General features: G+C 67.7%; 52 protein-coding genes (2 of these 52 cut by a window edge). 24 read left to right on the top strand and 28 right to left on the bottom strand.

What is annotated here, in order from left to right; all coding sequences use genetic code 11:
- From WC815_14915 to WC815_14925, 3 genes are all read right to left on the bottom strand, one after another.
- Nucleotides 1-735: the 5' portion of a hypothetical protein gene (locus WC815_14915; GenBank protein ID MFA5910070.1), read on the bottom strand. Its footprint begins 408 nt before the window's first position; the window shows 735 of its 1143 coding nt (coding positions 1-735); it begins with the start codon at nucleotides 733-735; the stop codon falls past the left edge of the window.
- Nucleotides 736-795: 60 nt separating this feature from the next.
- Nucleotides 796-1740: a DUF58 domain-containing protein gene (locus tag WC815_14920; GenBank protein ID MFA5910071.1), complete on the bottom strand. Its 945-nt coding sequence runs from the start codon at nucleotides 1738-1740 to the stop codon at nucleotides 796-798.
- A gap of 70 nt (nucleotides 1741-1810) precedes the next feature.
- Nucleotides 1811-2851: a MoxR family ATPase gene (locus WC815_14925; GenBank protein MFA5910072.1), complete on the bottom strand. Its 1041-nt coding sequence runs from the start codon at nucleotides 2849-2851 to the stop codon at nucleotides 1811-1813.
- A gap of 120 nt (nucleotides 2852-2971) precedes the next feature.
- Here WC815_14925 and WC815_14930 point away from each other — a divergent pair, with 120 nt between their 5' ends.
- From WC815_14930 to WC815_14940, 3 genes are all read left to right on the top strand, one after another.
- A complete protein-coding gene (locus WC815_14930) occupies nucleotides 2972-4348 on the top strand; it encodes a hypothetical protein (protein ID MFA5910073.1) in 1377 nt (458 codons plus the stop codon).
- A 173-nt stretch (nucleotides 4349-4521) separates the two neighbouring features.
- Nucleotides 4522-5973 carry a cytochrome c gene (locus WC815_14935; GenBank protein ID MFA5910074.1) on the top strand — a complete coding sequence of 484 codons (1452 nt, stop codon included), beginning with the start codon at nucleotides 4522-4524 and terminating at the stop codon, nucleotides 5971-5973.
- 78 nt (nucleotides 5974-6051) lie between these two features.
- A complete protein-coding gene (locus tag WC815_14940) occupies nucleotides 6052-7047 on the top strand; it encodes a hypothetical protein (protein ID MFA5910075.1) in 996 nt (331 codons plus the stop codon).
- A 101-nt stretch (nucleotides 7048-7148) separates the two neighbouring features.
- On the opposite strand, the gene WC815_14945 is transcribed toward WC815_14940, so the two are convergent.
- Entirely contained in the window at nucleotides 7149-8270 is a 1122-nt protein-coding gene (locus WC815_14945) for a CotH kinase family protein (GenBank protein MFA5910076.1), read from the bottom strand.
- A gap of 186 nt (nucleotides 8271-8456) precedes the next feature.
- Here WC815_14945 and WC815_14950 point away from each other — a divergent pair, with 186 nt between their 5' ends.
- A complete protein-coding gene (locus WC815_14950) occupies nucleotides 8457-9446 on the top strand; it encodes a metallophosphoesterase (protein MFA5910077.1) in 990 nt (329 codons plus the stop codon).
- A 13-nt stretch (nucleotides 9447-9459) separates the two neighbouring features.
- On the opposite strand, the gene WC815_14955 is transcribed toward WC815_14950, so the two are convergent.
- The gene (locus WC815_14955) at nucleotides 9460-10725 is read right to left on the bottom strand and encodes a PQQ-binding-like beta-propeller repeat protein (GenBank protein MFA5910078.1); all 1266 of its coding nucleotides are present in this window, start codon (nucleotides 10723-10725) and stop codon (nucleotides 9460-9462) included.
- 70 nt (nucleotides 10726-10795) lie between these two features.
- Here WC815_14955 and rsmH (WC815_14960) point away from each other — a divergent pair, with 70 nt between their 5' ends.
- The gene (rsmH, locus tag WC815_14960; GenBank protein ID MFA5910079.1) at nucleotides 10796-11710 is read left to right on the top strand and encodes a 16S rRNA (cytosine(1402)-N(4))-methyltransferase RsmH; all 915 of its coding nucleotides are present in this window, start codon (nucleotides 10796-10798) and stop codon (nucleotides 11708-11710) included.
- Between the two features lie 33 nt (nucleotides 11711-11743).
- On the opposite strand, the gene WC815_14965 is transcribed toward rsmH (WC815_14960), so the two are convergent.
- Complete coding sequence (locus WC815_14965) at nucleotides 11744-12850, bottom strand: response regulator (GenBank protein ID MFA5910080.1); 1107 nt, start codon at nucleotides 12848-12850, stop codon at nucleotides 11744-11746.
- A 110-nt stretch (nucleotides 12851-12960) separates the two neighbouring features.
- Here WC815_14965 and WC815_14970 point away from each other — a divergent pair, with 110 nt between their 5' ends.
- From WC815_14970 to WC815_14980, 3 genes are all read left to right on the top strand, one after another.
- Nucleotides 12961-14247, top strand: a complete 1287-nt coding sequence (locus WC815_14970) for an aminotransferase class V-fold PLP-dependent enzyme (protein MFA5910081.1) — start codon at nucleotides 12961-12963, stop codon at nucleotides 14245-14247.
- Between the two features lie 73 nt (nucleotides 14248-14320).
- On the top strand, nucleotides 14321-14752 hold the full coding sequence (locus WC815_14975) for a hypothetical protein (GenBank protein ID MFA5910082.1): 432 nt from the start codon (nucleotides 14321-14323) through the stop codon (nucleotides 14750-14752).
- A gap of 182 nt (nucleotides 14753-14934) precedes the next feature.
- Nucleotides 14935-17037, top strand: coding sequence for a DUF5916 domain-containing protein (locus tag WC815_14980; GenBank protein MFA5910083.1), 2103 nt, complete (start codon nucleotides 14935-14937; stop codon nucleotides 17035-17037).
- 7 nt (nucleotides 17038-17044) lie between these two features.
- Here the strand turns inward: WC815_14980 and WC815_14985 are convergent, their stop codons facing one another.
- From WC815_14985 to WC815_15030, 10 genes are all read right to left on the bottom strand, one after another.
- Nucleotides 17045-18100, bottom strand: coding sequence for a serine hydrolase (locus tag WC815_14985; GenBank protein MFA5910084.1), 1056 nt, complete (start codon nucleotides 18098-18100; stop codon nucleotides 17045-17047).
- Nucleotides 18101-18209: 109 nt separating this feature from the next.
- Entirely contained in the window at nucleotides 18210-20000 is a 1791-nt protein-coding gene (locus WC815_14990) for an acyl-CoA dehydrogenase family protein (GenBank protein ID MFA5910085.1), read from the bottom strand.
- A 106-nt stretch (nucleotides 20001-20106) separates the two neighbouring features.
- Nucleotides 20107-21300 carry an acetyl-CoA C-acyltransferase gene (locus WC815_14995; GenBank protein ID MFA5910086.1) on the bottom strand — a complete coding sequence of 398 codons (1194 nt, stop codon included), beginning with the start codon at nucleotides 21298-21300 and terminating at the stop codon, nucleotides 20107-20109.
- Between the two features lie 9 nt (nucleotides 21301-21309).
- Nucleotides 21310-21951: an alpha/beta family hydrolase gene (locus tag WC815_15000; protein ID MFA5910087.1), complete on the bottom strand. Its 642-nt coding sequence runs from the start codon at nucleotides 21949-21951 to the stop codon at nucleotides 21310-21312.
- Complete coding sequence (locus WC815_15005; GenBank protein ID MFA5910088.1) at nucleotides 21929-22711, bottom strand: alpha/beta hydrolase; 783 nt, start codon at nucleotides 22709-22711, stop codon at nucleotides 21929-21931. Before WC815_15005 ends, WC815_15000 begins: the two co-directional genes overlap by 23 nt.
- The gene (locus tag WC815_15010) at nucleotides 22711-25023 is read right to left on the bottom strand and encodes a 3-hydroxyacyl-CoA dehydrogenase NAD-binding domain-containing protein (protein MFA5910089.1); all 2313 of its coding nucleotides are present in this window, start codon (nucleotides 25021-25023) and stop codon (nucleotides 22711-22713) included. The genes WC815_15005 and WC815_15010 overlap by 1 nt, the downstream gene beginning before the upstream one ends.
- Nucleotides 25024-25086: 63 nt before the next feature.
- Nucleotides 25087-25743 (bottom strand): TetR/AcrR family transcriptional regulator, encoded by a 657-nt coding sequence (locus WC815_15015; GenBank protein MFA5910090.1) that lies wholly within the window; start codon nucleotides 25741-25743, stop codon nucleotides 25087-25089.
- A 66-nt stretch (nucleotides 25744-25809) separates the two neighbouring features.
- Nucleotides 25810-26637 carry an ABC transporter permease subunit gene (locus WC815_15020; GenBank protein MFA5910091.1) on the bottom strand — a complete coding sequence of 276 codons (828 nt, stop codon included), beginning with the start codon at nucleotides 26635-26637 and terminating at the stop codon, nucleotides 25810-25812.
- Nucleotides 26634-27551: an ABC transporter ATP-binding protein gene (locus WC815_15025; GenBank protein ID MFA5910092.1), complete on the bottom strand. Its 918-nt coding sequence runs from the start codon at nucleotides 27549-27551 to the stop codon at nucleotides 26634-26636. Before WC815_15025 ends, WC815_15020 begins: the two co-directional genes overlap by 4 nt.
- 13 nt (nucleotides 27552-27564) lie before the next feature.
- Nucleotides 27565-28209, bottom strand: coding sequence for an SGNH/GDSL hydrolase family protein (locus WC815_15030; protein MFA5910093.1), 645 nt, complete (start codon nucleotides 28207-28209; stop codon nucleotides 27565-27567).
- Here WC815_15030 and WC815_15035 point away from each other — a divergent pair.
- Nucleotides 28199-28681, top strand: a complete 483-nt coding sequence (locus WC815_15035; GenBank protein ID MFA5910094.1) for a hypothetical protein — start codon at nucleotides 28199-28201, stop codon at nucleotides 28679-28681. The two genes, WC815_15030 and WC815_15035, sit on opposite strands and share 11 nt — an antisense overlap.
- A gap of 67 nt (nucleotides 28682-28748) precedes the next feature.
- Here WC815_15035 and WC815_15040 read toward each other — a convergent pair whose 3' ends face one another.
- Nucleotides 28749-30902, bottom strand: coding sequence for a dehydrogenase E1 component subunit alpha/beta (locus tag WC815_15040; GenBank protein MFA5910095.1), 2154 nt, complete (start codon nucleotides 30900-30902; stop codon nucleotides 28749-28751).
- 62 nt (nucleotides 30903-30964) lie between these two features.
- Here WC815_15040 and WC815_15045 point away from each other — a divergent pair, with 62 nt between their 5' ends.
- Both WC815_15045 and WC815_15050 read left to right on the top strand, forming a co-directional pair.
- Entirely contained in the window at nucleotides 30965-31333 is a 369-nt protein-coding gene (locus tag WC815_15045; GenBank protein ID MFA5910096.1) for a cupin domain-containing protein, read from the top strand.
- A 30-nt stretch (nucleotides 31334-31363) separates the two neighbouring features.
- Nucleotides 31364-31636, top strand: coding sequence for a LemA family protein (locus WC815_15050; GenBank protein MFA5910097.1), 273 nt, complete (start codon nucleotides 31364-31366; stop codon nucleotides 31634-31636).
- Between the two features lie 23 nt (nucleotides 31637-31659).
- Here the strand turns inward: WC815_15050 and WC815_15055 are convergent, their stop codons facing one another.
- The 11 genes from WC815_15055 to WC815_15105 form a co-directional block, all read right to left on the bottom strand.
- The gene (locus WC815_15055; protein MFA5910098.1) at nucleotides 31660-32415 is read right to left on the bottom strand and encodes a rhomboid family intramembrane serine protease; all 756 of its coding nucleotides are present in this window, start codon (nucleotides 32413-32415) and stop codon (nucleotides 31660-31662) included.
- A gap of 18 nt (nucleotides 32416-32433) precedes the next feature.
- Entirely contained in the window at nucleotides 32434-33624 is a 1191-nt protein-coding gene (locus WC815_15060; GenBank protein ID MFA5910099.1) for an MFS transporter, read from the bottom strand.
- Nucleotides 33621-35213, bottom strand: coding sequence for a murein biosynthesis integral membrane protein MurJ (gene murJ / locus WC815_15065; GenBank protein MFA5910100.1), 1593 nt, complete (start codon nucleotides 35211-35213; stop codon nucleotides 33621-33623). The genes WC815_15060 and murJ overlap by 4 nt, the downstream gene beginning before the upstream one ends.
- A 222-nt stretch (nucleotides 35214-35435) precedes the next feature.
- Entirely contained in the window at nucleotides 35436-35882 is a 447-nt protein-coding gene (locus WC815_15070) for a GatB/YqeY domain-containing protein (protein MFA5910101.1), read from the bottom strand.
- A gap of 69 nt (nucleotides 35883-35951) precedes the next feature.
- Nucleotides 35952-36989, bottom strand: coding sequence for a hypothetical protein (locus WC815_15075; protein ID MFA5910102.1), 1038 nt, complete (start codon nucleotides 36987-36989; stop codon nucleotides 35952-35954).
- A gap of 76 nt (nucleotides 36990-37065) precedes the next feature.
- Nucleotides 37066-37824: a hypothetical protein gene (locus WC815_15080; GenBank protein MFA5910103.1), complete on the bottom strand. Its 759-nt coding sequence runs from the start codon at nucleotides 37822-37824 to the stop codon at nucleotides 37066-37068.
- An 81-nt stretch (nucleotides 37825-37905) separates the two neighbouring features.
- The gene (locus WC815_15085; GenBank protein ID MFA5910104.1) at nucleotides 37906-39000 is read right to left on the bottom strand and encodes a DegT/DnrJ/EryC1/StrS family aminotransferase; all 1095 of its coding nucleotides are present in this window, start codon (nucleotides 38998-39000) and stop codon (nucleotides 37906-37908) included.
- Nucleotides 38984-40069 (bottom strand): NAD-dependent epimerase/dehydratase family protein, encoded by a 1086-nt coding sequence (locus tag WC815_15090; GenBank protein ID MFA5910105.1) that lies wholly within the window; start codon nucleotides 40067-40069, stop codon nucleotides 38984-38986. The genes WC815_15085 and WC815_15090 overlap by 17 nt, the downstream gene beginning before the upstream one ends.
- Nucleotides 39988-40746 (bottom strand): glycosyltransferase family 2 protein, encoded by a 759-nt coding sequence (locus WC815_15095; protein ID MFA5910106.1) that lies wholly within the window; start codon nucleotides 40744-40746, stop codon nucleotides 39988-39990. The genes WC815_15090 and WC815_15095 overlap by 82 nt, the downstream gene beginning before the upstream one ends.
- Nucleotides 40747-40756: 10 nt before the next feature.
- Nucleotides 40757-41494: a polyprenol monophosphomannose synthase gene (locus tag WC815_15100; protein ID MFA5910107.1), complete on the bottom strand. Its 738-nt coding sequence runs from the start codon at nucleotides 41492-41494 to the stop codon at nucleotides 40757-40759.
- Between the two features lie 3 nt (nucleotides 41495-41497).
- Complete coding sequence (locus tag WC815_15105) at nucleotides 41498-42358, bottom strand: glycosyltransferase family 2 protein (protein MFA5910108.1); 861 nt, start codon at nucleotides 42356-42358, stop codon at nucleotides 41498-41500.
- 229 nt (nucleotides 42359-42587) lie between these two features.
- On the opposite strand from WC815_15105, the gene WC815_15110 reads away from it, so the two are divergent.
- The 13 genes from WC815_15110 to ftsA form a co-directional block, all read left to right on the top strand.
- A complete protein-coding gene (locus tag WC815_15110; protein MFA5910109.1) occupies nucleotides 42588-43028 on the top strand; it encodes a hypothetical protein in 441 nt (146 codons plus the stop codon).
- The gene (gene rsmH, locus WC815_15115) at nucleotides 43028-43921 is read left to right on the top strand and encodes a 16S rRNA (cytosine(1402)-N(4))-methyltransferase RsmH (protein ID MFA5910110.1); all 894 of its coding nucleotides are present in this window, start codon (nucleotides 43028-43030) and stop codon (nucleotides 43919-43921) included. The genes WC815_15110 and rsmH (WC815_15115) overlap by 1 nt, the downstream gene beginning before the upstream one ends.
- 11 nt (nucleotides 43922-43932) lie before the next feature.
- Nucleotides 43933-44328 carry a cell division protein FtsL gene (locus WC815_15120; protein MFA5910111.1) on the top strand — a complete coding sequence of 132 codons (396 nt, stop codon included), beginning with the start codon at nucleotides 43933-43935 and terminating at the stop codon, nucleotides 44326-44328.
- Nucleotides 44329-44339: 11 nt separating this feature from the next.
- Nucleotides 44340-46379, top strand: a complete 2040-nt coding sequence (locus WC815_15125) for a penicillin-binding protein (protein MFA5910112.1) — start codon at nucleotides 44340-44342, stop codon at nucleotides 46377-46379.
- Entirely contained in the window at nucleotides 46376-47932 is a 1557-nt protein-coding gene (locus WC815_15130) for a UDP-N-acetylmuramoyl-L-alanyl-D-glutamate--2,6-diaminopimelate ligase (GenBank protein MFA5910113.1), read from the top strand. Before WC815_15125 ends, WC815_15130 begins: the two co-directional genes overlap by 4 nt.
- Nucleotides 47932-49329: a UDP-N-acetylmuramoyl-tripeptide--D-alanyl-D-alanine ligase gene (gene murF, locus WC815_15135; GenBank protein ID MFA5910114.1), complete on the top strand. Its 1398-nt coding sequence runs from the start codon at nucleotides 47932-47934 to the stop codon at nucleotides 49327-49329. Before WC815_15130 ends, murF begins: the two co-directional genes overlap by 1 nt.
- On the top strand, nucleotides 49329-50414 hold the full coding sequence (gene mraY / locus WC815_15140; protein ID MFA5910115.1) for a phospho-N-acetylmuramoyl-pentapeptide-transferase: 1086 nt from the start codon (nucleotides 49329-49331) through the stop codon (nucleotides 50412-50414). The genes murF and mraY overlap by 1 nt, the downstream gene beginning before the upstream one ends.
- Nucleotides 50411-51769, top strand: a complete 1359-nt coding sequence (gene murD, locus WC815_15145) for a UDP-N-acetylmuramoyl-L-alanine--D-glutamate ligase (GenBank protein ID MFA5910116.1) — start codon at nucleotides 50411-50413, stop codon at nucleotides 51767-51769. The genes mraY and murD overlap by 4 nt, the downstream gene beginning before the upstream one ends.
- Nucleotides 51770-52076: 307 nt before the next feature.
- Nucleotides 52077-53186 carry a putative lipid II flippase FtsW gene (gene ftsW / locus WC815_15150; protein ID MFA5910117.1) on the top strand — a complete coding sequence of 370 codons (1110 nt, stop codon included), beginning with the start codon at nucleotides 52077-52079 and terminating at the stop codon, nucleotides 53184-53186.
- 3 nt (nucleotides 53187-53189) lie between these two features.
- Nucleotides 53190-54290, top strand: a complete 1101-nt coding sequence (gene murG, locus WC815_15155) for an undecaprenyldiphospho-muramoylpentapeptide beta-N-acetylglucosaminyltransferase (protein MFA5910118.1) — start codon at nucleotides 53190-53192, stop codon at nucleotides 54288-54290.
- Nucleotides 54280-55794, top strand: a complete 1515-nt coding sequence (gene murC, locus WC815_15160; GenBank protein MFA5910119.1) for a UDP-N-acetylmuramate--L-alanine ligase — start codon at nucleotides 54280-54282, stop codon at nucleotides 55792-55794. The genes murG and murC overlap by 11 nt, the downstream gene beginning before the upstream one ends.
- Complete coding sequence (locus WC815_15165) at nucleotides 55794-56633, top strand: FtsQ-type POTRA domain-containing protein (protein ID MFA5910120.1); 840 nt, start codon at nucleotides 55794-55796, stop codon at nucleotides 56631-56633. The genes murC and WC815_15165 overlap by 1 nt, the downstream gene beginning before the upstream one ends.
- A gap of 17 nt (nucleotides 56634-56650) precedes the next feature.
- Nucleotides 56651-57353 carry the 5' portion of a cell division protein FtsA gene (gene ftsA, locus WC815_15170; GenBank protein MFA5910121.1) on the top strand. Its footprint extends 530 nt past the window's final position, so only the first 703 of its 1233 coding nucleotides appear in the window; its start codon is at nucleotides 56651-56653; its stop codon lies beyond the right edge, outside the window.

The raw sequence follows: 57353 nt of genomic DNA on the forward strand, positions 1-57353 counted from the left end.
CCGCTGCACTTCGTCCAGCTCGCTGGCCACCTGGCGCAGGATCGCCCGCGGGATCAGGTGCAACTGTGCCGCCGACGACGTCTTGGCCTTGCTGCGCAGCAGGCTGATCAGGATCACCACGACCATGACGCCGGCCAAGGCGAACAACACGCCGGCGACGGTCTGGAACAGCGAGGCGCGCGAGTCGCGCGCCTCAATGGCCGCGAACGCCGACGCCGGCGCTTCGCGGATGTCGGAGGTGTCATCGGGCACCAGCGAGATCAGGCGAACCGACGCGCGCGGCAGGGAGTAGCTCAGCTCGCGGCCCTGCACGCTGTCGCCGCCGGTGACCTTGCTCTCCACCCGGTAGGTGACTTCGAGGGGCGGCACCGCGACGTCGGCGCCAAAGGCGTCTTCGGCGATCAGCCGCATGTGGTAGTCGTACTGGAAGAAGCGCCGCCCGGTGGTCACCAGGTCGCCGGCGTGCTCGCCGCCCAGCACCTCGAACGGCGGCAGCTGCACCACCGTGTGGTCGAGCTTCGACAGGTCGGGCACCACGCGCGTTGCTTCGGTTTCCACCACGGCGCAGGTCAGCCTCAGGTCGAACGGCTCGCCGGTGCGCACCGCGCTCGTGGACGTGCGCCACCAGCACTTGATCGGCTCGACCTCGACGAGATCGGTGCCGGTTTGAGCGAACGCGGGGCAGGCCGTTATCAGGCTCGCCAGCAGCGCAATACGAAGCGTATGTGTGTTCATGTCGTCCCTGGACTCCGGCTAGAGCCGGAGGCTACTTCGAACTTCCAACTTCGAACTTCTTCACTTCCGCCGCCGCAGGCGGCGTTCCGCCACCCACTCCACCAGTGCCACGTCGAACTTCACCTGGTCAACGCCCAGCCGAATCACATCGAGGTCCAGCGCCTTGGCCTGCCGGGCGACATCGTCCTGCCAGGCGCGGATGCGCTCGCTCTGGCGGCTCAGCTCGCGGCGCGACATCATCCGCGTCCTGCCGGTTTCCACGTCGTAGACCTCGACCCAGCCCGCCGAGACCTTCGGCAGCTCGAACGCGAACGAGGCATCGACCATCATCACGAACACGTCGTGCACGTTGTCAACCTGCGACATCTCTTTCAGCAGCGCCGGCGCGTCGTCGAACAGGAAGTCGGAGATCACCGGCATCATCGAGGTCTTGCGGGTAAAGCCGCTCAGCGTCGCGCTCAGGCTGCCCGAGTTCTTCAGTTCCCCGAGCCCGTGGCCGTCCTGGTAGGCCTCGAGGCAGTGAATGACCTGGCCCTTGCCGATGCGCGGACGCACGGCGCCCAGCGTCTGAAAGCCCTCGTCGAAGGTGATCAGGCCAATCGAATCCTGGAAGAACACCGCCGACATGCCGATGGTGGCAATCGAGCGGGCGATCAGCGTGGCGATCTGCATGCCGCGCCGGTCCGCGCTCGCCGTGTCGGCGCCGCAGCGCGTGGACGCGGAGCGGTCCGCCACGATGATCACGCCCGACGTGGTCGGCTGCTCGAACTCGCGGACGACAAGCGGGCTGAAGTTGGTGAGCGACGACTGCGCCCAGTCGATCGACTCGAAGCGATCGCCGGCCTGCCAGTCGCGCAGGCCGACGAAGTCGAACCCCGTGCCATGGAACATGCTGGAGTGTTCACCGATCGTGAACTCGCGCATCCGCTTGAGGATGAGCAGCTCGACCTCGGTGATCTCCGACAGGTTGATGAGCGGCTCGACCTCCTGCTCGCGCGTTCTCATGCGAGCAGCCCTGAGCGAGTGTGCGGCCGGCGCAGCCGGACGCATGCGAGTCGAAGGGTGTTCATCGCAATCACGGGATCGGCGTACGCTCGATGACGTCCTTGATCACGGCCTCGGTGGTGAGGCCGTGGCTGGCCGCGTGCGGGCCCAGCCACAGGCGATGGCCGAGCACGTACTGTGCGAGGTCCTGGATGTCTTCCGGGTAGACCTCGTCTCGACGCCGGACCAGCAGCGCCCACACCTTGGCGAGGCGGCCCCAGACGATGATGGCGCGCGGCGAGGCGCCGAGGTCGACGCCGGTTTCCACCAGCTCCGACGGCGAGTGGCGCAGCCAGTCGGTGTCGGGGTTGTAGGGGCGCGTGTTGGCGACCAGCCGCTGGATGTAGTCGCCGAGCCGCTCGTGCAGGTAGACGTGTTCGGTGATGGCGGCGCGCAGCTCGATGATGCGCTCCTTGCGCATCAGCGGGTTGAGGCGCACCTGCTTGAAGTCGAAGTGCACCAGCTTCCGCTCCTCTTCGGGCGGGAGGTAGCCGATGTTCACCATGATCGCGAAGCGATCCGTCGCCGCCTCAGACAGCGGGAACGTGCCCTGGCCCAGTTCCACCGGGTTCATGGTGGCAATCGCGAAGTTGAAGGCCGGCAGCTCGTAGGTGGTCTTACCCACCGTGACGGTGCGGTCCTGCAGGCCTTCGAGGAAGGCGCTCTGCGACTTCAGCGGGATGCGGTTGATCTCGTCCAGCAGGATCACTTCCGCTTCGGCCAGCGGGCCCATCTCGGTGGTGAGCACGCCGGTGGCCGGATTGATCATCTGGAAGCCGACCACTTCGGTCGGCTGCAGGTCGGCGCGGCCCTGGATGCGGGCGAACTTGGCGTTGCTGATGGCCGCCAGGATCACGCCGAAAAAGGTCTTGCCGACGCCCGGCACGCCCCTCAAGAGGAGGTTGCCGGAGTTGACTTGGCGCTGCTCCTTCTTGTCGTAGGTGGTCGGAATCTCCGACAACAGGACGATGTTCGCCAGGATCTTGGGCTGGGTGTAGCCGACGAGGGCCTTGCCGCCTTCCGCAAGGATGGCCTCGTGAAAAGTAATCGCGTCTTGGAGGTCAGGATGCACGTGTCCGCCTTGGAAACGGCAATCGTATCCGAAGCACGACAAGAGGCGCTAGAATTCCCTGCGCGTGGGACAGCCGGCGGGACAAACGTCCAGGTTTGTCTACTCTTCAGGAGGTCATCGATGCTGGTCGAACTGCTCTTGGCCCTGCTCCTCGGACAGCAGCCGGCCGCGCCGCCTTCGTCTCCCGTGCTCGACTACGAGTTCTACAAGGCCCGGGTCCAGCCCCTGTTCCTCGAGAAACGGCAGGAACACGCGCGCTGCGTGACCTGCCACGCCGGCAGCACCACGCTGCGGCTGCAGGCATTCGGGCCCGGATCGGCCACCTGGACCGAGGAACAGACCCAGAAGAACTTCGACGCGGTGAAGGCCATGGTCGTGCCCGGCAGCCCGGGCGCCAGCAAGCTCCTGCGCCACCCGCTGGCCCGGGCGGCCGGCGGCGACGTGTTCCATGGCGGCGGGCAGCACTGGACGTCGAAGAGCGACCCGGACTGGCAGGTGCTGTCGGCGTGGGTGAACGGCGCCACGGTCGCGTCCGGCCGCGACACCCGCGTCGCGCGCATCGTCCAGACCAACGCCGCCGGCGACAACATCCACCTGATCGACCCCGCCACCAACAGGGTGGTGGGCGTGATCCACGACATCGAGGTGCCGCACGGCGTCACCTCGTCGCCCGACGGCATGCGCCTGTACTTCACCAACGAGTCGCTGCACACGCTGGACGTGGTGGACGCGCAAACGCTGGCGGTCACCGCGCGCATCCACCTGAGCGGCCGCCCCAACAACGTGGCCATCGGCAAAGACGGCAGGCGGGTTTACGTGGGGATTGCGCAAGCGCCCGGCGCGGTGGACGTGATCGATACCGTGTCGCTCACCAATGCCAGGTCAATCGCCGTGAAGGGCGCCATCCACAACGTGTACGTGACGCCGGACGGAAAGTACGTCGTGTCCGGTTCGATCCCGGGGCGCATGCTCACCGTGATCGACGCCGCGACCGAGACCATCGCGTGGGAGCTGCAAATGTCGGCCGGCATTCGGCCGGTCACCTTCGAGCAGGCGCCTGACGGCTCGACTTCGCGCATGTTCGTGCAGTTGTCGGACTACCACGGCATCGCCGTCGTGGATTTCGCCACGCGCAAGGAGGTGTCGCGATTCCTGATGGCCGACATTCCAGGGGAAGAGAAGCACACGCAGGGGTTGCAGGGCGCCCCGGCGCACGGCCTGGGCGTGACGCCCGACGGCAAGATCCTGTTTGCCACCAGCAAGGTCTACGGGCAGCTCTACGCCTATTCGTTGCCGGACCTCAAACCCGTTGGCAGCGTGCACGTGGGCCAGCATCCCGAGTGGCTGACTTTTTCGCCCGACGGCAAGCAGGTCTACGTGGCGGCCGCCGGCGACAACTCGGTAACTGTCGTGAATACCGCAACTTTGAAGGAAATTACTCGTATTCCAGTAGGACAGGTCCCCAAGCGTAACGGCACGGCCCTGCTCCGGCAGTAGGGGTCTGACCCCGCCTGGGCGGTTCGGCGGGGTCAGACCCCCTCGCGGCGCGGCGACCCCCTGCGGCGGGGTCAGACCCCTCCGCACCACTTGGTCGGGGTCAGACCCGGCCATGCCTGTTACAATCGGTGACCTCGGAAATCGACGCCCGGACTTTTTAAGGAGAGTGTGTGATGGCGGTTGGAAAGAGTTTCGGCTGGGGCCTGACGATTGGCACCGTGCTGTTTGGCGCTGCGATCGCCGGCGCCGTGGCGCCTCTCGCGGTGAAGGCCGAACAGGCGGCTCCCACCCCTGAGGTGACCTTCACCAAAGACATCGCCCCCATCCTGCAGCGCAGCTGCCAGAACTGCCACCGGCCCGGCCAGGTGGCGCCGATGTCGCTGCTGACCTACGAGGACGCGCGGCCCTGGGCGCGCGCCATGAAGCAGCGCACCGCCCTGCGCGACAAGGCCGGCGTCATGCCGCCGTGGTACATCGAGAAGAACATCGGCATCCAGCACTACAAGAACGATCCGTCGCTCAGCGACGAAGAGGTCGCCAAGATCGCGAAGTGGGCCGACACCGGCGCGCCGCGCGGCAACGTGGCCGACATGCCGGTGGCACGGGCGTTCCAGGACGGCGCCTCGTGGCACGCCGGCCAGCCGGACCTGATCGTCGAGAGCCCCGAAATCGTCGTCAAGGCCAACACCCCCGACTGGTGGGGTGAGTTCGAGCCCACCAAGATCCCGCTGACCGAGGATCGCTACGTGGCGTCGGTGGAAATCCGCGAGGTCAACAACTTCTCCAACGACTCGGGCCGCGATACCGTGGGCCAGCGCTTCGTGTGGCACCACCTGATTTGGGCCACCGCGGAATTCAACGGCGAGGGCGACCCGATCGACGCCTCGATTTCAAACGACGCCGTGGGCTGGCCGGTCCACGAAGTTGGCCGCAACGCCGACGTCTTCGAGCCGAACGCGGGCCGCCTGCTGAAGGCCAACTCCAGCATCATCTACCAGTCGGCGCACTTGCACGCCGGCGGCGCCGACGTGAAGTCGAAGCTGCTGTTCGGCTTCCGCTTCCACCCCAAGGGCTACAAGCCCGCGCGCCGCAGCACGCTGCGCAACCTCGGCAACGGCCTCGACATCGACATCAAGCCGAACGAAGCCAACCAGCAGCTGCACGCCTACATGGTGTTGCAGCAGCCGACCAAGATCGCCACCTTCGAACCGCACCTGCACGCGCCCGGACAGCGCATGTGCCTCGAGGCCATCTGGGGCATCAACATCCAGACCCTGACCTGCGCCGGCTACGACCATAACTGGGTGCGCCAGTACGAATACGATGACGACCACGCGCCGATCCTGCCGCGCGGCACCATCCTCCACATCATCGGCTACATGGACAACACGCCGAACAACAAGAACATCCCCGACCCGCGCAACTGGCAGGGTTCGGGCAACCGCTCGATCGCGAACATGTTCATCGACCTCGGCCAGTCGGTGCCGCTGACCGACGACGAGTTCCAGCAGGAGATGGCGGAACGCCGGCGCAAGCTGGGCCCCAGCCGGCCCGACGTGATCATCGGCTGTCCGCTGTGCAACGTGATTCCGCCGCCGGCCAAGCCGACGGCCCAGCAGCAGTAGCATCAACGGAGTAGGGTCCGGCTTCAGCCGGACCCTACTCTCCCTTTCTTTCCGAATGTTTCTTCCAGGGACCCTGCAATGATTCGATCAGGACGCGCGCGCCTGCTTCTAGGCGCGGCCACGATAGTTCTCGCCTACCAGACCGCCAACACCCAGGTGCTCTCGTACACGAGCGGGCAGACGGTGTCTCCCGCGTTCGAGGGCTGGGAGAAGAACGACGACGGGTCGTTCAACATGATGTTCGGCTACATGAACCGAAACTGGGAAGAGGAAGTAAACGTTCCGCTCGGCCCGGAGAACAACATCTCGCCCGGCGATCCCGACCAGGGCCAGCCCACGCACTTCCTCCCGCGCCGCAACCGCTTCGTGTTCAAGGTCCGCGTGCCGAAAGACTGGGGCAAGAAGGAACTGGTGTGGACGCTCACCACGAGGGGCAAGACGGAACGTGCCTTCGGCACGCTGCGCGAAGACTCGCTCGTCGACAACCTCGTGCAGGCCTCGGAGCAGGGCGCCCTCGGCGCCGGCATCAGCAGCCCCGAGATTCGCGCCAACCAGCCGCCCACGCTGACCCTCGACGGTGGCGATCGCCGCGCGCAGCTCGGGCAGCCGCTGACGCTGATCGCGTTCGCCAAAGACGACGGCGTGCCGCGGCCGCGTTTCGGTCCGGACTCGCGCGAGTCGCGCTTGATCGCCGAGGCGCGCGCCCGCGCGTCCGGCAACGCCACGCCGCCCGCGCCGGCCCCGCGCGGCACCATGGCGTTTGATCCCGCCACGCAGCGGCCGCCGTCGGCCATCACGGTAGGCAGCCAGACCGGCCTGCGCCACTCCTGCTTCGTGTATCGCGGCGCCGGCCGCGTGACGTTCACGCCGGCCCAGGCCAAGGTGTGGGAAGACACGCGCGCGGGCGCCAACTCGCCGTGGGCACCGCGCTGGATGGCGCCCGCCATTTCGGCGGACGGCAAGTACACCGTGTCGGCGACGTTCCATGACCCGGGCACCTACACGATTCGTTGCCTGGCCTCCGACGGCGCGCTCAACACGCCGAAAGACGTCGTCGTGACGGTGTCGAAATAGGGGTCTGACCCCGACCGGGATCTCGTGATCGTGTGATCTGATGTAACCGCCGCGGAGGGGTCTGACCCCTCCGCGTCTGCGGGTCCGGCTAGAGCCGGACTCTACTGCGTACGGCAACTGGCGTTGCCGACCCCCTTGGTGAGCTCACACTGCACGAACGCGATGCGCGGCCGGGCGAAGCTCAGCATCGTGCCCGCCGCGCCCTCGTAGCTCGAATTGGTGTGGGGCTTCGCCGGGTCTTCCTTCATCGCCGCGTCGATGCGCTGGATCTGCCGGATGATCTCGGTGTCGAGCCATCCGTCGGCCTCCGCCAGCTGCGCGGCGCGCGACATCTCGGTGAAGTAGAGCGTGTTGTACTCGGTCACCGACATCAGCTTTTCCATCAACTGATTGCCCGACCATCCCTCGTTGATCGACAGCTCCGGGCCCCAGAAGGTGTTGTCGGAGTCCCAGGAAATCAGCGTGTGCACGTCCTGGTTCTCGAGGCGATACAGGTAGAAGTTGTTCATGCCGTACTTGCCGAGGAACCCGTCGGTCTCGGCGAGAAAGTTCTGCGCCGCCACGAAGCGGATGAACGCGGGAATGTCGAACTTCCCGCCGATGGAGGCGCCCAGCCCGGAGGCCGAGGCCTCGTTGGTCAGCCGCACCAGCGTTTCGATAGGCCGGTACTTCGCTTCGTCGGTCTCCGATTCGTGCGTCTTGGCCTCGAAGCGCAGCATGTAGGGCTCGAGGCTGGTGCCAAGGTTCGTGAAGCGCCAGTCGTCCTGGTACTTGAACTCGTACAGGTAGCCGTCATTCTGCGTGTCGTCGCCAATGGCCCCGAACACCCGCGCGAGCAGATCTTTGTCCACCGACTCGACGATGGCGTAGACCCCGATGTACTCGTTGTTCACGTACAGCCTGGTGTGGATCTCGCGCGACACCGGGATGCCCAGGCGGGCGTAAAACGCCACCGACACGGACTCGTGAACGCCCGACGGATCCTGCGTGAGGTTGTCGAGGTTGAATGACTTCAGCCCCAGGAAGGTCTGATCGGTGGCGTAGCGGTCGAAGTCCACGCGCAAGCCCGGCTTGGTGCTGCTACGCGACCCGCGGCCGCGCGACCGGATGCCCACGTTCCGCGCGGTTTGGCCGTTCAACGTGACGTCGGCCGGATAATAGGTGTTTTCCTGGAACTCGGCCTTGAGCTTGGACCAGTCAGCCGAGTTCAGCCACAGGTCCACTCTTTGAAGGTTTTGGCTCGAAAAAAGCTCATCTGCCGTCTGGGCAGCGGCCGGCGAAACGCCCAGCCAGAGGACCGCCAGCGCGACCGATAGCAGGGTTGCGAAGCGCTTAGCCACGATACACAATATAGACGACGAACAACCTGCCGGCCGTCCATAAACGCCCGGTGGCGGAACTGACCAATAATGTGGCCCCCCCCGCTCCGGACGATTGGCTTGACCCTTATCTTGGGGTGCGCGCTGGCCTCTGCTTGGTGCAGCGGCACGCCAAGTTCGCCTACCCCGATCCCGACCACGCCAACGGCTATAGCCGTCACGCCGGGGACGCCGGTCGAAGTCCCTGCCAACGAAACCCCCGCGGCGCCGACCACACCCCCGCCGCCCCCGGCCGGTCCAAGCTCGACTTGGGTCAACGTCTTTGGCGACACCGGCTGGTGCGGGTCCCCGGCGATGCCGGCGCTGGCCCGGCTCATGACCGACCTGGGCGGCGATGTCTTCCTGGCAGGCGACCTGGCCTACATGAACGGCACCCTCGACGACTTCCGCCGCTGCTTCGACCCAGATTTCGGACGCTTCCGAGCACGGTTCTGGGCCACGCCTGGAAACCACGACTACCAGACCGCCGGCGCCGATGGCTACTTCACCTACTTCGGTGACCGGGCGGGTCCCGCGCGGCGCGGGTACTACGCCGTGCGCTCGTCCACCTGGCAGGTGCTCATGCTCAATACGCAGATTGCGATTGGGCGTAACTCGGCGCAACTCGAATGGGTTCGCCAGGAGTTGCAGAACAACCCCACCCGCTGCACGATGGCGGTCATGCACTACCCCTTCGACAGCTCAGGTCCCAACGGCCCGAACGCTCAACTGCGTGACATCTGGGATGTGATGCACGGCCTTGGAGTGGATGTGGTGGTGTCGGGACACGATCACATATACGAACGCCACGCGCCGCAGGACGCCAGTCAGCGCTCGGACCCGGCCCGCGGCATTCGCCTCTTCATCGCGGGCACGGGCGGCGCGCCGCCGTCCACGCGGGTTCGCGCGGCCGGGCACTCGGAGCTGCTGCTCTCCAACCACGGGTTGCTGCGCCTCAAGCTGGAGCCGGCGCTCTACGAATGGGAATTCCGGGACGTGAACGGCTCCGTCCTGGATCGCGGCCTCAACATCTGCCACTGACCGCGCGACCGGCCTAACGCCTGGTGAGATCGAACGCGCTCAGCTGGCGATCGTTACGAACGAAGTAACGTCCGTCGGCGAGTGCGGGATACGCGCGGACCACGCCAGGGATCAGTGACGCGCGGGCATTGAAGCGGAACGCCTTGGGCGAGGCCGGGGCGAGCGCCAGCTCGCCCGACTCGCGCGTGATCACCAAGGTATCGCCCGCGATCAGCAGCGTGCCGGCGCCAAAGCCGTCCACGTTCCACATCACCTTGCCCGTTGCCAGCTCGATGCAGCGCAGGCTCTGCCCAAATTCCTGCCGGCCCTCGAACCCGTACAGATACCCGTCGCGGTAGACGCTGGTCGAGTAGTGATTGGACATCGACTCGTCGCCGGACCACACCGGCTTCACCGCGTTATTGGCCACCTGCAGGAGCACCGCCCCGGTGCCGTAGCTTGCGGAGAGGAAGATCTGGTCCTTAATCACAATCGGCGCGGCCGCATTGACCGACGCGGCCATCCGCGCGCGCCAGCGGAACTGATACCGCAGGCCGCCGGTCGCGGGATCGAGCGCGGCCAGTCCGGTCCGCGTGAAGAACACCGCCGTGCGGAGCCCGGCGATGTCGGCGATCACCGGCGCCGAATAGCTCGCTTCATCCGTGGTCGAGGTCCACAGCGTCTTGCCGGTGGCGGCGTCGAAGGCGACGATACCGCCGCCTTCGCCAGGCTTCGGCGGGCCAAGGCCGGTCTTGCCGCCGACGTTGACCATCACGCGGTCACCGTCCACCAGCGGGGAGGTGGCGACGCCGAAGTACCCCTTCGGCGCGTCGAAGACGCGGCGCGTGTCAACGGCCCAGAGCTTCCGGCCGGTGGCGAAGTCGAGGCCGTGAAGCCAGCCGTCGGCGCCATGGGTGAACACGCGCCCGCCGGCGATCACCGGAACCGCGCGCGGCCCTTCGTCGAAGCCGAAGTCGTCGCGATAACTGGTGGGGTAGTCGAACGTCCAGATCGTCTTGCCGGTGGCCGCATCCATGGCGTCAACGGTCTCGCGGTTGTTGAGGCGATGAAACAGGATCAGCCTGCCGGCCGCCACCGCCGGCCCGGCGAAGCCGGCGCCGACGTCACGCCTCCAGATCAGCGGTGGCCCCGAACGGGGGAACGACGCGACGATTGGCGCGCCGGTGTAGATGCCGTTGCGGCCGGGCCCGAGAATCTGCGGCCAGTCCTGCGCCGCGATCATTCCTCCGCCCGTGACGACGCATATCAGAACGGCCAGACCAGTGGGCAGGCGTCGCATGTCGGCGCCAGCCTATCAAAGCCGGGCGCGGCGCGCGAACGTTCCGGAAGGACTACCCTTACATGTCCACATGGAGACGCCATCGAACCCGCATCGGCCGATCATGGTTGCGGAAGTCTTGCGTTGCCTGCGGCCGGCCCCTGGCGATGTCGCGGTGGACTGCACCCTTGGCGGCGGCGGTCATGCGCAGGCGATCCTGGAGCGCGTGCAGCCGGGCGGGCGCCTGATCGGCCTCGACGTGGACCCGATCGAGTTGCCACGCACCGAAGCCCGCCTTCGCGCCGACGGTTTCGGCCCAGACACGTTCGTTGCCCGACACGGGAATTTCGCGAGGCTCCCGCAGGTGCTCGCCGGTGAGGGCATCGCCGCTGTCGATCTGATCCTGGCGGACCTCGGCGTGTCGTCGATGCAGCACGACAATCCGGAACGTGGATTCAGCCACCGGGGTGTCGGCCCGCTCGACATGCGGATGGATCCCACGCGGGGCGCGCCGGCGTCGCAACTGCTGGCGGGTATCAGCGAGGTGTCACTGACGGCGGTGCTGCGCGAGCACGCGGATGAACCGCAGGCGGAACTGATCGCCGGCATCCTGAAGCGCGAACTCCCGGACACGACGCACGCCCTGACGCGCCTGGTGCGCCTGGGGCTCAACGAGGCCCGGCCCGATCTGCCGAAGGCCGACGTCAAGATGTCGGTGCGAAGGACCCTCCAGGCGCTGCGCATTGCCGTGAACGATGAGTTCCCCGCGCTCGAGGCCCTGCTGCAGGTGGTGCCGCAGTGCCTCAAGCCGGGCGGGCGGGTCGCCATCCTGACGTTTCACTCGGGCGAGGACCGGCGCGTGAAGAAGGCCTTCCTGGCCGGCTACCGGTCCGGCGTGTATTCCGCGGTGGCGAGCCGGGTCATTCGCTCCACCAAGGAGGAAACGTTCGCCAACCGCCGCGCCTCGGCGGCCAAGCTGCGCTGGGCCGTGCGGGCGCCACGCTGACCTCGGCAACCCGAGTCGCAGCCGATCCCGCGCTCACTCTTTGCGCGGTTCCGCAGGCGGCGTTGGCGCCGATTCGGAACTGGCTGCTGGTTCGGGGTCCTGCTCCGGAGGAGGCACGATGGCCGCGTGATGATGGACCAACTCGGAGAGGTGTGCCACGCTCGCCCGCACCACTTCCACGGCATGGCGAATAGACTCGCCGCCCGGGTGGTGGTGTTCGACGAGCGGCCGCGCTTCTTCCTCTTGAGGTTCGCGAAGGACCTCGAGCTGGTCGGCCAGCCAGTGGACGCCTTCGTCAGGCGTGTCGGGCGCTTTTGATCCCGTCACAGTGGCCGGCACCGGGGGCGCATCCTCCATCACGAAGTCAGTGACACCCATCTCCGCGGCGAGGGCGGGGTCGACCACGGGCTCAGCGGGTGGCGCCGGTGCCTCCGCGAAGGCGAGGTCATCGAGGCCCATCTCGTGTTGCAGGCGCTCAATCTGCGCGTCGTGGGCCGGCGACGCGTCGGCGCCATGGTGGTCGTGCGGGCCGCTGGACCCGTGCCCCTGCTCCGGCGAGTGTCGGGCGCGCTCGTAAGCGCCAATGGCCTGGGTGACGGCCTCGGTGACGATCTGCGCCAACGCTTCCGTTGTAACCTCGTGTTCCATCGCCGTAACCGCGGGTGCCTCGGCCTGGGGGCCGTTCTGCAAGTTGGCGTCGATGGCGTCGAATGCCGTGTCGAGATCGCTCTTCGCGCCCGCGTCGGCGCCGGCGGGCGCGCTCGCACTGTTCTCCATCGAGATGCCCAACGCCTCCCGGACATGCGTGACGACGACGCCCGCGCGCAGCGGCTTCAGCAGGAAACCGCCGGCACCCGATTCCGCAATCCGCGATTCGTTGACGGCCTTGGGGGTGAGCAACAACAGGACGGAGACCGCCTGCAGTTGCGGATTGTGCGAGACGTAGTGGGCGACGGCGTAGCCATCGACGGATTTGTTAACGCTGGCCAGGACCAGGTTCGGCCGGTCGGCCTCGATTCGCGCCAGCGCCCCTGGCCCGTCCACGACCGATACCTCAACCGGCTCGCGGGCGAACATCGAGCGGACCTGGCCCTGAGTCTTGGGGTTGTCATCGACGAGCAGCAACTTGTAGAGGGCCATGGTCCGCGTGTTCCTGCTGCTAGTATCGGCTTCTCCACGGGTGGCGACAAGTTGGTCGTGCCGTCCTGTGCAGGTGCGGCCGGTCCGGGACGGGGCATATAATCGCCGCCATGAAGACCAACCGACGCTCGTTCCTGAGAATCTCCAGCGCTGCCGGCGCCGGCGCGCTCGCGCTTGGCGCCAACAGTATCGAATTGGTTGCGCAAGCCTCACGCGCGCTCGGCAACCGGACCCCGGACGATGTGGCGGCGGATGAAAGCTACTGGCGCGACATCCAGAGCGCCTTCACGCTCGACCGCTCGCTCATCAACCTCAACAACGGCAACAGCTGCCCCAGCCCGACCGTTGTTCACGACGCCTACAAGCGATACCTCGACTACTCGAACCAGGCGCCCGTGTATCACCGCGGCCTGATCGAGCGGAACATCGAAGTGGTCCGCCGCCGGCTGGCGGCCGAGTTCGGCTGTGACGCCGAAGAGATGGCCATCACCCGCAACTCCAGCGAGTCGCTGCAGATTGCCCAGAACGGCCTCGACCTCGAGCCAGGCGACGAGGTGCTTACCACCGAGCAGGATTACGGCCGTATGCTCACCACCTGGGACCAGCGCGCGCGGCGCGACAAGATCAAGATCACCAAGATCAACTTCCCGGTGCCGACCACCGGCGAGGAACTGTTCGGCCGCCTCGAAGGCGCCATCACGCCGCGCACCAAGGTGCTGCACTTCTGCCACATCACCAACCTGACGGGGCAGATCTTTCCGGTGCAGAACATCTCGCGCATGGCGCGCTCGCGCGGCATCATCACGATTGTGGACGGCGCCCACGCCGTCGCCCACTTCCCGTTCAAGCTGCGCGACCTGGAGATGGACTACTACGGCACCAGCCTGCACAAGTGGCTGCTGGCGCCGACCGGCACCGGCTTTCTTTACGTGCGCAAAGACCGCATTGCCAAGACCTGGCCGATGCAGGCCGCGCCGGAGCGCAGCGAGAACGACATCCGCAAGTTCGAGGAGATCGGCACCTCGCCGGCGGCCACCAAGGCGGCGATCAACGAAGCCCTCGCGTTCCACCAGGCCATCGGCACCGAACGCGTGGCGGCGCGCCTGCGCTACCTGACCCTGCGGTGGGCCAACAAGCTCAAGGCCAACCCGCGCATCGTCATGCACACCGGCCTGGACCAGGTCTATGGCGTGGCCTGCGTCGGCATCAAGGACATCCCGGCGCCGAAGATCTACGACTTCCTGTGGAACAAGTACCGGATCATCACCGCCGCCATCTCGCGGCCCGAATACAACGGCGTGCGCGTGACGCCGAACATCTACACGCCGCTCGAGGAGATCGACACCTTCGTCGCGGCGATGGACGACCTGCTGAAAAACGGGCTGCCGGCCGCCTGACGCGTGACATGGATGCTGATGATGCACAGGCGGCCCGGTCGATTGCATCGGCGAAGTAAGGGGTCGTTCTTCCATGCCCACGGCCATCCATCGTCACGTTGAAGCCGCCAGACAAGGGGAGCTCGCGCGCGTCGTCTGTCGCATGTCGTCCGGATGGGCCGTGCTGGGCGATCCGCAGATCACCCGCGGCTACTGCCTGTTGTTGCCCGATCCGGTGGTGCCCGATCTCAATGCGCTTACCGGCGCGGCGCGGCGGCAGTTCCTCGACGACATGGCGGCGCTCGGTGATGCGGTGCTGGCGGTCACGGGGGCCGAGCGGATCAACTACGAGATTCTCGGCAACGTCGAGCCCGCGCTGCACGCGCATGTGATCCCGCGGCATGCGTCTGAGGACTCCGCGCTTCGCCTCAAGCCCGTCTGGCTGCACGATTGGGCAATCGCGCCGGCGTTCGATGTCGCGATTCACGCCGGCCTGCGCGAGCGCATCAGGACCGCTCTCGGCTAAACTGATGTGTTGCACCTATGAGACTCATTCTGTCTGTAAATGTCTTTGCCGCGGCTGCCCTGTGTTTCCTGCCGTCGCTGTCGACGGCCCAAGGCTCGGAACACGTTCACCAGACGCAGCCTGCTCCAACCGCGACTGCTGCTCCTTCGGCCAAGGGTAACGATCGGCCGACGGTCCGCGCCGTGCTCGCCACTGACGCGCCCAAGATTGATGGCGTGCTCGACGAAGCGGTCTGGGCCTCGGCGAATGTGATCGAACAGTTCGTCCAGCAGGAGCCCAACGAGGGCCAGCCCGCCACCGACCGCACCGAAGTGCGCGTGCTCTACGACAAGGGCCATCTCTTCATCGGCGTCCACGCCTATGCCTCGCTGGGGGTCACGGCCACCGAGATGCGGCGCGACGCCGACCGCCTGTTCGACGAAGACAACTTCCAGGTCGTGCTCGACACCTTTCACGACTCGCGCAACGCGTTCATGTTCCTGACCACGCCGCTCGGCGCGAAGCTCGAGCAGCAGATCTTCGATGAGGGCGAGGGCGGCGGCCGCGGCACCACCGCCAACGTCAACCGCAACTGGGACGGCGTATGGGATGCCGCCGCGAAGATCACCGAAGACGGCTGGACCGCCGAGATTTCCATCCCGGTGAACACGCTGCGGTTTGCCAAACGCGACGAGCAGGTGTGGGGCATCAACTTCCAGCGGCACATCCGCCGCAAGAACGAGATGGCGTTCTGGGCGCCGATCCCGAAGGCCTACACCCTCACCCGCGTCAGCCTGGCCGGCGAGCTGACGGGCCTGCGCGGCCTCAGCCTCGGCTGGGACCTCAAGCTCAAGCCCTTCCTGGTTGGCGGTGTTCGAGACGTGCAGACCAGCCGCACCGTCGGCAACACCTCCGCCATTCGCGACATCGGCCTCGACGCCCGCTACGGCGTCACGCCGGGCCTGAACCTCGACGTCACCGTCAACACCGACTTCGCGCAGGTGGAGGTCGATGAGCAGCAGGTGAACCTCACGCGTTTCGGCCTGTTCTTTCCCGAAAAGCGCGACTTCTTCCTCGAGAACTCGAACCTGTTCACAGTCGGCACGGGCAGCTCGTTCACCTCGACGCCGGTGCAGACCGACCTGTTTTTCAGCCGCCGCATCGGCCTGTCGGATGCCGGCACGCCGATCCCCATCCTCGCCGGCGCGCGCCTGGCCGGCAAGTCGGGGAGCAACAACATCGGCGTTCTCAACGTGCAGACCGAATCGGCGTTCGGCAAGGCCGGCGATAACTTCTTCGTCGGCCGCTACAGTCGCGACGTGTTCCGGCGGTCGCGCATCGGCGCGCTGTTCATCAACAAGGAATCGGTGGACGGCAGTGCCCACTTCAACCGGACGATGAGCGTGGACGGCAATTTCGCCCTGGGCCGGAGCATGCAGGCCACCGGCTTCCTGGCGAAGACGGCGACGCCCGGCAAGTCCGGCAACGACATGGCGTTCTACGGCCGTGTCGCCTACCGCGACCCGAAGTGGAACCTGTGGCTGAACTACCTCGACGTGCAGCAGAACTTCAACGCGGAAGCGGGCTTCGTGCAGCGCACCGGTGTCCGCACCACCAAGGCGTACTTCGGCCCGACGCCGCGCCCCAAGCGCGGCAGCATCAAGCTGATGGAGCCGATGTACGTGCTGACCTACACCACGGATCAGGGCAACCGGCTGGTCGGCCGCATGCACCACCTGATGCATGGCACCACGCTCCGAGACGACTCGTTCATCAACGTGATCTACCAGCGCAGCCTGGACGTGCTGGACGTGCCGTTCCGCATCCGGCCGGGCGTGACCATCCCGGTGGGCGCCTACACCTCGGACGAGTGGATCTTCAACTACAACACCAGCCCCGGCCGCAAGCTCTACACGCGGCTGTCGTTCTCACCGATGGAGTTTTACGGTGGCACGCGCCGGCAAATGTCGGCATCCGGCGGCGTCCGCGCCTCGAGCCGGATGGCCGCGGAACTGCAGTTCAACCGCAACGACGTCAAGATGCCGTGGGGCGACTTCCTCGTCAACCTGACGACCCTGCGCGTGGACTACACGTTCTCCCCGCGCATGACCATCCGCAGCCTGACGCAGTACAACTCGTCCACGCACGAGATCTCCAACAACGTGCGGTTCAACTTGATCCACCGCCCCGGAAGCGATCTCTACCTGGTCTACAACGACCTCTCGCAGACCGGCCTCCCGGCCGACATCTTCGGGCAGAAGGACCGCCAGTTGGTCCTGAAGGTGAACTACCTGCTGCAGCGGTGACGCCGGGTTACTTGCCCGCGTCGAAGTAGCGGACCAGCCGCTCGCCCAGGCGTCCGATGCGATCTTCCGCTTCGGCGTACGACCCCGTCACGCTGTTCGCGAAGAACGCCACCACGACCGGCCCCGAGCGGGCGTAGATGACGCCGACGTCGTTGGCGATGGTTCCGCCATCGCCGGTCTTGTGCGCCACCGGCACGTCGATGAAGTGGGGGAGCCTGCGCGCGCCCAGCTGCTGGCGCCGCAGCGTCTGCAGCATGGCGTCGCAGCTCGCCTTCGACGCGGCGGTGCCGCGCTCGATGCTCTCGATCAGCCGGGCGGTGTCTGTCGGCGTCATGCTGCCCAGCCAGAACTTGCGATCGGTCGACGTGCGCTGGTCGCGCTCGCGGGCAAGGCGCTGGCGGATGGCCGGGTCGCGGACCGTGTCGATCCACTTCGCCCGCGGCCCCGTGAACAGGTCGCCGTAGCGCGCGAACAGCGGGTTGCGGTCCGACGCGTACATCAGCCCGCTGGTCTCTTCGGCCGTCAGGTTGGCAAACGCCGGATCGATCATCGTCAGCAGGTCGCGCCGGTAGTCGTGCGGGCGGCCGTATGAGGCGAGGCGCGGGTAGCCGCCTTCCACCAGCCACTTCGTCACCGCAGCAGGCCCGCCGATCTTCATCAGGACGATGTCGGTGGCGGTGTTGTCGCTGGTGATGATCATCTCGGTGATGGCGTCGCGGAGCGTCGGCTGCAGGCCGGCGTCGTGATACTGGAACACGCCGGTGCCATGCCGCAGGTGCGCGCGCGTCAGGGTGATGCGCTCGTCGAGGTCCAGCTGTGCGCGGTCGGCCATCTGGTAGGCGCGAACCATGAAGGTCAGCTTGATGACGCTCGCCGTGCTGAAGTCCTGCTCCGCGCGAACGCCAGCCGCTTCGCCCGTCGTGAGGTGTTTGACGTAGACACCCGTGGTCGCGGGGAAGCCGGCGAGTTCGGCATCGAGTAGCGACTGCAGGGTTCGCGATTGCGCGGCGGGTTGACCGGCCAGGAGGGCCAGGGCAACCAGGCTCAACATCATCAGACGCATGACGCGACAGTAACTGTTGAGCGGTGCGGCGTCAAAGGCCACTGATAAGGACAGCCGCAGATTTGACGCAGATTATCCGTCTCTGATCTGCGGCTGTTCCCTGCGAGTATCAGAAGATATAGCCGCCCTTTGCCACAGACGCATCGGCCAGCCGGCGGCGCATCATGACCGTGTTCGCCGGCGTGACCTTCATCAGGCGCCGCAGGGCGGCCAGCTGCGTCCGCAGCGTGTCGCCCTCCGCCATCGCCGCCAGGCAGCTGCGCGCGGCCAGCTCGATGCGGCCGGCCGCTTCGTTGGTGGTGATGCGCGCGGCATCGGCGTGGGCATCGGCGTTCGCGGCCTTGCCGGCCGCCGCGTCCTGCGCGCGCAGAACGGCGCTTTCGGCGGTGTAGGCGTCGATCAGGATGTCGGCCAGGTAGCTCAAGACTTCCTGTTCCTGTTCGAGCTTCATGCCGTACTTCTGCATGGCGGTGCCCGCGACCAGCAGCACCACTTTCTTGAAGACGCCGCAGGCGCGCGCTTCGTCGGCCAGCGGGGCGTCTGACTCTTCCGGCATCGCCATCGACGGGCTCATGATCTCGTCCTGTAACTGCTTGGCCGCGGCCAGCAGCGGCAGCTCGCCCTTGAGCGCCTTCTTCATCAGCATGCCGGGGATGAGCAGGCGGTTGATCTCGTTGGTGCCCTCGAAGATGCGGTTGACGCGCGCATCCCGGTAGTGGCCCTCGGCCGGGTAGTCGCGCACGAACCCGTTGCCGCCGTGGATCTGGAGGTTCTCGTCGATGATGTAGTCCACCGTCTCGCTGCCGAGCACCTTCGCAATCGACGATTCGACCGCGAACTCCTCGAGCGCCTGCAGCAGCGGCGCCGGGTCGTCGGCCTTCTTGTCGGGCGCCGTCGCAATCCGCTGATCGATCAGGCCGGCGGTGCGGTACATCATGCTTTCCAGCGCGTACTGGCGCGCCGTCATCTCGCCCAGCTTGTGCTTGATGGCGCCAAAGGTGGCGATGGCGACGCCGAACTGCTTGCGTGACGAGGCGTACTTCACGGCTTCGCCCAACGCCGCCTTGCCGCCGCCCGAGCACATGGCGCCCAGCTTGAAGCGGCCGAAGTTCAGCACGTTGAACGCCACCTTGTGGCCCTTGCCGATCTCGCCCAGTACCGCGTCGGCCGGGACCTTCACGTCCTGCAGGATCACCGGGGTCGTCGAGGAGCCGTGGAGGCCCAGCTTGTGCTCTTCCTTGCCACTCGAGACGCCCGCCCACTTCTTCTCGACGATGAAGGCGGTGAAGTGCTCGCCGTCGACCTTGGCGAACACGATGAAGACGTCGGCGAAGCCGCCGTTGGTGATCCACATCTTCTCGCCGGACATGATGAAGCTGCCGTCGGCCTGCTTCATTGCCCGGGTCTTCGCCCCCATCGCGTCTGAACCGGAGCCGGATTCGCTCAGGCAGTAGGCCCCGGCGACCTCGCCGGAGATGAGCCCGGGCAGGTACTTCTGCTTCTGCGCCTCGGTGCCGAACATGTAGATCGGCAGGATGGTGAGGTTGGCCTGGGCGCCAAAGGTGGCGCCAAACGACGCATGGCTGGCCAGTTCTTCAGACACCACCAGCGTCGAGATCTTGTCGAGGTCGACGCCGCCGTAGGCCTCTGGAATGTTGGTGCCGAACAGGCCCAGGCTGCCGCACTTCTTGATCAGCTCGCGCTGCAGCGCCCAGTCCTTCTGCTCGAGCCGTTCATTGGCGGGCATCACCTCGCCGGCGATGAACTCCGCCGCCGCCTGCCGAATCAGCTGGTGCTCCTCGGTGAGCTTCTCGGGAGTCATGACCGAGGCCGGGACCGTCTCTTCCACCAGCCACGAACCGCCCTTGGGTCTCGTCTCGCTCGTCGTTGCGCTTGCCATGTTGTGTCTCCCCAGTGGTCCGGCCACAGCCGGACGCTACGTTGGTCCGCCTAAAGGCGGACGCTACATCTTGCAGTGCCAATGTGGTGTCCGCCTTCAGGCGGACCTACATTCGTTCGAATATCCCCGCCGCGCCCATGCCGCCGCCCACGCACATCGTCACCATTCCATAGCGCGCCTTGCGGCGGTGCAACTCGTGAATCACGGTGGCCGTCAGCTTGCCGCCGGTGCAGCCGAGCGGATGCCCCAGCGCGATCGCGCCGCCATTCACGTTGACCTTGTCGGGGTCGAGTCCCAGCTCGTTCATGCACGCCAGCGACTGCGATGCGAACGCCTCGTTCAACTCGATCAGGTCGATCTGGTCGAGCGTCAGGCCCGTCAGCTTCAACACCTTGCGGATCGCCGGGACCGGGCCGATGCCAAAGAGTTCGGGCTTCACGCCCGCGGTGGCGAAGCCGACGAACCGCGCCAGCGGCGTGAGGCCGCGCTCCCTGGCCAGCGCCGCCGACGTCACGATCACGACGGAGGCGCCGTCGCTCATCTGCGACGAGTTGCCCGCGGTCACCGTGCCGCTGACGTGGAACGCCGGCCTGAGCCTGGCCAGGGCCTCGATCGAGGTGTCGCGCCGGGGGCCTTCGTCGGTGTCGAAGGTGACCTCGCGGATCTTCATCCGGCTAAAGCCGGATGCCACATTACCGGGACCATCCACGATGCGCACCGTCAGCGGCACGATCTCGTCCTTGAAGCGGCCCGCTTCGATGGCGGCGATGGCACGCTGATGGCTCCGGAGCGCGAACTGATCCTGCGCTTCGCGCGACACCTTCGACTCACGGGCATGGTTCTCGGCGACCAGGCCGGTGCTGAGATACACATCGGGGTAACTGGCCACCAGCGCCGGATTGGGCGACACCTTGTTGCCGCCCATCGGCACCATGCTCATCGACTCGGTGCCGCCGGCGACGGCCGCCTGCCCGTAGCCGAGCATGATGCGCTCGGCACCGTAGGCAATGGCCTGGAGGCCGGACGAGCAGAAGCGGTTCACGGTCACGGCCGAGGCTTCCACCGGCAGGCCGGCGCGCAGGCTGGCGATGCGCGCCACGTTCAGCCCCTGCTCGCCCTCCGGCATCGCGCACCCCAGGATCACATCGTCTATGGACGAGGCCTCGAGGCCGGGGACGCGGGCGAGCGCGCCGGTGATGGCGGCGGCGGCCATTTCGTCGGGGCGCATCACGCTGAGGGTGCCCTTGGGCGCCTTGCCAACGGCGGTGCGAACGGCGGAAACGATGACGGCATCCTGCATGGTGTCTTCCTATTTCACCGGCGTGGCGACGTCGGCCAGCAGGCCTTCGACCGCGTCGCCGACCAGTGACGTTTTCATCTCGAACAGGTGGTTGGCGTCTTCGATGGTGATCATTTCCTTCGGCTCGGGAATCTGGCCGTAGAACCTGCGCACCTCTTTGATGGAAATAAGCTCGTCGTCTTCGCCGTGGACGAAGAACTTCGGCAGCGGGCACGTGCGGAGCACGTCGAAGTCGTAGCGGTCAACCGGCGGCGCAATGCCCAGCAGCAGCGACACCCGCGGATCCTCGGCGCCGACGGTCATCGCAATCCAGGAGCCGAACGACATGCCGGCGGCCCACACCGGGAGGCCGGGAAAGCGCCCGGCCACGAAATCGATCGCCGCCGTGAAGTCCGCCTTCTCGCCCTCGCCGGAGTCGAACGTGCCGGCGCTGCTCCCGACCCCGCGGAAGTTGAAGCGCAAGGCGGCAACGCCGATCCGCGGCATGGCCTTGGCCGCCTGGTAGAGCGCCTTGGTGTGCATGGTTCCACCGTGCAGGGGATGCGGATGGCCGAACACCGCCACCGCTCGCGGCTCGCCCTCGGGCAGATCCAGCAACGCCTCCAGCGGACCACTGGGTCCGGGAATCTCACGCAGGAATTCGGGTGCCATCAACAAACCTTCCAAGAATCTCCGCGAACGTGTGGGGCCGCGTCACCAGGCCGATGTGACCGGTCCGCTCGAGCACGACGCGTTGCGCCGATTGAAGTTCCTTCATGTACTGCTCGGTGACCTTGACCGGCACCACCTTGTCCAGGCCCGCCTCACCGGTCATCACGAGTGCGCGCGCCGTGATGCCGCGCGGGTCCGCAAACGCGTGGGCCGATGCCCAGGCGACGCGCCTGGCCATGCGCGTGGGCGACGCCGGCGCCATCGCGATGCGGGCGCCCTGGCCGGCCATGAACCGCAGCCGCGCACCCATCCCGGGAAAGGCGGCCGCCACTTCCGGGCTCATCCGCGCCGGCGCGGTCACCGCGAACAGCGGGCTCATCAGCCGCGGCGAGTTCAGGTAGCGTTGCTGCTGACCGTCCGGCTGCCACCCGCTGTGCAGCGCCGAGGCCAGCACGAGCGCCGACACGCGTTCTGGATGCCGGGCGCTGAACTCCGCCGCGATCAACCCGCCATACGACACGCCGACAATGGCCGCCCTGGACAACCCCGCCCGGTCCAGGGCCGAGGCGACCTGAGTCACGTAGTTGTCGAACGCCTTCGCCGGGTCGCACGGGAACGGACTGCTCCGCTCGTCACACAGGGAAAACGAAATCACGCGGTGGTGCTTCGCCAGCGCCGCGACGGCCGGACGCATCCATTCCCACCGGCCCTGGAGGCCGGGAATGAGGACGATGGGCGAACCGGAACCGACGTCGATCATCAGTTCCTCAGCGGCTTGCCGGTCTTGAGGGTGTGCTGGATGCGCTCCAGCGTCTTGCGCTCGCCGAGCAGGCTCATGAACGCCTCGCGCTCGAGATCCAGCAAGTACTGCTCGGTGACGGTGGTCGCGTGGGGCAGGTTGCCGCCGCCAAAGATGTGCGCGAGCTTGCGGCCGATCAGGGCATCGTGATCGCTCGCGCGTCCTGCCCGCCAGGCCAGGTGCACGCCGAGGTTCAGCGCGGCGGTCACCGACTCGCCGCCCACGGGTATCGCGGTGCGTGGCGCCGGCACGTGATAGCCCTCGCGCACGCGTTCGAGAGCCTTGGCCTTGGCGTCGGCCATCAGGCGTTCGCGGTTCATCGAGAAGCCGTCGGTCGGCGACAGGTAGCCGATGCGCAGGGCGTCGGGACCGCTGGCCGAAACCTTCGCGAGCGCCACGGTTTCAAACGCCTTCTGGATGTAGGGCAGCGGATCGCTCTGCGGCGTGGGCAGCTCCGCCATGGCGCGCACGGTCATCTCTTTCGTGCCGCCGCCGCCGGGGATGAGGCCGACGCCTGCCTCCACGAGCCCCATGTAGGTTTCGGCGGCCGCCTGCACGCGGTCGGCGTGCAGCGCGATCTCGGTGCCGCCGCCGAGCGTGAGGCCCGCGGGCGCCGCGACCACCGGCACCGGGCTGTAGCGCAGCGCCAAGGTGGCCTGCTGGAACCCGCGAATCATCAGGTCGAGTTCGTCCCAGTTGCCTTCCTGGGCCTCGAGCAGCACCAGCATCAGGTTGGCGCCGGCGGAGAAGTTCGGCGCGTCGTTGCCGACCACCAGCGCCACTCCGCCCTTCGCGGCTTCCTTGACGCCGGCGTGCAGCATCTGCACCGTGTCGGCGCCGATCGCGTTCATCTTCGAGTGGAACTCGACCGCGATCACGCCGTCGCCGAGGTCGACGAGGCTGGCGCCGGCGTTCTTCTTGATCACGCGGCCCTGTTCCCTGGCGGTCCGCAGGATCTGCAGGTCCGCGGCCGCCGGCTTCACCAGGCCGTCACGGAAGCGGGTGAGGCCGCCCGCGAGCAGGTCGGCCACCAGCGGCGGCACGCCGCCGATCATCGCGTGTCCACCCACCGCTTCGGCGGCGGCCAACACCTCGCGCACCCCGATCACGTCGAACAACTCGAAGGGCCCGAGGTCCCAGCCGAACCCCCACCGCATCACGCGGTCCACGTCATCGATCGAGTGGGCAATCTCCGGGGTGACGCGCGCGGTGTAGATCAGCGCCGGCGCCAGGGTGGCGCGCAGGAACTCGCCCGCCTTGTCTTTCGAGTTGAAGAGGGTGCGCACGCGCTCGGCCAGGTCGTCGTTCGACTTGCCGGCTTCGATCGACGGGATGCGCACCGACTGCTTCGCCCGATACTCGAGGGTGGCCGGATCGAGCGTCCAGATCTCGGATTCCCCGGCCGCGTTCTTGCGCCGCTCGTAGAAGCCCTTGCCGGTTTTCTCGCCGAGCTGCCCGCGCGCAATCAATTGCTCGACCAGGGGCGCCACCGCGAAGGCGGCGCGGTCCGCCTGGTTGGGGAGCCGCTCGTGGAGGTTGCGCAACACGTGCGCGAGCACGTCGATGCCGGCGATGTCCATGGTCCGGAACGTCGCGCTGCCCGGACGCCCAAGCGCCGGGCCGGTGATGGCGTCGATCTCTTCAATGGTGTAGCGGCCGGTGGCCAGCACGTCGAGCGTGCGCGCCACGCCGTAGAGCGCGATGTGGTTGCCGATGAAGTTGGGCGTGTCTTTCGCCACCACCACGCCCTTGCCGAGCATGTGATCGCCGAACCGGGTGACCGCCGCCACCACTGCCGGGTCGGTCTCGGCGGTCGGGATGATCTCGAGCAGCCGCAGATAGCGCGGCGGATTGAAGAAGTGGGTGCCGATCCAGTGCCGGCGGAAGTCGTCCGAGCGGCCTTCGGCGAGCGCGGCGATCGGAATGCCCGAGGTGTTGGTGCTGACGATCGAGCCGGGACGGCGCTTCTCGTCAACGCGGGCCAGCAGCTGCTGCTTGATGTCGAGCCGCTCGATCACCGCTTCCATGATCCAGTCGGTCTTGCCAACGGCATCCAGGTCGGTGTCGAAGCCGCCGGTGGTGACCAGCCGGTAGGCGTCGGGCGTGAACTGCGGATCCGGCTTCAGCTTGCGCGCCTTCTCCAGGCCCTGTCGCGCCACATCGGCGGTGAGGTCCAGCAGCAGCACCGGGATGCCGGCGTTGGCGCAGTGCAGCGCGATCTGCGCGCCCATAGTGCCGGCGCCGAGCACGGTGACAGAGTTGATGGCAATCATCCTGTAAGCCCTTTGATCCTGATCTGTGTAATCTGTGTCATCTGCGGCCCTGGGGTGACGGCGTCATCCACCTTCGCGCTCCGCGCTACGGTGGACAGGTCGGCGGCCGATGCCGTTGATGAACAGATCCACGACCGCATCGGCCTCAGCCGACAGGTCGTACTTGCGACGGCTGAGCATCCAGTTGGTGGCCATCTCGTCGAGTGCGCCGAAGAAGATCTTGGCAGCGGTGGTGGGGCTGATGCCTTTGCGAAACCCGCCGCTGTGCTGCCCATCGGCAATCGTATCGCGGATCAGCTTCAGGTAGTCCTGGAGGAAGGTGGCGGAGAAGCGCTCCATGAACTTCACCGACTGCCGCAGTTCGACCTGGAAGACCACGGCGAGATGCTTGTCGCGGCCGAGCCGGCCGAGGTGCAGGCGGGCGATGCGCCGGAGGCGTTCCGCCGGATCGGCAACGCCCTCGAGCGCGGCGCGGCCTTCGCCGATCACTTCGCCCATCGATCGCTCGAAGATCGACACCAGCAGGTCGTCCTTGCCCTCGAAGTAGAGGTAGACGGTCCCCGCCGCGACGCCCGCCACCCGGGCGACGTCGGCCACCTGCGACTGGAAGTAGCCGTTCTGCGCGAACACCCGGGTCGCCGCGCGCAGGATGAGGTCGCGCTTGTCGAGGCCGGCGCCGGCCGGCTTGACCGCGGCCAGCCGCCGGGCCGCTACCGCCACCGCGCCCCTCGATGAATGAACATTCATTCATTTTGGTCGGCGGTCCCGCGGAAGTCAATCACGTCCCTACTTCCAGCGCATGAGGATGGTTTCCCGGGCGAACACCTGGACCCCCACCCACAGCAGGATGGCATTCAGGACGGCGCAGCCGAGCGCGCCAAGCAGGATGGCGGCCGGGCCGATGATGTAGGCGCCCATCAGCTGCGCGACGAAGACCACCGTGATCGGCAGGATCAGCAGCGACGCCAGCTGCTGGGCCGACCGCGGGTCGTTGGCGCGCGCCGACACGATCACCGACAGCTGCAGCGCCGCCAGCTCGACGAGCGGGCCGAGCACCACGAACATCAGGAACGACCGCGGGCCCAGGATGCTCTGCCACACGCCGGGTTCCGCGACCAGCACGATGCCCGCGATGTAGAGGAGCGTTGCCGCCCAGCTGAGCGCCAGCGCGAACACGAATGGCGTCAGCGTTTTCGCCGCCAGCAGTTCCACCGTGGTCAGCGGCGTCGCCAGCAGGGGTTCGAGCGCCTTCGACTGCTTCTCCCCGATCACCGCATGGGTCGCGAGCGCCATCGCCGCCACCACCGGCACCAGGAGCAGGAGCAGCGAGAACTGGTGAAACAGGAACGCCTGGATCAGCCCATTCCCCGTCAGGTGGGCGATCTCGGGGATGGCGCTGATCGCGGCCCGCGCCTCATCCGCGAACTCGCCCGAACGCTCCAGGCTCTCGCCGGCGATCATCGGCGCGCCGACCACGACCAGGAAGGCCGGCACCAGCGACCCGAACACCATCGCGATGGCCGGCAGGATCGCGCCGGGGTTCCGCGCCAGTTCCGCCGCGTCCTTGCGCGCCAGGGCCAGCACGCGATGCCACGCCAGCCCGCGGCCCGTCACGCCGTCCCCACCAGGTTCAAGTAGACATCCTCGAGCGAGCGTTGGTCGGGGGCGACGCGGACCACGCGCGCGCCGGCCCCGACCAGCGCCGCGACCACATCCGGCACGGCGTCGAGGGCGGCGAGATCGATCGTGAGGCGCGACCCGGACGCCTGACCGGCGGCGCCGCCGATCGCGTCGAGGACGGTCATCCACGGCAAGGCGTCGCCTTCAAGCTCGATCACCACCCGCGTGCCGGAGAGGCGCCGGCGCAGGGCCGCCGGCGAGTCGAGCGCCAGCAGGCTGGTGTTGAGCACCGCAATGCGGTCCGAGAGTTCCTCGGCTTCCGCCAGATTGTGGGTGGAGACCAGCAGCGCCCGTCCCTCGCGGCGCAAGTCCCGGATCAGGTCGCGCATGTGCCGCGCGCTCGCGGGATCCAGGCCGGACGTCGGTTCGTCCAGCAGCACCACCGGCGGCTGGTGAATCAGGGCCCGCGCGATCGCGACGCGCTGCTTCAAGCCCTTCGACAGGCGGCCGGCCAGGTCGGCGGCGCGGTCGGACAATCCGACCTGCGCCAGCGCCGCATCGACGTGCCGGGCCGGGTCCGGCAGCCCCTGCAGCCGCGCGTAGGTGAGCAGGTTCATCCGCACGCTGAGCCGCTCCCACAGGCCGGGCGCCTCGGTGAGCAGGCCAATGGCATGCCGCGCGGCATCCGCGGTAGACGAAGTGATCAGGACCTGGTTGATGGTGACGCTGCCGGAGGTGGGCAGAATCAACCCCGCCACCATCCTCATCGTCGTGGTCTTGCCGGCGCCGTTGGGGCCGAGCAAGGTCACGACTTCGCCGGCTTCGACCGAGAGGCTCAGGTCGCGAACGGCCACGCGCGTGTCGAACGTGCGCGTCAGCCGATCGGCGATGAGGAGGGCGGCGGCCATGCCGCCGACCAGACTAGCGCACTTCGAGGTTGGCCTGGATGGCGGCCAGAAATGTCTCGGCCATCTTCTTGTAGCCGAGTTCGTTCGGGTGCAGGCCGTCCCCGCCGATGTAGGTCTCGACACCGGCGATCATCGCGCCATAGAGATCGACGAAGATCGCGCCTTCCCCCCGCGCGACTTCACGCAGGCGATCGTTATATGCCTGGACCGCGGAGTTCGGAATCGACGAGCGCAAGCCCTGCCGCGAGGGCGCGAGCGCGGCGATGAAGACGCGGGCATTCCTGTTGCGCCCCTCGGCCGCCATGGCATTGACTTGCAACGCCGTCGCGGTCAGCGTTGAGGTGTTGCTGATGTTGTTGTAGCCGTGCATCAGCAGCACGACCTGCGGTCGCTGCGCACTCACGACTTGGGCAAAGCGCGCCACCGCGTTCTCCGCCTTTTCACCGGACAGGCCCTCGTTGGTGACAGTAATGCTGGGCACCTGCAAGGTGTAGCGGGCCCTCATCAGGTTCAAGAGCTGGCTCGGATAAGACGCCGAAGGCACTAGGACCTGCTTGACGGCGCCGAGGCCCAGTAACCCTGTCGCGTTGGCAAGAGGCACGGTGACCTCGCCCGAGGTAATGCTGTCCCCGAACGCCAGGAACTTGGTGAGCGTCAACTGCGGCGTCCGGCTGATCGTGACCGGGAAGGTGCAGGACGCGGAGCGATTGAGTGAATCGGTCGCCGTGCACGTGACCGTCGTGGCGCCCAGCGGGAAGGTTGAGCTTGAGGCGGGCGTGCACGCCACGGCGACGGGTTCCTTGCCGCCGCTGGCGGTTGGTGTCGTAAACGTCACGGCCGTCCCGCTGGCCGACGTGGTGCTTGCCGTCATCGGGGCGGGGCAGGTCAGCGTGGGCGGGTCAGGTGTGGGAGTTGGCGTCGGCGTCGGCTCCGGTATTGGCGTCGGCGTCGGTGTCGGCGCGGTCGGGCCGCTGCATGCGCCCGCGACCGCCGTGGCGCACACCACTGCCAGGAGCCACGTGTGTAAGAATCCGATTCGACGCCGTGATATCAAGGACTTCATCTCCGTTTTAATCCGAGCCTCTGATTGTAACCCGGCTAATCAGGCTGACCTCGCAACACCCTGGTGAAAGACGAACGGCGGCCTGGTGACCCAGTGCCGCCGTTGTCGCCAACAGGAGAACGACCGCGATCGAACTAATACGCCGCAAGACCCTTGATCGCGGCCAGCACGTCCGCCGACTGCGGCAGGATGGCTTCCTCGAGTTCCGGGCAGTAGGCGACGGGGCAGTCCATGGCCGCCACGCGCTTCACCGGCGCATCCAGGTGTTCGAAGAGCTCGTCGCCGATGCGCGCCGCGATCTCGGCGCCGAAGCCGCAGGTCAGCGTGTCTTCGTGCGCGATGATCACCCGGTTGGTCTTCCGCACCAGCGCCGAGATGCCGGCCCAGTCGTACGGCATGATCGTGCGGAGGTCGAACACCGCCACGCTGATGCCGTCTTTTTCCGCCTGCTGGGCGGCAAGCAGCGACCGCTGCACGAGCGCGCCCCACGTCAGCACCACCATGTCGGTGCCGTCGCGCCGCAGCGCGCCCTTGCCGAACGGAATCATGAAGTCGGCGCCCGGGTAGGCGCCCTTGTTGTAGGTCTGGCGATACAGGTGTTTGTGCTCGAGGTAGAGCACCGGGTCGTCACAGCGAATGGCCGTGCGCAGCAGCCCGGCCGCGTCGACCGCGTTGCTCGGGAACACGATGCGGATGCCCGGGCAGTGCGCGAAGATGCTCACGCCCGACTGGCTGTGGTACGGCGCGCCGCCGCGCAGGTAGCCGCCGATCGGCACGCGCACCACCATCGGGCACGACCAGTTGTTGCCCGAGCGGTAGCGCAGCATCGACATCTCGTCCTTGAGCTGCATCATCGCCGGCCAGATGTAGTCGAAGAACTGGATCTCAACCACCGGCTTGATGCCGCGCGTGGCCATGCCGACGGCGCGGCCGACGATGTTGGCTTCGGCGAGCGGCGAGTTGAAGACGCGCTCCTGGCCGTGGACCTTCTGCAGGCCGTGTGTCACCTTGAACACGCCGCCCTTGCCGGGCACCTGCGACAACGCCGCCGCCTTGCTCGCATCGGCGACGTCTTCGCCGAACACGACAATGCGCGGGTTCTTCGCCATCTCGTCCTTGAGGGTGCGGTTGATTGCCGCCACCATCGTGTCGGGCTTGCCCTCGGGCTGGGCCGTGGTCTCGAACTGCGCGGATGTCGGATCCACGTCGGGCGAGAACACGAACGATCCCGCTGTGTCGACCGACGGCTTGGGCGCCTTCAGGGCGGCGTCGGTCGCTTCGGCGATCTCGCGATCGACCGAAGTAGCAATGTCGTTCAGGTCGCTCTCGGTGGCGAGCTTCTCGGCGACCAGGAACGCGCGCATCTTGGTGATCGGATCGCGCAGCGCCTCGGCCTTGCGCTCGTCCGGTGTCTTGTAGAGCCGCTCATCGTCCGACAGCGAGTGCGAGTACGGCCGGATCACCTTGGCGTGCACGAACGTCGGCTTGCGCTCGCGGCGCACCCGCGCCACGGCGTCGCCCAAGGTGCGGTAGCTGTCGATGAAGTCGGTGCCGTCGCAGCGGAACACCTCGAGGTTGGGGAACGACTCGACCAGCTTCGAGACGTCGCCGCCGGGGGTCTGCACCTCGACCGGCACGGAGATGGCGTAGCCGTTGTCCTCGACGACGAACAGGACGGGCACGTTGCGGGTGCAGGCGGTGTTGAGCGACTCCCAGAACTCGCCTTCGCTGGTCGCGCCCTCGCCGATCGACACGTAGGTCACTTCGTCGGCGTGAAAGCGGTCCTGGCGATCGGCGATCGCGGTAATGCGCTCGTAGAGCATGCCCGCTTCACCGGCGCCGACGGCCTGCAGGCACTGGGTGCCGGTGGGGCTGCCCTGCGAGGGAATGTTCAGGCCCTTGTGGCCCCAGTGCGACGGCATCTGCCGTCCGCCGGAATTCGGGTCGTCCTTGGCGCCGACCGCGCTCAACAGCATCTCGAGCGGGGTCATGCCGAGTTGCAGGCACAGCGCGCGATCGCGGTAATAGGGATAGAACCAGTCGTAGGCGGGACGCAGGTGCATGCCCGCGGCCGTCAGCACGGCTTCGTGCCCGGCGCCGCTGATCTGGAAGAAGATCAGGCTCTGGTTCTTGAGCTGAATCTCCTTGTCGTCGAGCCGGCGCGACGTGAGCATGGTGCGGTAGGCCCGCAGCATCTCGTCGCGCGTGAGACCGCCCCAGCGTGCGCTCGAACCATCGGCCTGGGCCGTGCGCGCGTCGGGTCTGGATGCCAGCGTCGAAGCCTTCATGTCGGCAAAATTATAGCATCCGGGCGGATGCTATAATCTGCGCCAAAAGAGAACCCAAACGCATGCCTTCACCATCCGTACGCCTCTATCGCTGGGACGAAATCGCGCTCGAAAAGGTCACCGAAATGATTTCCCGGAAGATCATCACCGGCGAACGCGAAATGGTCACCCAGATCTACCTCAAACGCGGCGCGCTCGTGCCGATGCACTCGCATGAAAGCGAGCAGATGACCTACGTGCTGCAGGGCGGCCTGCGCTTCGTGATCAACGGCGAAGAGATCACGGTGCGTGAGGGCGAGGTGCTGCACATCCCGTCATGGGTGCCGCACCAGGCCGAAGCCATCGACGACACCTTCGAGATGGACATCTTCAGCCCCATCCGGCAGGACTGGCTGGACGGCACCGACAGCTACTTTCATGACAAGAAGTAGCCTCCGCGTTTAGGCGGAGCCGGCGAAGCGATGAACGTCCTCTTCACCCTTGCGGTCCTGGCGGTCGTGGCGACGTGGGCCATGGCCGTCCACAGCCGACTGCTCCGCTTGCGCCGTGAAATCCTGAACGAATGGACGCGACTGGAGGCGCGGGAGAAAGCGGGGGAGGCCGGCCTCGATGGCGCGCGCTACAACGCGCTGGCGCGCGCCTACAATACCCGGCTGGAGGGTTTCCCCGACAACATCATCGCCGGGCTCGCGGGCTTCCGCCCCGCGCAGATGTTCGTCACCGGTAAGCCCTGACTGTCAACTGCCGGCGGCAACTGTCAGTGAATGTGCTTCTTCCACTCGCTCTTCCAGGCATCGTCTGACGAGCGGCCGCCGGAGTAGACGTCGAACTTGCTGCGCGCCCGGCCCATCTTCCAGCGCAGCCAGCGGTACTTCAGCTCGTCGAGGGGACGCGCGCGAAGCCCCTTCAGGTAGAGGTACCCGACGACCAGCCCGCCGAGGTGAGCGGAGTGGGCGATGCCGCCGCCCGGGCCGCCGAGCGCCGAGAAGAACGCGATCGCGCCGATGATCATGACGAAGTACTTCGCCGGGATCGGGAAGATGAAATAGAGGTAGATCGGCCGGTTCGGGAAGTACATGCCGTAACCGAGCAGCAGCCCGTAGATCGCGCCCGACGCGCCCACCGTCACCGAGTAGTAGACGCCGTCCACGAACAGCGACAGCAGCAGGCTGGTGGCCGCCGCGCCGACGCCGGTCACGAAGTAATACTTCGTGAAGAAGCGCGTGCCCCACGTGCGCTCCAATTCGGTGCCGAACATCCACAGCGAGAGCATGTTGGTCAGGATGTGCCCCACGCCGCTGGTGCTGTGGAGGAACATGTAGGTGATCGGCTGCCAGAAGGCAAAGTCTTCGAACACCGCGCGCGGCTCGAGCCCGAGCCGCAGCGTCATGGCCGGCACGATCAGGTTGATCACGAACACAACCACGTTCGTGATGATCAGGAACTTCACCGCCGGCGTGATGCCGCCGGGGCCGAACGAGTACGAGGCGCCAGACGAGGGATAGCGGGCCATTCGGGTAAGGGAATCGTACTACGGGAGCGGGGCGGCCGGCGCGGCCGCCGGCTCTTCCGCGGCCCCGGTCGAGGGCAGGCCCGCCGCCAGCGCCGCGGCCACCAGGGGCAGAAAGGCCAGCGCCGACAGCGTGCTCTCGATGCCGAAACGGTCGGCGCCGGCGCCGATCAGCGGCACCGCCAGGCTGCCCATGCCCCAGGCAAAGCCCATCATCAGCGACGACACCGTGGCGGCGCCGCCGTTCACGAACGTCTGCGCGAAGGTCACGCTGATCGGGAGCGTCGACTGCAGCAGCAAGCCGCCAATCGCCAGCATGGCGGTGAAGCCAATCGGCGGCAGCCGCGGCGCCATCGCCATGAACGGCACGGCCGCGATCAGCGACCACACGATGACGCGCCTCGGCCCGATGCGGTCCGACAACGGGCCGCCGATGAATCCGCCAATCCCGCTCGCAAACAGGTACAGCGACACCGCCGTGCTGGCTTCGCCAATCGTGAAGCCCTGGCGGGTCAGCAGCGTCGGCGTGAACGTCATGAATCCGTACGACGTCGCCGTTCGCAGCACGATGGTGAAGTAGAGCAGCGCCAGCGGGACGGCGGCCGGCCGCAGCGAGGCCAGCGTGGAACGCTCGTGCGCGGCCGGCAGCGTCAGGGGTGGCACCTGCCGCAGCGTCCACGACAGCGCGATCAGCCCGGGGATCATGATCAGCGGTGACCACTGCAGCCCCATGTAGGCGATGAACGGCGCAAACAGCACGGGCGCCGCGGAAAAGCCCAGTGCCCCGCCGGACAAGTGCGCCGACATCGCCAGGCCCTTGCGATGGTCCGCCATGCGGTAGACCAGCGCCGCGGCCGGCGGATGGAATGCGGCCCCGCCCAACCCGCCAACGACCAGGATGATACCCAGCATGAGCGGCGTGCGCGCCGCGCCGACGAAGCTGAGCACGATGACCGCGAGCAGCGGCCCGGCGATCACCAGCACGCGCGGGCGCCAGCGATCGGCCAGCGCGCCGAACCCCAGTTGCGACACCGAGTTCGCCAGCTGAAAACACATCGCCAGCATCCCGGCCGTGGCCAGCGACAGGTTGAGGTGAGGAATGAACAGCGGCAGGAGGGGCGCGTAGATATTGGTGTAGCCGTCCACCACCACGTGCGTCGAGGCGATCTTCCAAATCGATGTATGGAGCCCGAGCCAGCCGCGATCCTTCACCCGACCATCCTTTTCAACCGTCCCAGCACCATGTCACGAGCCTCGCCGAACTCGGGGATGCGCAAGACCTGCGCCGCCACCGCGAGCGTCACGAGCGCCAGGCCGATGCTGGAGCCCAGCCGGACCACCTGGACGAGCAGGGAGTGCCCGGGCAACCAGGCCGTGAGCAGTTCGTGTGATCCCCACGCGGCTGCCGCCATGGCCAGCGACGCCGCCATCACGCGCACCATGGCGGCCGCAATGCGGGATCCTTCAAGGCCGTCGAGCTCGCGCCGCATCAGCGCCAGCTGAATCGAGGCGTTGAGCAGCGCCGTGATCGAGGTTCCGAGCGCCAGCCCGCGATAGCCCATGACGCGCACCAGCCAGACGTTGAGCGCCACGTTGATCACGACCGACCCCGCGCTCACCATCACCGGGATGCGGCTCTTCTGCAGCGCGTAGAAGGTCGGCGACACGATGCGCACGATCGAATAGCCGACCAGGCCGATGGCGTAGAGCTGCAGGGCCGCGGCGGTGGCCGCGGTGTCGGCCGCCGTGAACTCTCCGCGTTCGAAGATCACGGCGACGATGGGGCGGGCCAGCACCATCAGGCCGAGCGTGGCCGGGACGTTCAAGAGCAGCATGAGGCTGAGCGCATGTGCCAGCGTGGACCGGATGCGGGGGAAGTTGCCTTCAGCGACCAGGCGCGAGACCGCGGGCGTGGCGGCCGTGGCGATCGACACGCCGAACAGCCCGATCGGCAGGTACATCAGGCGGAACGCGAAATCGAGCCACGACACCGCGCCGGTGCCTTCGCCGGTTGCCAGCACCGTGTTCACCAACACGTTGATCTGCGTGGCGGCCATGCCGATGGTGCCGGGTCCCATCAACAACAGCACGCGATACAGGCCTTCGTCGTGGAGATCGAGTTGCGGCCGGTAGCGAAAGCCTTCACGGCGGAGCGGAGGCCATTGAATGACCAGCTGCCCCAGCCCGCCCACCAGGGTGGCAATGGCGAAGATCGTGATCTCGGCCACGCCCAACGCCGCCGCGAACGGGATGAACGCCAGGGAGATGATGATCACCGCGACGTTGAACATTGCCGGCGACAGCGCCGGCACGAAGAAATGGCCGAGCGAGTTCAGCATGCCCATCAACGCCGCGGCCACCGCGACCATCGAGAGGAACGGCAGGACGATCCGGGTCAGGTGGATCGTCAACTCGAGCTTGCCCGGCACCGCGCTGAACTCGGAGGCGAACAGGCGGACGAGCGGCTCGGCGAAGACGATGCCGGCCACCACGAACACGCCGGTGACCAGGAGCAGGGCGTTGATGACCGAGTTGGCGAGGCTCCAGGCGCGTTCGCGCCCGTGCAGGGTGAGCTGCCTTGTGAAGGTCGGCACAAACGCCGCGCTCATCGCGCCTTCGGCAAACAGGTCACGGACGAGGTTGGGGATGCGGCTCGCCACGCGGAAGGCGTCTGCCGCGTCGCCGGCGCCGAAGTAGAAGGCCAGGACCTGATCCCGCACCAATCCGAGAATTCGGCTCGTGATGGTGGCCAGCCCGAAGACCCCGGCGGACCGGGCCAGGCGTGGTTGGGAGTCGGGCATCAGTCAGGGCAAGCGTAGCATGGCGATCGGTGTGCGCTGGCGGGACGCGTCCAGCGGCCGAACACCCCGGCCCTGTTTCGCCTCAAAAAAATAGGGCCCAAACCGTTCGGCTCGAGCCCTAAGGAGGATGGTGAGAGGCTGACTAGGCCTTTCAAATGTATAGACGGGCCACGCCGCGAAAATGTTTGCCCGCACACCCCACAATTTGCACGGTTGTCGTGACTAATTGAGGGACTGGCGGACCGCGTCGCTGACCTTTTTGCCGTCCACGGTCTTTCCGGCCAGCGCGGCCATGACCGCCTTCATCACCTTGCCCATGTCCTTGGCCGTGGTCGCGCCAGTCTCGGCGACCGCGGCCGCCACCGCGGCGGCAATCTCCTCGTCGCTGGCCGCGGCCGGCAGGTACGCTTCGAGCACCACGATCTCCGCCTGTTCCTTGTCGGCCAGGTCCACGCGCCCACCCTTGGTGAACTGATCGATGGAGTCGCGGCGCTGCTTCACCAGCATCGACACGACCTGCAGTTCTTCGGCCCCCTCGAGGGCGCGCCCCTTCTCGATGCTCTTGTTGGTGAGCGCGGTCTTCAGCATGCGCAGGGGCGTGAGCCGCATGGCGTCTTTCGCCTTCATCGCGGTGACGATATCGGTGCTGAGTGTTTGTTCTAACGACATGACATTGTTCTTTCGCTGAACTCCGGCTAAAGCCGGAGGCTACATCTGCAGCCGGAGGCTGCATCGTGACTAGTGATCCAACTCGCCGTCACCCAACGTGAAGTGCCAGTCGTCGGTCGAGTCGGAGAATCCCTTCGGCGGCGTGATCGCGTTCACCTTCACCGTGAGGTCGATGCCCGACTTCACCATGAAGTACCCCGACCGCCGCAGCACCCGCCGGAACGCGGCGTGCGTGGCGTAACAGCGAATCTTGTCGGAGTCGGCGACGCGGGCCTCGCGGTCCACCCATCGCGCCAACGTCTTCAAGCCGCGCTCGTCCGCCGGGTCGGCCAGCAGATCCACGATCTGCGTGACGCGGCCCTGCGGCTCGCGCAGGTGCCGGTAGACAACGTAGCCGTCGACTTCGTCGCCGCGGCGCAACAGCGCGGCCGTGTAGCGCACGTGCGGCGGCTCGATGTACTTCCAGTTCAGGTACCTCGCGTCGCGCTGCACCGCGATGGCAAACCGGCCCGCCATCCGCTCCCACAGGCGATCGACGCGGGCGTCGAAGCGGCGGACCACTTCCACCTCTTCGCGCAACGGCTGCGTCCGCGACACCAGCCGAACGACCGGCAGCGCCAGCGCCGAAACCAGCCGGTTGATGGCCACCGGCCAGGTCGGGATGCGCAACGCCCGGCGGCTGATCGGTTTCACCAGGCACGGCAGCGGCTGGGCCTTGGGCCACCGCATCTCGTCGAGGCGCGCGCGAGTGGCGGGGGAAAGCCCGGCGCCCAACGCCACGCCAGTGCCGCGGTCCCACGCGCGCAGCAACGCCCCGCCAAGACCCTGGCGCTGGCGCTCGGCGACGACCAGCGGATCCGAGCTCCACGTGCCGGCGGCTTCCTGTCCGCCGATGGTGAGGCGCACGGGCAAGAGCGGGCACGCCGCGATCAACGTCGGGCCTTCACGAACTACCCAGTAGGGAGGCTCGACGCCGGCCGCCGGGTTCCTGCGGACCCAGTCCCAACGCAGGCGCAGACGGTCGGCCGCTTCGTTGCCGAGCGTCCGTCGATAGATCTGTTCAACGCCCCGACGATCGTCAGGGGTGTAGCGTTCGATATCCGCCATGGACAAAACAAGCCGCGCCAGTCACAACTGCGAGGGGAGTGCTAATTCTACGCGAGGGACGCGACGGTGAGGGCGCTTACCTGCCGCCTGGAGGACGCACCTGGGCGCCGGGCTGTTGCGTCTGCACGGGAGGATTGACGATCACGCCCGGCCTGGATGAGCCGACCGTGGGCCCGGTTCCGGGATTCGCCGGGTTCGGCGCCGGGTTGATCGTGATGCTCTGCGGTGCGCCCGTGTTGGGGTTGATCGTGATCACCGGCTGACCGTTCACTCCGGGCGGCGCCTGGAAGACGCCCGGCTGCGGGAACCCGTTCTGCTGACCCGGCTGCGGGAACGAGAACACCGGCGGATTGGGCGGATTTGAATCCGGATCTTCTTCCTCTTCGGCGTCGTCTGAAGACGCCGGCGCGGGCCGTGGCGCCGCGAAGCGCGGGTTGGGCGGCGCCGGACCCTGGCCTGGCGCCGGGCGCGCGGCCGGCGCTGGTGCGGCGCTCGTGGCCAGCACGAGGATGCGGTCGTAGATCGACGCGCCGGTGGCGGCCGAGGCGCTGCGCGGAGCGGCCATGTAGCCGGCGACGCTGCGCAGCACGATTTCAAGCGCCTGCGATTCCGGCACGTCCACGAGCTTGAGCGTGAGCGGCGCGCCCGACACGCGTTCGCCGCCGATCACCTTGGTCCCGCCCAGCTTGCCCCACTCCACGAGGATGGTGCGCACGGGTACCGACGTCGCCTCGAGCGAAACCCGGCCGTCGTTGAACGACAGCTTCAGCTGCTGCGCGCTTGCCGGCAGGCTGACGAGGATCGACAGGGCAAATGTGAGAAGGGTTCGACGCATGAAAACGCCTGAAATCAGTATACGCCTTTGCCTGATTTAGACGCCCGCGGCGCCAGCCCGGTCTTGGACTCCGGCGGCCGCTCAGCGCGAGGGTGGATTGAAGGACGAAGCCGCCCGGGCGACCGCCGCGACCTGGTCGTCGGTAAGCGCCGGATACATAGGCAACGAAACGACTTCCGAGCACACCCGGTCGGCCACCGGGCACATGGCCGGGTTGGTGGCCGCCAGCGCCGGCTGCCGCGGAATGGGCACCGGGTAGTGGATCAGGGTTTCGACACCCTGGCTCGTGCAATGTGCCTGGAAGGCATCGCGATGCGGCGTGAGCACCGGGAAGAGGTGATAGACGTGGCCCGGGTCGAATTCACGGGGCACCGTGAGTGAAGCCGGCACCAGCGCGCGCCGGTAGCCCGCGGCGATGCTTCGCCGCCGCGCGGTCCATCCCGCCAGATACGGGAGGCGCGCCCGCAGGATGGCCGCCTGCAATTCGTCGAGGCGGCTGTTCGCGCCCGCTTCCTGGTGGTGATAGCGGGAGGTCTGGCCGCCGTTGCGCAGCCGCTTGATGCGCGCGGCCAGCTGCGCGTCGCCGGTAATCACCGCGCCGCCATCGCCCAGCGCGCCGAGGTTCTTGGTGGGGTAGAAGCTGGTGGCGCCGGCAATGCCGATGGTGCCGACCGCCCGCCCATCCGCGGTGGCGAGGTGGGCCTGCGCCGCGTCCTCGACGAGGGCCAGGTGGTGGCGCGCCGCAATCGCCTCGAAGGCGCGCATGTCGGCGGCCTGGCCGTACAAGTGCACCGGCAGGATGGCCCGGGTCCGCGGCGTGATGGCCGCTTCGGTCGCGCGCGGATCGAGCGTCAGCCGCTCGGGGTCGATGTCGGCAAACACCGGGCGGGCGCCCGCCATCATCACCGCGAGCGCCGAGTAGGCCGCCGACAGCGGCGGCGTGATCACCTCGTCGCCGGGGCCGATGTCGAGCGCGCGCAGGATCAGCGTGATGGCGTCGGTGCCGGTGCCGACGCCCACCGCGTGGGCGGCCTGGCTGGCCGCCGCAAACTCCGACTCGAACGCCTCGACCTCCGGGCCGAGCACGAACCAGCCGCTCGCAATCACGCGTTCGATCGCCGCCTTGACCGCCGCGGTGTCTTCGCCCGGGCGGAGCGCGTTAAACGGGACGCTCATCGACATATTTGGCGAGGTGTTCGCGGTAGTAATCCAGCGTGCGCGTGAAACCTTCGCGCAGCGGCACCGTCGGCGCCCATCCGGTGCGCGTCATGAACAGCGACGAGTCGGCGTAGAAGCTGCCGATGTCGATCGCCTTCTTTTCCGCCGGCCAGTCGATGAACTTGTAGCGGCCCCGTCCGGCCAGTTCGACGAGCAGGGCCACCAGGTCACGGTGGGTGATGTGTTCATCGCCGCCGACGTTGAACGCCTCGCCGTTCACCGCGTCGCTGGCGCCCGCGGCCAGGAACGCCTCGACCGCGTCATCGACGTAGACGAAGTCGCGGACCTGCGAGCCGTCGCCGAAGACCTCGATCTCGCGGTCTTCGAGCACCAGGCGGATGAACCAGCCGATGAAGCCCTGGCGGTTGTGACGCAGCAACTGCCGCGGCCCGTACACGTTGGTGAGCCGCAGCGCGCAGGCGCGCACGCCGAACACGTTGTTGTAAACCAGGTGGTAGTACTCGCCGGCCGCCTTGTTGACGCCGTTGACGTCGGTCGGCCGCACCAGTTGGCGTTCGGTCACCGGCAGCGCGTCGGGCCGCCCGTAGATCTGCCGCGTGCTGGCGTAGACGACCTTCGCCTTGGGGTTGTGGTGCCGGCACGCTTCGAGCAGCGTCAGCTGGCTGCGGCAGTTGATCTCGAGGTCGGTGTGCGGATCCCGCATGCTGTCGATGTGGCTCACCTGGCCGGCGAGGTTGAAGATCACCTCGCGGTCCTGCACCAGGTAGTTCATCGTGCTGGCCTGCCGCACGTCGGCGACGTTGACGCGCACGCGGGATTCGATGCCGCTGATGTTGAAGAGGTTGCCGCCGTAGTCGGGGATCAGCGAATCGACCAGCAGCACGTCGGCGCCGAGCCCGGCCAGCCGGTGCGCGAGGTTGCTGCCGATGAACCCGAGGCCGCCGGTGATCATCACGCGCCGGCCCTGGTAGAACGCCGCGTTGGTCATCGCCGAGGCCCCGCGCCGGGCGCCGGCGCGGTAACCGGCCTCGCCTTGAGGTGCTCGCGGCGGATCACGAGCAGCCACCACAGCTTGAGCACATCGACGCCGGTGCGGAAGATGCGGGGGAAGTTGAAGAACTGCGACTTGCCGTAGGCGCGGTGGTAATGGTGGACCGGCGTTTCGGCGACGCGGAAGCCCGCGTCCTGGAACTTCTTCATCATCTCCAGGCAGATCACGCCGCTGTCTTTCTCGAGTCGGACCACGTCGAAGATCCGCCGCCGCATCAGCCGGAAGTCGCAATCGACGTCGCGGACCTTCAGGCCAAACAGCAGCTTCACGGTGTGGTGGTAGAGGCGGCCGATAATGATGCGGTGCCTCGGATCCGACCGGCTGATCTTCCAGCCGTTCACCCAATCCACCTCGTCGGTCATCTGCTTCCAGAGCAGGACCATTTCCGACGGGTCGTACTGGGCGTCGCCGTCGGTGTAGAACACCAGGTCCTTGGTGGCGGCGGCAAACCCGGATCGCAAGGCGCCGCCGTAGCCGCGGTTCTTCTGGTGGTGGATGATGCGGACGTGGTCGGGATACACCCGCGCCAGCTCGTCGAGAATGCGCGGCGTCTCGTCCTGGCTGCCGTCGTTGATGACCATGACTTCGAAGTCGGGCGTCAGCGTGCCCGCCACCTGCACGGCGCTGATCACCAGGCTGGCAATCGTGCCGGCATCGTTGTAGGCCGGAAAGAACACGCTCAGGCCGGGCATCTTGGCCACTTTACTTCGATCCTCCCGGCTGCCGCGGCCGGATCCGGCCGTGGCGCAGCACGAGCTTCCAGGGCGTGATCAGGGATTCGAGCAGCACGCCGCTCGACAGCTTCGACGCGCCCTGCCGCCGCTCCACGAAGATGATCGGCGACTCGACGATGCTGAGGCCGGCGTCGGCGGCCATGAACGTCACGTCGAGCAGGAAGGCGTAGCCTTCGGACACGATCTTGTCGAGCGGCAGCCGGGCGAGCGACCGCCGCCGCCAGCAGCGGTAGCCGGTGGTGATGTCGCGCAAGCCGAGACCGGTGACCGTGCGGATGTAAAAGTTCGCGAACGAGCTGAGGATGATCCGGCGCAGCGGCCAGTTCACGACGCTGATGCCGTTCAGGTATCGCGACCCGATGACGAGGTCCGCGCCTGCCTCGGCTTCGGCGATCATCGCCGGCAGGTACTTCGGATCATGCGACAGGTCGGCGTCCATCTGGCACACCAGGTCGGCATCACCGGCAATGGCGTGGCGGAAGCCTTCGAGGTACGACACCCCCAGGCCCCGCGGGCCGGTGCGATGGAGCACGCGCACACGGCCGGGATACTGGACGGTGAGCGCATCGGCGACCGCGCCGGTGCCGTCGGGTGACTGATCGTCCAGCACCATCACCTCGGTGCCGGGCACCTCGAGGATGTCCTTGACGAGAATGGGCAGGTTCTCCCGCTCGTTGTAGGTCGGGACCAGGACCAGCGTCTTCATCCGCTACCGCCGCCCCTCGAAGCGCAGCGACGCCACCTGCTCCGACACCAGGCCGACCAGCATGACGATCACCGAGAACATCAGGAGCAACACGGCGCCGTTGGGAATGCGGTCGTGGTAGGCGAAGTTCCAGGCGCCGTAGCCGGCGCCGAGCACGAACGCCGCCGCGCTGACCGGCGCGAAGATCCGCAGAGGACTGAAGATGGTGATGACTTTGAGCAAGATCAATAGAAACTTTGCGCCGTCGCTCGCCAGCCGGATCTTCGACGTGCCGATCCGCGGCAAGGCCCCAATGGGCTCGAACGCCACATTGTAACCGGCCTTGATGAAGGCCAGCGTTGTCGTGGTCGGCGTCGAGAAGCCGTTCGGGAGCAAGTGGATGAACTCGAGCAGGTACTCGCGGCGTCCGGCGCGGAAACCGGACGTCAGATCCGGAATCGGGCGGTCGGTGAGGTAACTGGCCAGCCAGTTCAGGACGGCGTTGCCAATCCGGCGTCCCGCCGTGGCCTGGGTGTCGGACGAACGCGCGCCGATCACGAGGTCGTACTCGCCGAGCCGCGCCACCAGGCGCGCCACGTCGTTGGCGCGATGCTGGCCGTCGCCATCGACAATCGTCAGCCACTCGCTCGACGTCGCGCGGATCGCCGTCTTCACGGCGGCGCCGTTGCCCTTGTTGTACGGATGCGAGACCACGCGGGCGCCGGCCGCTTCCGCGGCCTGGCCCGTGCCATCGGTGGACCCGTCGTCCACGACCAGCACTTCGTGCCACGGCGCGGCGGCGCGGAGGCTGGCGACGACCGCGCCAATGCTCTCGCGCTCGTTGAAGGCCGGGACGACGATGGTGACGGAGCTTGGCGAGGCCATCGGCTACAGAAAAATTTGCTGGCTAGGAACCGGCAATCGTAGCACGCGAGGCGTAGCACCCCGGCCTCTCCAGGTGGTAGTCAAAATATTGACACACCTTCGTCTTGTTGGCGAAACAAAGGCGTAAACGATAGACAGGTAACCATTTGAAGCACTTGGACGTTGACAAGCCCACTCACCCCACTTAATATCCGAGTGGATTTTTGTGGAGTGAAGTGGAGTTATAGACGTGCTCCGGGGCAACCAGCCGGCGAAAATTGATGATAAGGGCCGGCTCAAGGTCCCGAACGGCTTTCGTGCCGCGATTCAGAAGGATCACGGCCCCGAGCTGTTCGTGACGAGCCTTACGGGCCAGTCTGTACGGATCTATCCAATGCCGGTCTGGCTCGAGATCGAGGGCCGCATTGCGCAGATGCCTTCTACTCATCCCGCGCGACAGAAGTACCTGGACCGCGTGAACTTTTACGGTCAGGTCGCGGAACTCGACCCCCAGGGACGCGTCCTGATTCAGCCCCGGCTTCGTGACAGCGCGCTCATGACCGGCGAAGTAGACGTGCTGGGGCAGCAGAACTACCTCGAGGTCTGGAACCACGAGCGCTTCGTCGCCCGGTTGCTCACCGAGCCGTTCACCGACGACGACGCGCGAGCGCTTGCTGATTTCGGGATCTAGTGGAACGCGCACTTCACGTTCCCGTTCTGCTCGAGGAGGTGCGGTCGCTGCTCCAGCCGGAGCGCGGCGGCACCTTCGTGGATTGCACCGTGGGCCTGGGCGGCCACTCGCGCATGTTGCTCGAGGGCGGGGCGACGCGGCTGATTGGGATCGATCGCGACACCGACGCGATCGCGATCGCGCGGACGGAGCTCGAATCGTTCGGTGATCGGGTCACGCTCGTGCACGCCGACTACCGCGAGGTCGCCGGCGTGCTGGACGCCGAGGGCGTGCCGGAGGTCGCGGGGCTGCTCGCCGACTTCGGCGTCTCGTCGATGCAGCTGGACGGCGAGGGGCGCGGGTTCAGCTTCAAGCGCGACGAGCCGCTGGACATGCGGATGGACCGCAGCCGCGGCGAGACGGCGGCCGAGCTGATCGACCGGGTCGAGGAAACGGAACTGGCCGACGCCATCTATCGCTTCGGCGAAGAGCGGCGGTCCCGGCAAGTGGCGCGCGCCATCGTCATGGCGCGCCAGCAGTCGCCGATCGAGACGACCGGGCGGCTGGCGGAGATCGTGCGGCGAGGGGTGGCCGCGCGCGGCTGGCAGCGGATCGATCCGGCGACGCGCACGTTCCAGGCGCTGCGCATCTGGGTCAACCGCGAGCTGGATGAACTCGACTCGTTTATCGGCCGGGCCGCCTCGCGGCTGCAGGTCGGCGGGCGGCTGGCGCTGATTTCGTTTCACTCACTGGAAGACCGGGTGGTGAAACACACGCTGCGCGATCTGGCGCGCGGCGACGAGGCGGCCATCAAGGTGCTGACCAAGCACCCGGTGATCGCCGGGGACGCGGAAGCGGCCGTCAACCCGCGGGCCCGGAGCGCGAAGCTCCGTGCCGCAGTACGAATCAGGTAAGGGAGGGGCGGATGGACAAAGCAGGAACCTTCGAATACGAAATTCGCAAGGACTTCCGCAATAACCAGATCGTGCGGGAGGTGGACGAGCGCCGCCAGCGCGACCTGTGGATGACGCTCGGCGTTGGCGTCGCCCTTGTCGGGGTGCTGCTGTTCTCGGCGTGGCAGCACTTCGAGCTGCTGCGCCATGGCTACAGGCTCGAGCAGATGCAGCGCGACCGCGCGGCGGAGAACGACATCAACCGCCACCTGCGCCTCGAAATGGAAACGCTGCGCGCTCCCCAGCGCATCGAGAAGCTCGCGATCGAGCGGCTCGGCATGGTGAGCCCCGGCGCGGCTGAAGCCGTCGTGCTCGAACGCGTGGCGCCGCAGGCGGCGCCCGCCAAGTCCGTCGTCGCGAGCCGGTAACAGGGTCGACCGTGGCCGTCCAGCCTGATCTCAATTGGCGTCCGGTGCTCAGGCGCCGCCTCACGGTGGCCGCGGGAGTGCTCGCCTTCTGGGTGCTCGGGATCGAGGCTCGTCTGGTCGTGCTGCAGGTGGTGCAGCACGACGAGTTGTCGGCGCGGGCCGAGCGCCAGCAGTCGGAAACCCAGAAGACGCCCGGCAAGCGCGGCGAGATCTACGATCGCAAGGGCCGGCTGCTCGCCTATAGCGTGGACGCCGACACCGTCTACGCCGTTCCCACCGACATCAAGGATCCGGTCAAGGCCGCGGCCCTGCTGTGCGGCGCCTTCGATGAATGCACCAAGAAGGATCGTGACCAGCTGGTGGAGCGCCTGAGCCGGAAGCGCCCGCGCGGCGGCCTGACCTCCTTCCAGTATGTGAGGCGCCGGGCGACGCCGATTGAGACCAAGCGCATCGCCGCGCTCGAAATGAAGGGCATCGGCTTCATGAAGGAAAGCAAGCGGTTCTACCCGAACCGCGAGCTGGCCGCGCACCTGATCGGCTACGTCGGCACCGACAACGCCGGCCTCCACGGCATTGAAGCCACTTACGACAAGACCGTCCGCGGCCGCGAGGGCACCCTGCTGGTACAGACCGACGCCCGCGGCCACGCGTTCAGCCGCCTCGATCGGCCGCCGACCACCGGCGGGTCGCTCGAACTCACCATCGACGAGCACCTCCAGTACATCGTCGAGCGGGAATTGAAGGCTGGCGTCGAAGCGGCGCGCGCCGATGGCGGCACCGCGGTGGCGATGGACCCCTATACCGGCGAGATTCTCGCGATGGCGAGCTGGCCGACGTTCAACCCGAACCAGTACGGCGGCACCAGCGACGCCGCGCTGCGCAATCGCGCCGTCCAGGATCTCTACGAGCCCGGGTCCACGTTCAAGCTGGTGACGGCGTCGGCGGCGATCGAGGAGAAGGTGATCACCCCCGACGAGATCATCGACGTCAGCGCCGGCCTCATTCGCTTCGGCAGCCGCGTGGTCAACGACATGCACCGCTACGGCCCGCTGTCGTTCACCGACGTGATCGTCAAGTCGAGCAACGTCGGCGCGATCAAGGTGGGCTTGAAGGTCGGCGCCGAGCGCATGGGCCTCTACATCCGCCGCTTCGGCTTCGGGCGGGCGTCGTCGCCGGATTTTCCCGGTGAGAGCCCCGGCATTGTCTGGGACCCGTCGAAGCTGAACGACAGCGCGCTGGCCTCGGTGTCGATGGGCTACCAGATCGGCGTGACGCCGCTGCAGATGGCCGCGGCGGCCAGCGTGATCGCCAATGGCGGGACCTTGTACGAACCCCACGTGGTGCGCGCCATCGTCAAGGGGGGCGTGCGGACCGCGGTGCCGCCCAAGGCCGTCAGGCGCGCGATCCTGCCCGGGACGGCGGCGACCCTGACGTCGATCATGGAATTGGTCGTGACCGAAGGCACGGCCAGGCGGGCCGCGCTCGCGAGTTACACGGTCGCGGGCAAGACCGGCACCGCCGACAAGCTGGTGAACGGCCGCTATTCACCGTCGCAGCAGAACGTGTCGTTCGTTGGTTTCGTGCCGTCGCGCAATCCGGTGATGACGGTGATCGTGATGATCGACTCACCGCGCCTCGGCGGTGACACCGGCGGCGTGATCGCCGCGCCAATCTTCAAGGGCATTGCCGACGCCAGCCTGCGGCAGATGGGCGTGACGCCCAACATCAATCCGGCCCCGCCCGTCCTGATCGCGCGCCGCGACCAGAACCCGGTGACGACGGCGGCGGCGTCATCGGCGCCCGCGATCGTGACGATGACCGCGAACATGACCGACGGCGGGGGGCTGCCCGACCTTCGCGGCTTGAGCGCGCGCGACGCGTTGCGCGAGCTGGCGCGCCTCGGCCTCACCGCCCGGATGCAGGGCGCCGGCGTCGTCGTCGATCAGACGCCCGCTCCCGGCTCGATGATCGAGCCCGGCGCGTCGTGCATGCTGGTCCTCAATCGGCGCCCGGCGCCGCGGCCGGCCGGCGCCCTTGGAGACCAGCGGTGATCCTCGGTGATGTGACCGACACCCTGCGGGAACTGGTGGTGGCGCCACCCCCGGCGGGGATGCCACGTGGCGCTTCGACCAGCTCAGGGTCACCGCGAGCGGAGTCGAGTGGTGATCGGCAGCTCACCGCGATTGCCTACGATTCCCGCCGCGTCGTGCCGGCCGCCTTGTTCGTGGCCCTCAAGGGGCTCAAGGCCGACGGCGTCGAGTTCACCGAGCAGGCAATTGCCCGCGGCGCGCAAGCGGTGGTGTCGGAATCGCCGGCCCCCGCCGGTGTCGCCGTGCCGTGGATTGCCGTTCGCGACGCGCGGCTCGCGCTCGCCCTGCTCGCCGATCGGTTCTTCGACCACCCGAGCGGGCGGATGCCGGTGATCGGCGTCACCGGCACCAACGGCAAGACCACGACGGCCTACCTGCTGGCCGCCATGCTCGACGAGGCCGGGCTCCGCGCCGGCATGCTCGGCACGGTCGCCTATCGCGTCGGCGGCGAGGATCGCGAGGCGTCGCGCACCACGCCGGAGGCGCCGGACCTGCAGCAGTTACTGAGCGACATGCTGCGCCAGGGCAACCGCTCCGCGGTCATGGAAGTGTCGTCGCACGCGCTGTCGCTGAAGCGGGTCGACGGCATGCACTTCGCCGCCGCGGTGTTCAGCAACCTCACCCGCGACCACCTCGACTTCCACGAGGACATGGAGGCCTACTTCGCCGCCAAGCGCCGTCTGTTCGAGATGCTGCCTCGCGACGCGCCGGGCGTCATCAACCTCGACGACCCGAGGGGCGCGGGCCTGGTCGAGATCTGCGGCCGGCCGGTCACCTACGCCATCAACGCGGCGGCGGACCTACGGCCCGGCGCGGTGGAGATGACGTTGACCGGCTTGCGTTTCGAGATCACGACGCCGAAGGGCACCGTTCACATCCAATCGAAGCTCGTCGGCCGCCCGAATGTTTACAACATCCTCGCGGCCACAGCGGCCGCGATCTCGCTCGACGTGCCGATTGCGGCCATCGAGCGCGGCGTGGCCGGTCTGGCCGGGGTGCCCGGGCGCTTCGAGGTGGTCTCCGGCGCCGACGATGACGTCACCGCAATCGTGGACTACGCGCATACCGATGACGCCCTCCGCAACCTGCTCGAGACGGCGCGTCCGCTGGGCGCGCGGCGGCTGGTGACGGTGTTCGGGTGCGGCGGCGATCGCGATCGTTCCAAGCGGCCGCTGATGGGCATGGTCGCGGCCCGGTTGAGCGACGTCGTCGTGATCACGTCCGACAACCCGCGCACCGAGGACCCGAAGCGGATCATCGAGGAAATCGAGCGCGGCATTCCGGCCGGCAGCCAGTCGTCGCCGCGCACGCCGGTGGTGGTCTCGGTGGTCGATCGTGCCGAGGCGATCCAGCGCGCCCTGGCGATGGCCGAGCCCGGCGATGTTGTGTTGATCGCCGGCAAGGGCCACGAGAAGTACCAGCAGATTGGCGACCGGGTGCTGCCGTTCGACGACGGCGAGGTCGCGCGGGCGGGGCTGGCGAAGCGCCGTGGCGCCGGCGCGAAGGGCAGTTAGTGGCGGCTGAGATACCGCTGTCGGCCGCCACCCTGGCCGCGGCGATGCACGGCCGCCTGGTCGCTGGCGACAGCGACCACTACGTGACCGGGTTCTCGATCGACAGCCGCACGCTGGCGACCGGCGACCTGTTCTTCGCGATTGTGGCGGCGCGCGACGGTCACGAGTTCGTCGGCGCGGCGGCGCGGCGGCGGGCCGCCGGCGTCGTGGTCAGCCGGCCGGTGACGATGCCGGACGACAGCGAGTCGTTCGTGATCGAGGTGGCCGACACCACGCGCGGCTTGCAGGACCTGGCGCGGCACGTGCGGCGCGAGTCGGGCGCGACGGTGGTGGCCATTACCGGCAGTGCCGGGAAGACCACGACCAAGGACGTGATCGCGGAGTTTCTCGGCGGCGCGCACCGGGTGGTGAAGAACAGGGGCAACCTGAACAACCACCTGGGACTGCCGCTGTCGTTGCTGGAGTTGAGGCACGGGGCGGATGTGGCGGTGATGGAGCTGGGCATGAATCACGCGGGCGAAATCCGGGTGCTGGTCGACGTGGCCACGCCGGAGGTGCGCGTGTGGACCAACGTCGGCGAGGCCCACATCGGCCATTTCGGTTCTGCCGATCTCATCGCCGATGCCAAGGCCGAGATCCTCGAAGGCGCCAGTGCCAGCACCGTGCTGGTGGCCAACGCCGACGACCCCCGCGTAATGGCGCGCACCGGCGCGTTCCCCGGCCGGCAAGTCACGTTCGGCACCTCCGCCAACGCCACCGTGCGGGCCGTTGACGTCGAAGACCTCGGCCTGGATGGCACCAAGAGCCGGCTGATCACGCCGGCGGGTGAGCGCGACCTCCACGTGCCGCTGCTCGGCCGCGGCCACCTGATGAACGTGCTGGCCGCCGTCGCCGTCGCGCTCGAGATGCAGGTCGGGCTCGACCACGTGATTGACACCGCGGCGCGGCTGCAGCCGTCGGCGAAGCGGGGCGCCGTGCTCCGTCTGCCGAAAGGCGTGACGGTGATCGACGACTCGTACAACTCCAGCCCGTCGGCGCTCAAGCAGGCGCTCGACGTGCTGTCGCGGACCTGGGCGGCGCGGCGCGTCGCCGTGATCGGCGAGATGCTCGAGCTGGGCGAACTGTCCACGGCCCTGCACCAGGAGTGCGGCCGGGTGGCGGCGGCCAGCCGCCTGTCGCGATTGATCACCATTGGCGGAAACCCGGCCCGCGCGCTTGGCGCGGCAGCGGCCGAGGCGGGCATGGCGGCGAACACCGTGCTGCACTTCGACAACAGCATCGACGCGGCGGCCGCCATTCACGGGCACGCCATGCCGGGCGACGTGGTGTTGGTGAAAGGCTCGCGGGGAACGCGAACCGACATCGTGGTGGAACGGCTCATGGCGGTGTTCGGCTGATGCTGTATCACCTCCTGATCTCGTTCTACCCGCAGGTGCCGGTGTTCAACGTGGTGCGCTACATCACGTTCCGCACCGCCGCGGCCAGCATGACCGCGCTGGTCGTCGGGCTGGTGCTCGGGCCGTGGCTGATCCGCCGCCTGCGCGAATTCCAGATCGGCCAGGTCATCCGCCAGGAAGGCCCCGAGTCGCATCGCGCCAAGGCCGGCACGCCGACGATGGGCGGGTTGTTGATCCTGGCGGCGGCGCTGGTGCCGACGCTGCTGTGGGCCGACCTCACCAACGTCTACGTGTGGATCGCGGTGCTCACCACCGCGGCCTTCGGCGCCATCGGCTTCCTCGACGACTATCTCAAGGTGACGCGCCGCTCGTCAGGCGGGCTGGCGCCGCGCTACAAGCTGGGCCTGCAGGTCGTGGTCGGCGTCATCGTCGGCCTGGTGCTGATGTGGCTCGCCAACCAGAACCTGTACAACACGCGGCTGATCTTTCCGTTCTTCAAGCAGCTGATTCCCGACCTCGGCTGGTTCTACGTGCCGTTCGCGGCGTTCGTGCTGGTGGCCTGGAGCAACGCCGTCAACCTGACCGACGGTCTCGACGGCCTGGCGATCAGCACGTTCGCGGTGGCGGCGGCCTGCTTCACGGCGCTCGCCTACATCACCGGCCATCGCGTGTTTGCCGAGTACCTGTTGCTGGTGCGCTTCGCGCCCGCCGGCGAGCTGACCATCTTCTGCGGCGCGCTGGTCGGCGCCAGCCTCGGCTTCCTCTGGTACAACGCCCACCCGGCCGAGATCTTCATGGGCGACGTCGGCTCGCTGGCGCTCGGCGGCGCCATCGCCACGGTCGCGATCCTGATCAAGCAGGAACTCCTGCTGGTGATTGTCGGCGGCGTCTTCGTGATCGAGGCCGCCTCGGTCGTGATCCAGGTGGCGTCGTTCAAGCTGCGCGGCAAGCGGGTCTTCAAGATGGCGCCGCTGCACCACCACTTCGAGTTGAGCGGGTGGGAGGAACCGAAGGTGATCACGCGCTTCCTGATCGTCGCCATCCTGTTCGCCCTGTTCAGCCTGACCACCTTGAAGCTGAGATGACGACGCACACCTTTTCCGTGAGCGGGCAGCGGGTGCTGGTGGTGGGCGCCGCCAGGAGCGGTGTGGCCGCGGCCCACCTGCTCGCGCGTCGCGGCGCCGTCGTCACGCTCACCGATCGGAAGCCGGCGATCCCCGAGGAGGCCGACCTGCGGGCGGCCGGCGTGCGCCTCGAACTCGGCGGCCACCAGGTGGCGTCGTTCGAGGCCGCCAACCTGGTGGTGATGAGCCCCGGCGTGCCGCTGGACCTGCCGGAAGTCGCGCGAGCCCGTGCCGTGGGCGTTCCCGTGATTGGCGAGCTCGAACTGGCGTCGCGGTGGCTGCGCGGGCCGATCGTGGCCATTACCGGCACCAAGGGCAAGTCCACCACCACCACGTTGGTGGGCCGCATGCTCGAAGCGGCGGGACGCCGCGTGCTGGTGGGCGGCAACATCGGCTACCCGGTGAGCGCGCAGGTGGAGGCGTCAACCGCGGACACCGTCCACGTGATCGAAGCCAGCAGCTTCCAGCTCGAGGCCACCGACACTTTCCGGCCGTGGATTGCGGCGCTGCTGAACTTCTCGCCCGATCATCTCGATCGCCATCCCGACGAAGCGTCGTACGCCGCGGCGAAGACGCGCATCTTCGCCAACCAGCAGCCGCAGGACTGGGCGGTGGTGAACGCCGACAGCGCCGCGGCCCTGCGCATGGCGGAGGCGACGCGGGCGCAGGTCGTGCGCTACGGCGTCGACACCACGAGCGCCGAGGTGCACGCCGGCCGCGGGTTCATCTGGCAGCGCACCTCGGAGGGCGACATTCCGCTGCTGCCGCTGGCGTCGGTGCAGCTGGCCGGCCATCACATGTTGAGCAACGTCGTCGCCGCCACCGCGATCAGCCATCTGGCCGGCGCCACCGGCGCGTCACTGGCCCAGGCCCTGGACGGCTTCACCGGGCTCGAGCACGTGATGGAACCGGTCGGCCACCGTGGCGGCGTGCGGTTCGTCAACGACTCGAAGGCCACCAACATCGACGCCGCCGCGCGATCGATCGAGAGCTTCGACAAGGTGGTGGCGATTGTCGGCGGCAAGTTCAAGGGCGGCGACTTCGCCGACCTGGCGGCGCCGCTGCGCGCGCACGGCCGTGCGGTGGTGGCGATCGGCGAGGCGCGGCCGCTGGTGCGCGCCGCGCTGGCGGAGGTCGTGCCGGTGGTGGAGGCGGACACGCTCGCGGACGCGGTCAGGCAGGCGTGGGACCTGGCGGTGCCCGACGGCGTGGTGCTGCTCGCGCCGGCGTGTTCGAGCTTCGACATGTTTGCGGATTACGCGGACCGCGGCACGCGGTTCAAGGAGGAGGTGCAGCGGCTCATCGCGGAGCCGTGAGGGTCGCGGGCTGGTCCCGCAAGGAGCGTTGGGGTGTGCGGACTTGTCCGCCGAAGCGCGCAGCGCGTAGGCGGAAGCGGTGAGTAGTCGTCAGCCGGTTGGACGCAATTGAGAACTGGTCGCTGGGAGCGCAGGCTGCCCCGGTCTGCGAGGCTGGTGTCTCAATTCCCTGAACGACTGGCGACTACTGACCGCTTTCCACCTTCGGCGGACGAGCGACGTGCAACCCAGTTATCGAGTCGAGGCCGTCGAACTTTAGTGCTGCATGTGGCGTCCGGCTTTAGCCGGACCTCAAGGACCGAGGAGTATGGCAAGGAAGCTTTCGTCTGACAAGTGGCTGTTCGTGGCGGCGCTGGCGCTGATTTGCGCGAGCGTGGTCATGGTCTACAGCGCCTCGGCGCTGGTCGCGCTCGAGCGCTTCCAGCAGCCGTACTTGTTCGTGACGCGCCAGTTGATGTGGGCCTGCGTGGGCATTGCGGTGCTGTCGATCGTGATGCGCATCGACTACCGCATCTACCGGAACGACAAGCTGATCTGGGCCCTGCTCGGCCTGGTCGCGCTGATGCTGGTGGGCGTGCTGTTCTCCCGGCCGATCAACGGCACGCGCCGGTGGTTCGGGATCGGCGGCTTCGGCATCCAGCCGTCCGAACTGGCCAAGGTGGCCGGCATCTTCTTTACCGCGCTGATCCTCGAGCGCCGCCGCCATCGCATCAACGAACTGGGCTACGCGTTGCTACCGATCGGCGTGATTGTCGGCGGGCTGGTCGGCCTGATCCTGCTCGAGCCCGACTTCGGCACGGCGGTCTCGCTGCTGGTGGTGATCGGCGTGATGGTGTTCGCCGCCGGCTTCAGCTACCGCTACCTCGCCGGCGCCCTGCTGCTGGCGCTGCCCGCGCTCTACGTGATCCTGATGCAGGCCGACTACCGCCGCCGCCGGCTGCTCACCTTCATGGATCCCTGGGCCGACCCGCTCGGCGACGGCTTCCAGATCATCCAGTCGCTGATTGCCGTCGGCACCGGCGGCGTCTTCGGCAAGGGCCTGATGGCCGGCGTGCAGAAGCTGTTCTACCTGCCCGAGCCGCACACCGACTTCATCTTCGCCGTGATCTCGGAGGAGACCGGCCTGATCGGCGCCTCGCTGGTGGTGCTGTGTTTCTGCGTGATCGCCTGGCGCGGCCTGCGCACGGCGCTGCGCGCGCCCGACAGCTTCGGCGCCTTCCTCGCGCTGGGCATCACGATGATGCTCGTGCTGCAGGCGTTCGTGAACATCAGCGTCGTGCTGGGCCTGATGCCGACCAAGGGCATTCCGCTGCCGCTGGTCAGCAACGGCGGCTCGTCGATGCTGATCAACCTGCTCGGTGTCGGCGTGCTGCTCAACATTTCGCAGCACGCGCACATGGAGACGGGAGCGGCGTGACCGGTGCGCATCCTGATCGCGGGCGGAGGCACGGGCGGGCATTTGTACCCGGGGATTGCGCTGGCGCGCGAGCTGCGGCGCCGCGATCCGTCGGCGCAGGTGTCGTTTGTCGGCACCGCCGCCGGCATCGAGGCGCGGGTCGTGCCGCGCGAGGGGTTTCAACTGGACCTGATTCGGGTGGCGGGATTGAAGGGCAAGAGCCGGGCGGACCGCCTGCGCGGCTTCCTGCTGCTGCCGGTGGCCGGCGCCGACGCCTGGCGCGTGATCTCGCGGCGGCGGCCGGAGGTGGTGGTCGGCGTCGGCGGCTTCGCTTCCGGGCCGGTGCTCGCGCTGGCGGCCATGCGGGGCTACCCGACCATGCTGCTCGAGCAGAACGCGCTGCCGGGCCTGACCAATCGCCTGCTGGCGCGCTTGGTCCGGGCCGCGGCGGTGAACTTCGAAGACGCGTTGTCGTACTTTCCACGCACGGGATTTGTGGCCGGCAACCCCGTGCGACCGGAGTTTTTCCCGGCGCAGAACGAGGAGGCGAATGATCGCACCAACAGGCCGCACGACGCGGCACGGGTACTGATCTTTGGCGGTTCTCAGGGCGCGCACGCGATCAACGTGGCCATGGTGGAGGCAGCGTCGCGGCTGGCAGCCACCGGGTTACGGCTTGCGATCACCCACCAGACCGGCGAGCGCGATCTGGATCTGGTGCGGACCGCGTACGGCCGCGCCGGCCTCGCGGCCCGAGTCGAAGCCTTCATCTTCGAAATCGACGGAGAGATGAAGGCCGCCGACCTGGTCATTTGCCGCGCCGGTGCCACCACCCTCGCGGAACTGACCGCGTCGGGGCGGCCGTCGATCCTGGTGCCGCTGCCGACCGCCACCGACGACCACCAGCGGAAGAACGCCGAGGTGCTCGGACGGGCGGGAGCGGGATTGGTGATCGAGGAACGTGACTTGAGCGGCGAGCGGCTCGCCGGCGCCATCGCGGCGCTGGTGGCCGAACCGGCCAGGCGTCAGCAGATGTCGGCGGCCGCGCGCCGGCTGGCGCGGCCCGACGCCGCGGCACGGATTGCGGATCGGGTGGAGCAGTTGGGTGGGCGCCGTGCTGGGTAAGACGCGGCGCATCCACTTCATCGGCGTCGGCGGGATCGGCATGAGCGGCATCGCGGAGCTGCTCGCCAACCTCGGCTACGCCGTGTCGGGCTCGGATGCGAAGCGCTCGGCGGTGACCGACCGCCTCGCCTCGCTCGGCGTGACGGTGGCCTTCGGGCATGCCGCGGCGAACGTCGGCAACGCCGACGTCGTCGTGTATTCGTCGGCGGTGCGGCCCGACAACCCGGAGGTGGTCGAGGCCAGGGCGCGGCGCATCCCGGTGATCCCGCGGGCCGAGATGCTGGCGGAGTTGATGCGCCTGCGCTTCGGCATCGCGGTGGCCGGCGCGCACGGCAAGACCAGCACCACCTCGATGATCGCGCTGGTGCTCGAGCGGGCAGGCCTGGATCCGACGGCGGTGATCGGCGGGCGGTTGAGCGCCTTTGGCAGCAACGCGCGGCTGGGCCGCGGTGAATACATGGTGGCGGAAGCGGATGAGAGCGATCGCTCGTTCCTGAAGCTGTCGCCGGCGGTGGCGGTGATTACGAATATCGATCGCGAGCATATGGACGCATACGGGGGGTTCGCCGACTTGCAGCAGGCGTTTGTCGACTTCGCCAACAAGGTGCCGTTCTACGGCGCCGTGGTGGCGTGCGCCGATGACGCGGAGCTGTCGCGCGTCCTGCCGCGCTTCACCCGCCGCGTCGTCACCTACGGAATTGCGGAAGGTCCGGCTGACGGCGGCGACGACGCTGAAGGTCCGGCTAAAGCCGGACCCCACATTGGCGTGGATGCGGCCGGAACCGATGCCATGTGGCGTCCGGCTTTAGCCGGACCGTTCGACGTCAGCGCGATGGACGTCGTGCTCGAAGGGTTTGGCTCGCGCTGTGTGGTCGTCCAGCGGCACGCCGGCGTGCAGAGCGAGCTGGGCCTGCTGGCGTTGGCCGTACCCGGCCTTCACTCGGTGAGGAATGCGCTCGCCGCGGTGGCGGTTGGCCTCGAGCTCGACGTGCCGTTCGCGAAGATCGCCTTCGCGCTGGCGGAGTTCCACGGCGCCGAACGCCGCTTCGAGCGAAGAGGCATCGTCAACGGCATCAGCGTGGTGGACGACTACGGCCACCACCCCACTGAGATCGCCGCCGTGCTGTCGGCCGCCCGCGCCGCCAAGCCCGCGCGCATCGTCGTCGCCTTCCAGCCGCATCGCTACACCCGCACGCGGGACCTGATGGTGGAGTTCGGCGCCGCGCTGGCCACCGCCGACGAGGTCGTGCTTACCGACATTTACGCCGCCAGCGAAGAGCCTATTGCCGGGATCACCGTGGAGGCCCTGGCCGCGGCGGTCAGCGCCGGCCGCGAGCGGCCCGCTCACGTGGTACGGCGCCTGGACGATGTCGCCGCCGCCGTCGCCGACCTGGCGCGGCCCGGCGACCTGGTGCTGACGCTCGGCGCCGGCTCGATTGGCGGCCTGGCGACCGCGCTGCTCGCGGAACTCGAACGGCGGCATGGTCCGCGGGAGGCCCGGTGATGTCGTCGGTCGCCACCGCCACCGACAAGCGTTTCCGGCGCGCCCACGTGAAGCCGTCGCGGAAGCGCGCGGCCACCACCCGGCACGTGTGGCTCGCGGCCCGGGTGCTGGCGATCGCCCTGGTGCTGGGCTACGGCGGCTACCGCGGCGTCACCTCGATTGCCGCCGCGCAGACGCTGCAGGTGAGCCATCTCACCGTCCGCGGCCAACAGCGCCTGTCCACCGGCGAGGTGCTGGCGCTGGTCGATGGGCTGCGTGGCCAGAACATCCTGACGATCGGGATCGGCGAGTGGCAGCAACGGCTGCTGTCGTCCCCCTGGGTGGAGAGCGCGACGATTCGCCGCGTGCTGCCGTCGACGCTGGAGATTTCGGTCCACGAGCGCGTGCCGATGGGCATCGGCCGCATCGGCACCGCGCTCTACCTGATCGACTCCAAGGGCGTGATCGTCGACGAGTACGGGCCGGCTTACGCCGACATCGACCTGCCGATCATCGACGGGCTGGCCACCGCGCCGGCCGACGGCGGCGCCCTGATCGACGCCGCCCGCACCGAGTTTGCCGGCCGCGTCATCGGCGCGCTGGCGTCGCGGCCGGAGCTGGCCAGGCGGGTGTCGCAGATCGACGTCGCCGATCTGCATGACGCCGTCGTGATCCTGGATGACGACACCGCGCTGCTGCGGCTGGGCGACACCGACTTCACGGCGCGCCTGCAGCAGTACCTGGACCTGCAGCCGGCGTTGCGCGAACGGATGGCGGGCATCGATTACGTGGATTTGCGATTCGACGAGCGGTTGTACGTGCGTCCGGTCAAGGCGTTGCCGGCGCAGGCAAGACGGTAGAGGACGGGGAGGTATCGGTGGCACGACAGGAACGCTACGTAGTGGGGCTCGACATCGGCACGACCAAGGTCTGCACCGTGGTCGGCGAGATGCTCGAGGAAGGCGGCGTCGATGTGATCGGCATCGGCATGGCCGAATCGAAGGGCCTCAAGCGCGGGGTGGTCGTCAACCTGGAGGCTGCGGTTGAGTCGATCAAGAAGTCGATCGAAGAAGCCGAGCTGATGGCCGGCGTCGAGGTCGGCTCGGTGCACCTGGCGATCAGCGGCCCCCACATCAAGGGCTTCAACAGCCGCGGCGTGGTGGCGGTGGCCGGCAAGAACCGCGAGGTCACGCGCGACGACGTGCGCCGGGCGATCGACGCGGCCCGCGCGGTATCGCTGCCCGCCGGCCGCGAGATCCTGCACGTGCTGCCGCAAGACTTCGTGGTCGACGAGCAGGAAGGCATCGGCGCGCCGGTCGGCCTGACCGGGGCGCGGCTCGAGGTCAACGTCCACATCATCACCGGCAGCCAGACCGCGACGCAGAACCTGGTCGCCTGCGTCAACCGCGCCGGCGTCGAGGTGATCGACACTGTGATCGGCCAGCTCGCCGCGTCGGAGACGGTGCTGACGCCCGACGAGAAGGAGCTGGGCGTGGCGGTGGTGGACATCGGCGGCGGCACCGCCGATCTCGCCATCTTCGAGCGCGGCAGCCTGTGGCACACCGCAGTGATCGCGGTGG

Source organism: Vicinamibacterales bacterium (genome assembly GCA_041659285.1).
In the GTDB taxonomy this organism is placed as follows: domain Bacteria; phylum Acidobacteriota; class Vicinamibacteria; order Vicinamibacterales; family UBA2999; genus 12-FULL-67-14b.

What these genes read in the sequence shown, in the direction of transcription:
- WC815_15025 (MFA5910092.1), bottom strand. Translation starts at nt 27,551, where the DNA reads ATGGCCGCCGCCCTCCTCATCGCCGATCGGCTGACGCGCACGTTCGAC.
- WC815_14930 (MFA5910073.1), top strand. Translation starts at nt 2,972, where the DNA reads ATGCTGGTCGAACTGCTCTTGGCCCTGCTCCTCGGACAGCAGCCGGCC.
- WC815_15105 (MFA5910108.1), bottom strand. Translation starts at nt 42,358, where the DNA reads ATGGCCTCGCCAAGCTCCGTCACCATCGTCGTCCCGGCCTTCAACGAG.
- WC815_15120 (MFA5910111.1), top strand. Translation starts at nt 43,933, where the DNA reads ATGGACAAAGCAGGAACCTTCGAATACGAAATTCGCAAGGACTTCCGC.
- WC815_15050 (MFA5910097.1), top strand. Translation starts at nt 31,364, where the DNA reads ATGAACGTCCTCTTCACCCTTGCGGTCCTGGCGGTCGTGGCGACGTGG.
- WC815_15055 (MFA5910098.1), bottom strand. Translation starts at nt 32,415, where the DNA reads ATGGCCCGCTATCCCTCGTCTGGCGCCTCGTACTCGTTCGGCCCCGGC.
- WC815_15080 (MFA5910103.1), bottom strand. Translation starts at nt 37,824, where the DNA reads ATGCGTCGAACCCTTCTCACATTTGCCCTGTCGATCCTCGTCAGCCTG.
- WC815_15070 (MFA5910101.1), bottom strand. Translation starts at nt 35,882, where the DNA reads ATGTCGTTAGAACAAACACTCAGCACCGATATCGTCACCGCGATGAAG.
- WC815_15010 (MFA5910089.1), bottom strand. Translation starts at nt 25,023, where the DNA reads ATGATTGCCATCAACTCTGTCACCGTGCTCGGCGCCGGCACTATGGGC.
- WC815_14985 (MFA5910084.1), bottom strand. Translation starts at nt 18,100, where the DNA reads ATGCGTCTGATGATGTTGAGCCTGGTTGCCCTGGCCCTCCTGGCCGGT.
- WC815_14955 (MFA5910078.1), bottom strand. Translation starts at nt 10,725, where the DNA reads ATGCGACGCCTGCCCACTGGTCTGGCCGTTCTGATATGCGTCGTCACG.
- WC815_15045 (MFA5910096.1), top strand. Translation starts at nt 30,965, where the DNA reads ATGCCTTCACCATCCGTACGCCTCTATCGCTGGGACGAAATCGCGCTC.
- WC815_15005 (MFA5910088.1), bottom strand. Translation starts at nt 22,711, where the DNA reads ATGATCGACGTCGGTTCCGGTTCGCCCATCGTCCTCATTCCCGGCCTC.
- WC815_14935 (MFA5910074.1), top strand. Translation starts at nt 4,522, where the DNA reads ATGGCGGTTGGAAAGAGTTTCGGCTGGGGCCTGACGATTGGCACCGTG.
- WC815_14950 (MFA5910077.1), top strand. Translation starts at nt 8,457, where the DNA reads ATGTGGCCCCCCCCGCTCCGGACGATTGGCTTGACCCTTATCTTGGGG.
- WC815_14965 (MFA5910080.1), bottom strand. Translation starts at nt 12,850, where the DNA reads ATGGCCCTCTACAAGTTGCTGCTCGTCGATGACAACCCCAAGACTCAG.
- rsmH (MFA5910079.1), top strand. Translation starts at nt 10,796, where the DNA reads ATGGAGACGCCATCGAACCCGCATCGGCCGATCATGGTTGCGGAAGTC.
- WC815_15075 (MFA5910102.1), bottom strand. Translation starts at nt 36,989, where the DNA reads ATGGCGGATATCGAACGCTACACCCCTGACGATCGTCGGGGCGTTGAA.
- mraY (MFA5910115.1), top strand. Translation starts at nt 49,329, where the DNA reads ATGCTGTATCACCTCCTGATCTCGTTCTACCCGCAGGTGCCGGTGTTC.
- WC815_14940 (MFA5910075.1), top strand. Translation starts at nt 6,052, where the DNA reads ATGATTCGATCAGGACGCGCGCGCCTGCTTCTAGGCGCGGCCACGATA.
- WC815_14920 (MFA5910071.1), bottom strand. Translation starts at nt 1,740, where the DNA reads ATGAGAACGCGCGAGCAGGAGGTCGAGCCGCTCATCAACCTGTCGGAG.
- WC815_15165 (MFA5910120.1), top strand. Translation starts at nt 55,794, where the DNA reads ATGTCGTCGGTCGCCACCGCCACCGACAAGCGTTTCCGGCGCGCCCAC.
- WC815_15085 (MFA5910104.1), bottom strand. Translation starts at nt 39,000, where the DNA reads ATGAGCGTCCCGTTTAACGCGCTCCGCCCGGGCGAAGACACCGCGGCG.
- WC815_15000 (MFA5910087.1), bottom strand. Translation starts at nt 21,951, where the DNA reads ATGGCACCCGAATTCCTGCGTGAGATTCCCGGACCCAGTGGTCCGCTG.
- WC815_14975 (MFA5910082.1), top strand. Translation starts at nt 14,321, where the DNA reads ATGCCCACGGCCATCCATCGTCACGTTGAAGCCGCCAGACAAGGGGAG.
- WC815_14990 (MFA5910085.1), bottom strand. Translation starts at nt 20,000, where the DNA reads ATGGCAAGCGCAACGACGAGCGAGACGAGACCCAAGGGCGGTTCGTGG.
- ftsW (MFA5910117.1), top strand. Translation starts at nt 52,077, where the DNA reads ATGGCAAGGAAGCTTTCGTCTGACAAGTGGCTGTTCGTGGCGGCGCTG.
- WC815_15100 (MFA5910107.1), bottom strand. Translation starts at nt 41,494, where the DNA reads ATGAAGACGCTGGTCCTGGTCCCGACCTACAACGAGCGGGAGAACCTG.
- WC815_14995 (MFA5910086.1), bottom strand. Translation starts at nt 21,300, where the DNA reads ATGCAGGATGCCGTCATCGTTTCCGCCGTTCGCACCGCCGTTGGCAAG.
- WC815_15040 (MFA5910095.1), bottom strand. Translation starts at nt 30,902, where the DNA reads ATGAAGGCTTCGACGCTGGCATCCAGACCCGACGCGCGCACGGCCCAG.
- WC815_15095 (MFA5910106.1), bottom strand. Translation starts at nt 40,746, where the DNA reads ATGCCCGGCCTGAGCGTGTTCTTTCCGGCCTACAACGATGCCGGCACG.
- murD (MFA5910116.1), top strand. Translation starts at nt 50,411, where the DNA reads ATGACGACGCACACCTTTTCCGTGAGCGGGCAGCGGGTGCTGGTGGTG.
- WC815_14970 (MFA5910081.1), top strand. Translation starts at nt 12,961, where the DNA reads ATGAAGACCAACCGACGCTCGTTCCTGAGAATCTCCAGCGCTGCCGGC.
- murJ (MFA5910100.1), bottom strand. Translation starts at nt 35,213, where the DNA reads ATGCCCGACTCCCAACCACGCCTGGCCCGGTCCGCCGGGGTCTTCGGG.